Raw genomic sequence first — 55,435 nt, forward strand, 5'->3', positions numbered from 1 at the left:
CTGGTGTCCCCGTCCTTCCGGTGCCCGCTGCGCGGCCGGCACCGGGGGCGTGCGACGGCCTGACGCGGGATCGAGAGCGCCGGGCGCCGTCGTCGCCGCAATCGCGCTGCCCTCCTTCCCCCGAGAGCTTCGAAAGGCACCGGGCCATGCGCAGCACCGACGTCCGTACCACCACCGGGACCGCCGGCATCGCCGCCGTCCGCAACCTGGGCATCCTCGCCCACGTGGACGCGGGCAAGACCACCGTCACCGAGCGGATCCTCTACCTGGCCGGCGAGATCCACCGGCGTGGCGAGGTGCACGACGGCACCACCGTCACCGACTGCCACCCGCAGGAACGTGAGCGCGGCATCACCATCTCCGCGGCGGCGGTCAGCTGTGTCTGGGGCGAGCACCGGATCAACCTCATCGACACCCCCGGCCACGTCGACTTCGCCGACGAGGTCGAGCGCTCGCTGCAGGTGCTGGACGGGGCGGTCGCGGTGTTCGACGCCGTCGCGGGCGTGGAGCCGCAGAGCGAGAGCGTCTGGCGCCAGGCCGACCGGCACGGCGTGCCGAGGATCGCCTTCGTCAACAAGCTGGACCGGGCCGGCGCCGACCTGGACGCGGCCGTCGCCTCCATCCGTGAGCGGCTGCACCCGGCTCCGCTGGCCGTTCAGCTGCCGATCGGACGGGAGGGCGGCTTCACCGGTGTGGTCGACCTGCTGACGATGCGTGCCCTGACCTGGGACGACGGGCCCGACGGGGACGACCTGCGGGACGGCCCGGTGCCCGACGGGCTGCGGGCCGAGGCCGAGCGGCGGCGCGCGCTGCTGGACGAGGCGGTGGCCGGGCTCCACCCGGCAGCCCTGGAGGAGTACGTCGAGCACTCGGCGCTCTCCACCGCGACCCTGGACGCCGCGCTGCGCGACCTCACCCGCGGCGGCGAGGCCGTGGTGGTGCTGTGCGGCTCGGCCTACCGCAACCGCGGGATCGAACCGCTGCTGGACGCCGTCACCGCCTACCTGCCCTCGCCGCTGGACGTTCCGGCGGTGCGCGGCACGACGGACGCCGGGGAGGCGGAGCGGGCCGCCGACCCCGACGGGCCGCTCGCCGCACTGGTGTTCAAGGTGAACGTCACCGCCTCCGGCCGCCTCACCTGTCTGCGCCTGTACTCGGGCACCCTGCGCAAGGGGGACACCGTGCTGGACGCCGGGACCGGCCGCACCGAACGGATCGCCCGGATCATGCAGGTGGCCGCCCACCACCTCGAAACGGACGCGGCCGTGGCCGGAGACATCGTCGAGGTGGTCGGCCTCAAGGCCGCGCGCACCGGCACGACGCTCTGCGCGCCCGGCGCGCCGCTGCTCCTGGAGCCGGCCGTCGCCGCGGTGCCGGTGGTGACGGTGGCCGTCGAGGCACGGCACTCGGTCGACACCGACCGGCTGGCCGTCGCGCTCGCCCGGCTCGCCGAGGAGGACCCGTCACTGGTCGCCCGCACCGATCCGGAGACCGGCCAGCGGGTGCTGTCCGGGCTGGGTGAACTGCACCTGGAGGTGGCGGTGGAGCGGATCCGCCGAGCGCACGGGATCGAGGTGGCCGTCGGCCGTCCGCAGGTCGCCCACCGGGAGACCGTGGATCGCGGGGTCACCGGCCACGTCCACCGGCACGTCAAACAGGACGGCGGCGCCGGCCAGTTCGCCCATGTGGTCATCGACGTGGAGCCGCTGGACGGCCCGGTGGCGGGGGAGGGCGGAGGCGGATTCGCGTTCGCGTCCACCGTCACCGGCGGGCGGGTGCCGAGGGAGTACGTCCAGGCGGTCGAGGCCGGCTGCCGGGACGCGCTCGCCGACGGCCCGCTGGGCGGCCACCCGGTCACCGGCCTGCGAGTCGTCCTGACCGACGGGGCCACCCATCCCAAGGACTCTTCGGAGCCTGCCTTCCGCACCGCCGGGCGGCTGGCGCTGCGCGAGGCCCTGCGGTCCTGCCGGATGGTGCTCCTGGAACCGGTCGCCGAGGTGACGGTGACGGTGCCGCAGGAGGCGGTGGGCGGGGTCCTCGGTGACCTCGCGGCCCGCCGGGGCCGCGTCCAGGGCTCGGACCCGCGCGGCGGGACGGCGGTGGTGACGGCGGTCGTGCCACTCGCCGAGCTGTTCGGCTACGCGACCGCGCTGCGCAGCCGCACCCAGGGCCGGGGCACCTTCACCACCCGCCCGGCCGGGTACGCCCCGGCGCCGGGCGCCGCCGCCCGCTAGCGGGGCCGGGCGGCGGGGCCGCCGGCCGTCGGCCGCACCGAGAGGTGTCCGGCGGCAGGCGGCTCAGCCGTGGCGGCGCGCCAGGTCGGGGTAGTCGACGACCAGGCCGTGCCGGTCGAACAGCAGGTCGCTGCGGAAGTCCCCGGACTCGTACCGGACGGTTGCCGCCGCCGAGCCGACGGCATCGTCGTCGCCTCCGGCCGGCCCCAGGTGGGTGTACGTCTGGTGCGACGGGTGCAGCGTCAGGTCGGGCACCCGGACCCATGCCATCAGGAACCCGTGCCGCCCCGGCTCCCGGTGGAGCCGGTGGCGCAGCACCGGCATGGTGTTGGTCAGCGGGGAGAGCCCGAGGTCGCAGTCGAGCGCCCCGTCCAGCTCCGGCCGGTGGCGTCCGTCGACGGTCCACCGCCCGTCGTCGTTCAGCAGCTCCAGCTCCCGGGTGCCCTCGGCCGATGCGGCGCGGACCGCGAGCCGCCGGGTGGTCCAGGCGGGCCCGGTGTCGAGCTCGTAGTCGAGCCAGTAGGGCGCGGGGACCAGGCCGGCCACCCGTCCGCGGGCGCGCAGCGTGCCGTCACCGAGTTCGATCCAGGCGGTCTCGACGCCCCGGCTCGCCGAGACCTCCCAGGTGGGGACCAGATGAGTGATCATGCCGCCACCGTAGCCACCCGGGGCGGGCCCGGCTCCTACAGCGCGCCCGCGTCGCGGGCCGTCCACACCGACGGGTAGAGCGGGCGCCAGCCCAGCTCGCGGCGGATCGCGGCGGTGGAGACCTGGCCCTCCCACGGGTCGGCGGGCCCCACGCCCTCCGGCGTGACGACCGCGTCGGCGTCCGGCACCTCGCCGGGGGCGGTGTCCCAGGCTTCCGGGCGGGGCACCTCGTTGATCCCGTGCAGGTCCCAGGCGGTCACCGGGGCGTCGTCCGCGACGTTGTAGGCGCGCCCCTCCACGCCCGGTGTCACCGCCGCGGCCCACAGCGCCCGCGCCACGTCGGCGTGGTGGACCACGGCCAGCCGCTGGTGCGAGGGCCAGCGGCCGGCCCAGAACAGCGAGTCCGCGAGGTGCGGGTCGCCGTCGCCGTAGACGAAGACCGGCCGGACCACGACCAGCGGCAGCCGGTCGCCCAGCTCGCGGAGCCCGCGCTCCCCGGCCGCCTTGGAGGCGCCGTAGGCGCCCCAGAGCGGGGACGGGTCCAGCGGGTCGTCCTCCACGGCGGGCCGGCCGAGCCGGCGCGGGTACACCAGGTTGGTGCTGGTGTGCACGAAGCGCCGGACCCCCGCCTCGGCGGCCTCGCGCCCGAGGGCGAGGGTGGCGTCCCGGTTGACCTCGAAGGCCTCCGCGTCCGGCGCCCCCCGCCGTCCGGCGGCCACGTGCACCACCACGTCGGCTCCCTCCAGCGCCCGCGCCCGGGCGGCCTGGTCCCGCAGGTCGCCGACGACGGCCTGGAGGCCGAGGGCGGTGGCCGCCTCCGCCTGCGCCTCCTGCCGCACCAGCACCCGGACCGCGCCCCGCCCGGCCCACTGGGCCAGCCTCGGTACGAACCGCCGACCGACATTGCCGGTCGGGCCCGTCACCAGGAACGTCGTCATCGCTCATCACTCCCCGTAGAGGTGGTCGCTCATGGACGGGGAACGGCGACCGTGTGCCGGTGCGTCCGGCGCCGCCCTCCCCGTGACCACGGTGGCGGAGCGGCGGCGGCCGTGGCAGAGACCTCCTCAACCAGGGACCGTCAATCCCTGGTTGAGCGGCCCGCGCGGGACGGAGGATGGGGCGGTGATCGACCGACCCGCCCTCGCCGACTTCCTGACCCGCCGTCGCACCGGGCTCGCCCCCGCCGATGTCGGCCTGCCGCCCGGCGCGCGCCGCCGCACCCCGGGCCTGCGCCGGGAGGAGGTGGCCCAGCTCGCCGGGCTCTCGGTGGACTACTACGCGCGACTGGAGCAGCGCCGGGGCCCGCAGCCCTCGGCGCAGCTGGTCGCCGCCCTGGCCCGGGCCCTGCGGCTGACCGAGGACGAGCGCGACCACCTCTTCCACCTCGCCGGCCACCGGCCACCGCGCCGGCACACCCCGCTTACCCATGTCCGGCCCGGCCTGCTGCTGATCCTGGACCGGCTGCACGACACCCCGGCCCAGGTGGTGTCGGACATCGGTGACGTCCTCGCCCAGAACCCGATGGCCGCGGCGCTGTTCGGCGACGTCGAGCAGTGGCCGCCGGAGCAGCGCAACGTGGTGCTGCGCTGGTTCGCCGAGCCCGCCTGCCGGGCGCTCCTGCCCGCCGATCAGCACGAGGAGGCGGCCCGCGCGTACGTCGCCCATCTGCGCGCCGCCCACGCGGCCCGCCCCGGGGACGCGCGGCTGGGCCGGCTGCTGGCGAGACTGCTCGCCACCGGCGAGGAGTTCGCCGGCCACTGGGCGCGCCACGACGTGGCCGTCCGGCGCAGCGACCGCAAGACCGTCCTGCACCCGGTGGTCGGCCGGCTCGACCTCGACTGCGAGGTGCTGGCCGCCGCGGGCGAGGACCAGCTCCTCCTGGTCCACACCGCGCCGCCCGGCACCGTGAGCGCCGAGCGCCTCGAACTGCTCCGGGTGGTCGGGCGGCAGCAACTCGACGCCGGGCCGGCCGAGAGCGTGGCAGCCCGGTGAGCCGCCGCACCCGCCCGGCCGGGCCTCGCGGCGGCCGAGCCCGGGGCGGCGGACCTCGTGGCGCCGGGCTCGGCACCGTCGGGCCTCGCGGTGGCGGTCCGGTGGTACCCGGCTCGCTGGAGGACCTCGAAGGCACCCGGTGGCCCGATCCGGGAGCGGACGCCACCCGGCTGGTCGCGACCGCCCACGCGCTGCGCCGCCGCCCGGTCGCCGAACTCGGCGTCGAGGAGCTGCGGTTGCTCATCGGCCAGGACATCGGACTTCCCCACCTGCTCCCACGCGCCGTCGAACTGCTCTGCCACGACCCGCTCGCCGAAGGCGACCTCCACCCGGGCGACCTGCTCTCCGCGGTGCTCGGGCGTGCCCCGGCCGTCTGGACGGCCCGTCCCGAGCCGGCGGCCCGGCTCGCCACCGCCGTGCGCCGCATGGTGACGGCGCCGGAGCCCGGCCTCCCGGGGGAGGTGCGGCGCCGGGCCGAGGCGTTCCTGGCCGGTCGGCCCGGCGCGGAGTGACGAGCCCGCGACCCCCGGTCACGGAACCCGGTGCGTCCCCGGAAAACCCCCTCTGACCTGCGCGTCCTTCGCCGGAGCCGGCGCGCGGAGCGGCTACCGTGGCCGGGCGGCCGGGCTTGGCCGCCCGGCGCCGCACGGGCGCCGGCAGCACCACAAGGGACGGACCGGCATGCAGTTCGACGACCAGGGCGACCTCGACACCTCGCAGGTGGACGACCGGCGCCGCATCCCCGGCGGGAAGGTCGCCGTCGGCGGTGGCGCGGCCGGTCTGATCGCCGTCCTGATCGCGGTGCTCTTCGGCGTCGACCCGAGCGTCCTCGGGCTCTCCGACGGCGGCGGGTCGAACGCCGGGTCCGGCGGGACCACCACCACCGCGGGGGAGGTCCAGCAGGTCTGCCGGACCGGCGCCGACGCCAACCGCCGCCAGGACTGCCGGATCGTCGCCGTCACCAACAGCCTCCAGGAGTACTGGGGCGGCCAACTGCCCCGCTCCGGGGCCGCCTACCGGCCCGCCGAGACGGTCCTGTTCACCGGCCGGGTCTCCACCGCCTGCGGCGCGGCGAGTTCCGCCGTCGGCCCGTTCTACTGCCCCGGCGACCGGCGGGCCTACTTCGACCTCGGCTTCTTCGACGAGCTGTCCACCCGCTTCGGCGCCGCCGGCGGCCCGTTCGCCGAGGCCTACGTCGTCGCCCACGAGTACGGCCACCACATCCAGAACCTGACCGGCACCATGCAGAAGGTCGGACAGGACCGGCAGGGCCGGGACAGCGCCTCGGTGAAGCTGGAACTCCAGGCCGACTGCTACGCCGGGGTCTGGGCCCACCACGCCACCACCACCCCGCAGGCCTCCACCGGACGGCCGCTGATCAGCACCCTCACCGAACAGGACATCGCCCAGGGCCTGGACGCCGCGGCGGCCGTCGGCGACGACCGGATCCAGAAGCAGGCCACCGGCCGGATCGACCCCGACACCTGGACCCACGGCTCCTCCGACCAGCGCAAGACCTGGTTCACCACCGGCTACCGCAGCGGCGACCCGGCCCGCTGCGACACCTTCGCCGCGCAGCGCTGACCCGCGGCCGGGCCCCGGCCCGGAGCCCCGCCCCGCCCCGGAGCCCCGCCCCGGCCCCCTGTCATCCGTCAGGGACCGCTGCGCACGGACCCTTCCTACGCTGCTGGGCACCGGCCGAACACGGGCCGGACCAGCACCTGAGGGAGAACCACCATGCGCAAGATCCTGCACACCGTCGCCGCGCTCGCCCTCGCGGCCGCCGGCGCCACCACGATGGGGACCTCCGGCGCCCAGGCCGCCGACGGCTCCTGGGACGGCTGCCCGTACGGGGCGGTCTGCATCTACCCGCAGGACGCCGACACCAGCCGGCCGCCCACCGACATCTTCTACAGCTACGGCGCCCACAACCTCCGCAACCAGAACGGCTGGCACTGGGTGCTCAACAACCAGTCCGGCGGCGCGCACGCCCATCTGTGCACCGGTTACAACGGCACCGGCTGCGGCGAGGACCTCGCCGCCCAGACCGGCGTCTACGCCGACCTGACGCCGATCAACTCCATCACCCTGGACCGCCCCTGACCCTGACCCCGACGGTCGCCTGACCGCCGGGCCGGGCCGCCCGCGGCGGGGTCCTCCGGGGGGAGGACTCCGCCACGGGCCGGCCGCGTCGCGCCCGCTCATACGGCCTCCGGTGACGGGCAGGTGAGGTCGCCGGGCGGCACCGTCCCGGCGAGCAGGTAGGACTCCACGGTGGAGCGCACGCACGGGTTGGGCCCGGGGTACTGGCCGTGGTCGCCGTTCCCGGTGACCGTGACCAGGCGCGAGCCGCGCAGCGCCCGGTGCGCGGAGCGCGCGGCCTCGATAGGCGTCGCGGGGTCGTGCACCGAGTTGAGCATCAGCGTGGGCGGCAGGCCCGCTCCCGTGACCCGCACCCGGGGCGCCGTGGGCGCCGGCCAGGAGGCGCAGACCGCCGAGAAGGCGAGCAAGCGGGCCCCGGCCAGCGGCCGGCGTGCCGCGTTCTCGGCGCCCCGGTCCGCCCAGACGGACAGGTCGCGCGTCCACGGGGTGTCGGTGCAGATGACCGCGAAGTACTCGGCGAGGAACTCCGGACCGAGGTAGTCGCCGAAGACCTCCCGGGCGTTGGTCCGGGCGGCCGGCCCGGCGTTCGGCCAGTCGTCGAGCGCGACCAGCGCCCCGGCCAGCCGGGTGAAGCCGTTGTTCTCCCGGTAGACGGCCTGGATCGCGCCGTTGTCGAACTGGTTGGGCCCGATGGTGAGGGCGCCGTCCACGACCGGGTGCTCGCGCAGGGCCGACCGGCGGGCCTCCCAGCGGGCCTTCGCCTCGGCGACCGTCGTGCCGTAGCGGTAGACCGGGTCCCGGGCGGCCAGCCACGGCAGGAAGTCCTCCTCGAAGCGCCGCTGGAAGCTCATCGGCAGCCGCAGCTGGAACCGCTCCCAGGTGCCGTCGAAGCCGATGTTGCCGTCCAGCACCATCCGCTCCACCCGCTGCGGGAACAGCGTCGCGTAGTACGAGCCGATCATGGTGGCGTAGGACGGCCCGTAGTAGCTGATCCGGCGCTCGCCGAGCAGCGCGCGCAGCAGGTCGAGGTCCCGGGCGGTCTGCTCGGTCGTCAGATGGGGCAGCAGGCCGCCACTGCGCCGCTCGCAGTCGGCGGCGAAGCGCTGCGAGGCGGCGATCACCCGGGCCCGGTCGGTTGGAGTGTCGTCGCGGAAGTCCCCGGCGAAGAACGCCTGGAACTCCTCCGGCGTCTGGCAGACGGCCCGGGTGCTGCGCCCGACACCGCGCTGGTCGAAGCCCACGACGTCGTAGGCGGCGCCGAGCGCGGGCGCGTTCCTGACGAAGTCTGCCGGGCGTTCCAGCCCCTTGCCGCCGGGGCCGCCGGCGGCCGTGAGCAGGGTGCCGATCCGCCGTCCTGGGTCGCTCGCCCGGTGCCGGGAGACCGCGATGGTGAGGTCGGGCCCTCGCCCGGGGTGGTGCCAGTCCCGGGGCACGGCCATGGTCGCGCACTCAAGCCCGGCCCGCTCGGCGCAGGGATGCCAGTCGAGCCGCTGGTGGGCGTAGCGGGCGGGGACCGAGGGGGCGGCCGGTCCGGCGGGCGTCGCGACGGCGCCCGCCGCGACCGCCGGCTGGGCCAGGGTGAGGACGGCGAGCAGGCCCGCCGTGCGCCTGCCGAGGGCGGAGAGCCGGAAGCGGCGCCGGGCGCGGGTGACGGTTCGAGTGGTCATGACGTAGATCCTGGCCGCCGGACCGGTCGTGGTCGATCCAGTCCGCACCCGTCTTCTTCCTGGTGCCTGGACCACCCTTGACGGGAAGTCAGGTTCAGTCTCCCCCTCGGGGCGGCGGGGCGGCCCAGGGCGCCGGGCGGTCGGCGCGCGGTGGTCGGCGCGCAGCAGCGAACGGGCGCCGGTCAGTGCGCGACGGTGAAGCGGGCGCGGCGGTGGGCGGGGCGCTCGGCCTCGTCGAGGAGGGCCACGGCGAGGTCCTCCACCGAGATGGCCGAGACGCCGTCCGGGCCGACCAGGAGCTCGTCGCGGCCCAGCCGGTAGCGGCCGGTCCGCTCGCCCGGTTCGAGCCGGGCGGCCGGGCTGAGGTAGGTCCAGTCGACCTCGGCGTCCGCGCGGCAGAGGGCCAGCTGCTCGCCGCAGGCGTCGGCGATCGGGCGCAGCGCGGCGGGGAAGTCCGGGGCGTCCACCAGGGTGACGCCGTTGCCGTCGGGCAGGGCGAGGCTGCCGGCGCCGCCGACGACCAGCAGTCGCACGCCGGTTCCGGCCAGGCCGGCCAGCAGGCCCTTGGTCGCGGTGGCCAGTTCGTCCTCGTGGCCGGGGGCCGGGCGGGTGGCCGTGACCAGCAGGTCCTGGCCGGCGGCGAGGCGGCGGACGTCGGCGGGGTCGCGGGCGTCACCGGTGGCGGTTCCGACGGCCGGCGGCAACCGGTGCGGGCGGGCGGGGTCGCGCAGGACGGCGGTGACCCGGTGGCCGCGGGCGGCCGCCTCGGCGACGACCCGGCTGCCGACGTTGCCGCTCGCACCGAACACGGTGATGCGCATGAGGGGGTTCTCCTGGGGGCTGGATCGGACGGTGGGAGGGAGGTGTCAGACGGCCTGGCGCGCACGGGCGCCGTCGGCTGCGCCGGTGTCGGTGCGGTCGGCGGCGGCGTCCTCGGAGGGCGCGGTCGCGGGTGCCCCGGCGACGACCTTCGACGGTGTGCGCGGCCGCTGGGTCTGCGCGGCGACGAGCGAGCCGAGCACGATCAGCGCGCCGAGCGCCTGGACGGGGGAGAGGTCCTGGCCGAGGGCGAGCCAGCCGAGCGCGGTGGCGACCACGGGGCTGAGCAGGCCGAGGAAGGTGACCGAGGTGGGCGGCAGGGCACGGATGCCGCGGAACCAGAGCGCGTAGGCGACGGCCGCGCCGATCAGGCTCAGGTAGCCGTAGCCGAGCAGGTTGGCGCCGGTGAGGTGGGACGGCGGCGGGCCCTCGACCAGCAGGGTGACCGGGAGCAGCAGCAGACCGCCCGCGGTGAGCTGCCAGCCGGTGGTGGCGAGCAGCGGGGCCGGCGAGGTCCAGCGCTTGGAGAGGACGACGCCGGTGGCCATCACCACCGCGCCGCCGAGCGAGGCCAGGATGCCGAGCGCGTCCAGCTGGGCGTTGGCGCGCAGGACCAGCAGGCTGACGCCGGCCACCCCGGCGATGCCGGAGAGGAGGGTGCGCCGGGAGAGGCGGTCACCCAGGAGTGCGGCCGAGAGGCCGGCGGCGATCAGCGGCTGGACGGCGCCGACGGTGGCGGCGACCCCGCCGGGCAGGCGGTAGGCGGCGACGAAGAGGAGGGCGAAGAAGGCGCCGATGTTGAGGGCGCCGAGGACGAGTGAGCGCCACCACCAGTCGCCCTTCGGCAGGCGCCGGGTGAGGGCGATCAGGAGCAGCCCGGCGGGCAGGGCGCGGAGCACCCCGGCGAGCAGCGGACGCCCGGGCGGGAGCAGCTCGGTGGTGACGAGGTAGGTGGAGCCCCAGATGGCGGGGGCGAGGGCGGTGATCAGCACGATGGCGAGTCGATTCCTTAGCACTAAGCCAATGTATCTCAGTGCTAAGGAATCTGGACAGGGGGTCGGGGTGCGGATGCTGTGAGGTATCTCACCGCTAAGGAATCGTTTAGGCTGGAGGGCATGGCAGAACGCGAAGATCATGTGGACCGGGTGGTCCGGCAGTGGGGCGCGGAGCGTCCGGACCTCGATGTCTCCCCCATGGAGGTGATCGGCCGCCTCAAGCGGCTGAGCCGGCTGGTCGACGCCGAGCTGAAGGAGACCTTCGCCCGGCACGACCTCGACTTCGCCTCCTTCGACGTGCTCGCCACCCTCCGCCGCAGCGGCCCGCCCTACCGCCTCACCCCGACCGGCCTGATGCGGTCGGCGATGGTCACCTCCGGGGCGATCAGCCAGCGCCTCGACCGCCTGGAGGCGCGCGGCCTGGTCACCCGCACCCCCAGCGGCTCCGACGGCCGCAGCCGCGACGTCGCCCTCACCGAGGAGGGGTACGCCCTGATGGACCGCGCCCTGCCCGACCACCTCGCCACCGAGCGCCGCATCCTGGCCGACCTGGACAAGCCGCAGACCGCCGCGTTCATCGACGCCCTGCGCGTCGTGCTCGGCACCCTCGGGGACGACCCGGAGTAGCCGCGGCGACGGGGAGCCGGGCCGACGGGGGCCCGGCCGCTCAGGGGTCGACCGATCAGGAGCTGACCGCTCAGGGTCGGCCGCTCAGGGGTTGACCGCGACCGCCTTGGAGAAGGTGTAGTGGAACGTCCCGCCCGGCTCCGCGGCGCGTCGCAGTTCGGCCACACCCCGGTCGAACGCCTCCGGCGTGGTGAGGCCGGCCGCGACCGCGTCGGCCCGCACCGCCTCGACCATCGCGATGAAGGTGCGCCGGGTGAAGTTCTCGACCAGCGCGGGCCGGGCGCTGTCCGCGGACATCGTGCGCAGGCTCACCGCGACGTCCCGGAAACCGGCGTCCGCGAGCAGCGGGTGCAGCCGCCGCCCGATGAGGCCGTCGCCGCCGGCGTCCGCCTGGAGCCGGGCGAGGTGGTCGACGACCCGCTGCGCCGCCTCGCCGCGCGGGTGGAAGCACGCCGTGCCGTGGTCGCCCTCGATCACGGTCAGCGTGCCGCCGGGGCGCAGCACCCGGCGCAGCGCGGCCAGTGCCGCCGCCGGGTCGGCGAGGTGCTCCAGCACGAAGCAGACGAAGACGTGGTCGAAGGAGTCGTCGGCGAACGGCAGTCGGTGCAGATCGCCGTGGTGCCACCGGACGTTCGCGCCGGGCGCGTGCGCGGCCACCCGGGCCCGCGCCTTCGCGAGCGAGTCCGCCGAGATGTCGGCCGCCGTCAGCAGCGCGCCGGGGCTGGAGTCCAGCAGGTGCACCGTCTGGGCGCCGACGCCGCATCCGGCCTCCAGGACCCGGCTGCCGGGCGGGTAGGCGGTGCCGGAGTGGAGCAGGCCGGCCAGGGTGTCGGCCTGGTCGCCGAGGCGCCGGGCCTCGGCGGGGGAGTAGCCGTGGACGTAGCCGGGGCCGGTGCCGACGGCCGGTTCGGGACGGACTGCGGGGGGCTGCGGGGCGCTTGTGGTCATGCGCCCACCCTCCCGGCACAATGGACCGGTGCACAGGTCCAATGGCAGCCCGGAGGACAGGTCCAAAACCGCCGGAGCCGACTTCCTCCAGCTCGACCCCCGCGAGGCCCCCGCCGGCGGCCTCGCCGACTGGCTGGCCCGCCGGCTCCGGCAGGCCATCGCCGACGGCCGGCTGCCGGTCGGCAGCCGCCTGCCCGCGACCCGGCTGCTCGCCGCCGACCTGAGGGTCTCCCGCGGGGTGGTCACCGACGCCTACCGCCGTCTCACCGAGGAGGGCCGGATCGCGGGCCGGGGCAGGGGCGGCACCGTCGTGGTCGACCCGTTCGCCCAGAGCCCGGCACCCCCGGCGCCCCCGACACCCCGGGCATCCCAGGCACCTCCGGCGTCCACGGCGGCCACGGCCCGCCTCGCGTCGCCGCCGGCGCACCCGCCGAACGGGCGGCGCCCCGGCTCGCCGTTCGACCAGGCGCCCGTCCCGGCCAGCTTCGAGATCCTGCGCACCGCCCCCGCCCGGATCGACCTCTCGCCCGGCGTCCCCGACCTCGCCGCCTTCCCCCGCGCCGCCTGGCTGCGCGCCGAACGCGCCGTCCTCCACGACCTCGCCGCCCAGGACTTCGGCTACGGCGACCCGCGCGGAACCCCCGCCCTGCGCCGCGCCGTCGCCGACTGGCTCGGCCGCAACCGCGGCATCCGCGCCGACCCCGAGGACGTCCTGATCGTGGCCGGGGCCGCCCAGGCGCTCGCGCTGGCCGGCGAGGTGCTCCGCGCGGCCGGCCTCGACGCCGTCGCCGTGGAGGACCCGGGCTCCCTCGGCACCCGCCAGCACCTCGGCCACCGGATCACCGAGACCCCGGCCGTGCCCGTCGACGCCGAGGGCATCCGGGTCGACGCGCTGCGCGCCACCGGTGCCCGCGCCGTGCTGCTCACCCCCGCCCACCAGTTCCCGACCGGCGCCGTGCTCGGCGGTGCCCGGCGGCGCGAACTGCTCCAGTGGGCGGCGGACGGCGGGCTCGTCATCGAGGACGACTACGACGCCGAACACCGCTACGACCGCCCGCCGGTGCCCGCGCTGCGCGGCGTCCTCCCCGAACAGGTCCTCTACCTGGGCAGCGTCTCCAAGCTCCTCGCCCCCGCCCTGCGCACCGGCTGGATGCTCGCCCCCGCCCGCTACCGCGACCTCCTGGTCGACGCCAAACGGCTCAGCGACCTCGGCAACGCCGCGCTGCCGCAACTCGTCCTCGCCCGGCTGATGGACTCCGGCGCGCTGGAACGCCACCTGCGGCTGCTGCGCCCGCGCCACCGGCGCCGCCGCGACGCCATGACCGCCGCCGTCGGCGCCCGTCTGCCCGGTGCCGTGGTCCACGGCGCGGCGGCCGGACTGCACCTGATGGTCACCTTCCCCGGTGGCCTGACCTGCACGGACACCGAGTTCGCCGCGGCCGCCCTGGCCCACGGGGTCAAGGTGCAGCCGCTGTCCTGGCACGCCCGGCTGCCGCACCCGCCCGGGCTGGTGCTCGGCTACGCGGCCGGCGTGCCCGGCGAGATCGAGGAGGGCGTCGCCGTCCTCGGACGGCTGCTCCGGGAGGCGGGACGACCGCTCCCGGGGTGAGGCTGCTGGTGACATGCCGCGCCCGCCCGCCGTCCTGGGGCCGGGCGCCCGGACCCGACCGACCAAGGGAGGCCCGGATGCCGATACCCCGCCTAACGATCCGCGTCGCGCTCCTCGTCCTGCTGCTCTCCGCCCTGGCCCCGTCCGGCCCGTCCGCGCCGATGACCCCGCTCGCCCTGTCCGGCGCGGCCGGCGCCGAGGGCACTGAGGGCGCCGAGGGAACCGAGGGCGCGGAACCCGCGGCGACGGTCCCGACACACCCCACCGCCACGGAGAGGACGACCCCCGTGTCCAGCACCGATTCGCGACAGCTCGCGGGCCGCCGCGTCATCTACTCCTACCCCGGCCCCACCCCGCCGCCCGAACTGCTCGACACCGTCCGCGCGGGCCGCGCCGCCGGCGTCATCTTCTTCAAGGAGAACGCCCCCACGGTGGCCCAACTGAGGTCGGCCGTTGACCAGTTGAACCGGGCCGCGGCCGAGGCGCCGACCGGCGCGCCGCTCCTGCTGATGACCGACCAGGAGGGCGGCAAGGTCCGCCGGCTGCCCGGTGCGCCGGAACTCTCGGCCAAGCAGACCGGACTGGCCGCCGACCCCGCAGGGGCGGTCGCCGAAGCCGGCGCCGGAGCGGCCCGGACCCTGAGCGACGCGGGGCTCAACCTCAACCTCGCGCCCGTGCTCGACGTCTTCGACACGCCCGACAACTTCATCGACCACTTCGAGCGCTCGTACAGCGGGCGGCCCGAGGTGGTGGCCGAGTTGGGCTCCGCCTTCCTGGTCGCCCAGCAGAAGCTCGGCGTGGCCGCCACGGCCAAGCACTTCCCGGGCCTCGGCTCCGCCGCCCGGGAGGCGAACACCGACGCGAGCGCCGTCGTCCTCCCCGTCCCGCTCGACGAACTCCGGGCCCGCGGCGAGGAGCCGTACCGTGCCGCGATCGCCGCCGGGGTCCGGCTGGTGATGGCCTCCTGGGCGGTCTACCCGGCCCTCGACGCCTACCGGCCGGCGGGTCTCTCCCGCGCCGTCGTCCAGGGCGAGTTGCGCGACCGCCTCGGCTTCCGCGGGGTCACCGTCACCGACGCCCTCGAAGCCGGCGCGCTCGCCGACTTCGGCGACGCCGGCGACCGCGCCGTCGCCGCCGCCGAGGCCGGTATGGACCTCGTGCTCTGCTCGGGCCGTGACGTCGCCCAGGGCGACGCAGCCGTCGAGGCCCTCGCCACCGCCCTCGACAGCGGCCGCCTCGACACCGCCGGCTTCACCGAGGCCGTCCACCGCGTCGACGCCCTCCGCACCTCGCCGACGACCCCCTGACGCCCGGCCGCCGGGGTGGCGCAGGTTGGCGAGGGTGGCGCGGGGGTGGCGCGAAAGGGAGTGAGGGTGGCGCGAAGAGGGTGCACGGACGATCAACACGCGCCGATCCGTAGCGGAAACGAGCGGACACGGAGGGTCATCCGGATGGCAGGCTTTCTGCCGTGACTGCGCACCCTCTCGTACACGAGATCGCCGACGCCTACCTGGCCCTGGTCGACGCCGCCTCGCCCGGGCTGGTCGAGGGCCTGTACGTGGTCGGTTCGACGGCCCTGGACGACTTCCACCCGGCGCGGAGCGACATCGACTTCGTGGCCGTGACCGCCGACCCGGTGACGGCGGAGCAGCTCATCGGGCTGGAGCGCGTGCACGCCCGGCTCGCGGTCCGCCATCCGCGCCCCGTGTTCGACGGGCCCTACCTCACCTGGCACGAACTGGCGGGCTCGCCGGCCCAGGCGTCGCCGGGGCCGCACGTGTTCGGGGGGACGGTCCGGCACCGCGTGCGGTCCGGCCGCACCCCGGTGCTCTGGCACACCCTGGCCCGGCACGGGGTGACGCTCTGCGGGCCGCGCGCCCAGGAACTGATGATCGACACGGACCCGGAGGAACTGGCCGGCTGGACGGCAGGCAACCTGGAGGAGTACTGGCGCCCGTGGTGGCGGCGCTCCTCCCGGCTGGCGTCGCGGCCGGGGCTGGCCTGTCTGAACGCGTGGGGACCGGCCTGGGGGGTGCTCGGGGTGAGTCGCCTGCACTACACGCTCGCCACCGGGCGGATCGCCTCCAAGCGCGGGGCCGGCGAGTACGCCCGGGCGGTGTTCGACGAGCGGTGGCACCGGATCGTCGACGAGTGCCTGCGGATCCGTGACGGCGGGCGGCGGCGCTCGTACTACCCGAACCCGTTCGTCCGGCGGGCGGACGCGCTCGCGTTCATGGACATGGCGATCACGAGCGCCGAGCTGCTGGCTCCGGGCCGGCTCTCCCTCGGGGAGTAGCGGGGGAGCGCAGCGCGGGCCGTCGAGATCACATCCGGATCTCTTTCGCGCACATGCGACATGTCACATGTGGCGCGTTGATGAACCCGGCGAACGGCGACGGCGTCTCGCTGTGCGGCCAGGCCGGCCCGGTCCGGCGCAGGCGGCTGACCGTGACAACTTGAAGAAATCTTCATCTGCAAGGATGATGCTTCCCGCCGAAAGGCCGATCCAGGGCCCATCCAGCGACGCGCAGGGAGTGACGGACGATGCCGGTCCCGCTGTACCAGGCGAAGGCGGAGTTCTTCCGCACGCTCGGGCACCCGGTGCGCATCCGCGTCCTGGAGCTGCTCCAGGACGGGCCGCGACCGGTGCGCGAACTGCTCGGCGCCATCGAGATCGAGCCCTCGAACCTCTCCCAGCAGCTCGCGGTGCTGCGCCGCACCCAGCTGGTCACGGCGACCCGCGAGGGCAACACCGTCGTCTACGCGCTGAGCACGCCCGACGTCGCCGAGCTGCTGCGGGCCGCGCGGCGGATCCTGACCGAACTGATCACCGACCAGGGCGCGCTGCTCACCGAGCTGCGGGCACCGGAGGCGGGTACCGCGCCCGCGGGCGAGCGATGACCGGCCCGTCGACCGACCGGCCCGTCGACCGACCGGCCCGTCGACCGAAGGAGTGCCCGGGCATGAGTGAGAACACCGGCGAGCGCGGCCGGGAGGCCGAGGCCACGCGGGAGGAGAAGGCGCGGCGCAAGGCCATGCTGATCCGGGCGGGCATCTACATCTTCGCCACCCACCTGTTCGCGGGGTTCGTGCTGCTGCTGTTCGCCCTCGGCGACCGGAAGTGACCCGAAGCGACCGGAAAGGGCCGGGAACAGGCGCGGAACGAGCGGAACGGCGGGCGCGACCGCCACGGCCGGCCCCGGCCGGGGAGCGGCCGGGACCGGTCCGGTGCGGCCCGACGGCCGCCCGCCGGGGTCAGAGCGGGACGTCCTCCCCGGTGTAGCGCAGGCTGGTGCTGGTCCAGGCGTAGACGCCCTCCACCAGCTCCCGGGTGCCGTCGAGGTACCAGCGGCCCGCGGGGTGCCGGAGCAGCAGGCTGCGGCGCAGCACCTCGCTCTCCGCCGTCAGCCGGTCGATCCGGGCCCCGACCGCGCGGGCGGCCCGGCTGCGGGTGCAGCCGCGGATCCGTTGCAGGGTGAGCACGGTGTTGAAGGCCGCGACGTTCTGGCGTTCCTCGCGGTCCGCCGAGTAGAGGTCGTTGATCAGTGTCGCCGCGTCGGCGGTGTTCGCGCGCAGGCGGTGCAGGGCGGGGTCGGCGTGCAGGCCGGCCGGTGCCTCGCCGCCGTGGACGTGCTCCAGTATGTCCATGAACGGGTAGAGGCAGCTGGCATGGCGCCGCAGCCGCACCGTCTCGGCCAGGTCGGGCTGGGTGCGGGCGGCCCGGTGGGCGGTCTCGGCGAGGAAGGTCCTCAGACAGGAGCGCCATTCGGCGGCGGCGCGGCGGCGCCAGCCCGGCGGCATGGGGGCGGTCTGCCGCTGCCACAGTTCCCGCCAGGCGTCGAGCAGTTGGGGTTGCGAGGTGCCCGCGGGGACGGGCCGCCCGGCCAGGACGGCGAGCAGGGGCTCGACGATGGCGCGCGCCTCGGCGGGGTCGCGGCCGGGCGGGCCGTCGAAGCGGTCGTCGAGGATGGTGAACCAGCCGAGGATGTCGACCAGCAGGTCCAGCTCGGTGCCGTGGGCGCGGGGATACGAGTGGCCGATCAGCTCGGGCAGCGCGTAGGTGTGGTACCGGGCGAGGTCCTCCGGGGCGAGCAGTCCGTGGCCGAGCGCCCAGTCGCTGTGCCGGGCGGTGGCCGCGCGCAGCTCGCCTGCGGTGCGCGGTTCGCCCTGCGGGCGCAGCGCGTCGGGTGCGCGCAGGGCGGCCGGGGGAGCGGCGGGGGGAGCGGTCGGGGCGGACAGCGCCTCGATGCGGACCGGCGGCGCGGGCCGGGGGACGGTGCCGAGCGGCCGCAGCGCGGTGACCGGCCGGAGCGTGGTGACCGGACCGAGGTCGGTGACCGGGACGATCGTGCTGAGCGGCCCCGGACAGGTGGCCGGCCGGATGGTGCGGATCGGGTCGGCGGTGCTGTCGCGGGTGGTGGTTCCGGCCCGGGGGGCGACGGTGCGTGCCGCGGTCACCAGGGCGCTCGGATGCGGGCCTTCCACGGTGGTGGAGGTCGCGGAGCGGCGGTTGGCGAGCGACGACTGGGCGGGGAGCAGGACGGAACCGGTGGGACCGGGGGAACCCGAGGAGTCGGTGGGACCGCCGGGACCGGTCGGACCACCGGGACCGCCGGGGCCGGTGCGACCGGCCGGAGCCGCGGCGCCCGCCGGGCACGGCTCGCCCGGCCGTGGCCCGCGCGGTCCGCGCTGGCCGTGCGGCGCGAACGGCGGGTGCTGGCCGTACGGGCCGGAGTCGGCCTGCCGCGGCCGGACGATCGGGAGGCACTGGGCGGGTGAGTCCTCGTGACCGCCCGTCGGCGTGCGGCGCGGGCCGGGGGCGTGCGGGGCGCGGCCCCCGCGCGGAGTGAGCCGCACGCGCAGCCCCTGGGCCTGGACGGTCGTCCACACCACCTCGCGGGCCCGGACGCCGGGGATGGCCGTCGGGCGCCAGCGGCGCAGGATGGCGGCGGCCGCCACGGTCAGCTCGGCCCAGGCGAAGGCCTCGCCGATGCACTTGTGCTTGCCGGCGCCGAACGGCAGGAACGCCTGCCGGGCGGCGCCGCCGACGCCCGCCGGGCCCTGCGTCCGGCCGGCGCCGTACCAGCGGCCGGGGTCGAAGCGCAGCGGCTCCGGGTAGAGCGCGGGGTCGCGGTGCACGGCGGTGAGGCTGTAGAGCAGCTCGGTGCCGGCCGGGACGAGGTAGGGGCCCAGCTCGACCGGCACGCGCGCGGTGCGCATCAGGAACGCGTTCGGCGCGTGCAGCCGGACGACCTCCTGGGTGACCGCGCGGGTGTAGGTGAGACGGGCGAGCGCCTCCGGGGTGGGGACGGTGCCGGCCGGCAGGTGCTCGTCCAGTTCGGCCAGGACCCGCGCCTCGACCCGGGGGTGCCGCACCAGTTCGTCGATCAGCCAGGTGAGCGTGGTGGAGACGGTCTCGGTGCCGGCGCCGAACATGGTGATGGCCTCGGACCGGACGTCGGCCTCGGTGAGCGGCCGTCCGGTGGCGGGGTCGACGGCGGCGCGCAGCACCGCGGGCAGGGTGGCGCCGCGCCGGCCGTCGGCGCCGGTCAGCGGGCACCCGCCGTCCGGCGCGGTGCCGTTGACCGCCTGGTCGACGACCTCGTTCAGCACCCGGACCGCCGCGTCGAAGCGCCGGTTGACCGGCAGCGGCAGCCGGGCGAGGGACCGGTGCGGGTACAGCGACTGGACGATCTGGCCCTTCACCATGTCGGGCAGGGCCCGGTGGAAGGCGAGCGTGGCGTCCTCGCTGAGCCGGGCGTCGAACAGGGCGCGGGTGACGATCTCCAGCGCGAGGTGGTTCATCTCCTTGGCCACGTCGAGGACCTGGCCGGGGCGCCAGCGCCGGGCCCGTTCCTCGGTGACCTGGTGCATCACGGCGAGGTACTCGGCCATCCGGTCCGGGCCGAACGAGGGCTGGATGATCCGGCGGCGGTCGCGGTGGGCGCGGCCCTCGGACATCAGCAGGCCGTCCCCGAAGGCGGTCTTGAGGGTGTCCTGGACGGCGCCGCGCGGGCAGTCGTGGGCGAGCGCCACCAGCAGGGTGTGGACCAGCCCCGCGTCGGTGACCACGCAGACCGTGCGCGGTCCGAGCCGGATCCGGACCACCGCGCCGTGTTGCGAGAGCGAGCCGAGGAAGCCGAGCGGGTCGCGCAGCAGGGCGGGGGCGTGGCCCAGGCCGGGCACGGCGCCGGGGGCGAGCGGGGGGACGGCCGGGCTGCTCTCCGCCGGGGCGGTTCTGGGCGGGGCGGACGGTCTGTGGGTCTCGTTCGTCAGGATCATGACATCACCTCTCACCAGATGGACCGGGGGGACGGACCGGTGGGACGGCCCGGCGTGACCGGCCGGAGTCGGACCGGTCGACCGACCCGGCGCCGCGGTACCACCGGAGCCGCCGCCGCGACAGCCGGGATCCGGAGGCCTGTTGAAGCAGACCCCCGCGCGCGCCACGGACAGAGGGCGCACGCCATAGGAAACGCGCCGGTCGCGCGAGCGTTGCGCCGTGCCCGGATGGATCACTCCATTGGTGGAGTGTCCTCAAGGTGTGCGCGGCGTGTCCCGATGAGGGCGCTCCGGCGGAGGCGGTCCGCGGACCCGGTCGCGACGCCCCGCGGGTGTGCCGGTGGAGCGGCCCGCCGGGGCCGTCCTGCCTGGCAGGCAGGGCCTTTCGGCCCTCGGCGGGACGGTGCGCGGGGGTCCAGCATGGTGCAGAACCGAGGAGGACCCCCTGATGACCCGTCTGCGCAACCGGCCCGCGCTCGACCTCCGCGTGGAGATCCGGGGCGAACTGCCCCGCGAGGACGCCGAGTACGCCCGGACGCGGTCGCTGGCGCTGATCACGGACCTCGGGCCGGACGCGCACGCGGCCCGGCTGCGGCTCACCCGCCCGCGCGACCGGTCGGTCACCAGGCCCGCCGTCGCACAGGCGTCGGTGGAGCTCGACGGCGCCGGCCGGGTGCGGGTGGAGCTGGCCGCGGTGGCGGTGCGCGAGGCGGTCGACCTGGCGCTCGGCACGCTCGCGGGGCGCGCGGTGCGACTGCGCGAGCTGGGCGACATAGGGCTCGCCTCGGCGTTCGAGAGCTCCTACCGGCCGCAGTTCGCGGCACGCCCACTGGCCGAACGGCGGATCGTGCGGCGCAAGTCCGTACGTTTGGCCCGCCGCACGCCCGAGCAGGCGGTCCGCGAGATGCTGGCGCTGGACTACCGCTTCCACCTCTTCTCGGACGTGCTGACCGGCCAGGACAGCCTGGTCCACCGCAGGCCCGGCAACGGCGGGTTCCGGCTGGTCCGGGCGCACTCCACGGCCCGGTTCGGCGGCCCGGGACTGCCGCTGGTCGAGAGCCCGCACCCGGCGCCCCGGCTGGAGCCGGCCGAGGCGGCCCGCCAACTCTGGCTCACCTGCTGGCCGTTCGTCTTCCACACCGATCCCGGCGACGGCCGCGGCCGGGTGCTCTACCGCCGTTACGACGGCCACTATGGCTTGATCGCGCCGATAGCGGGGGCCCGCTGACGGGCAGGTAATGATCGGCACGGGCTGACCGGTACACGACCGACAACGGACGAGCACACCTCCACGCTCTGGACGGGAACTGGGACCATGGACTGCGAAGAAGTCATGCTGACCGTCAGGATCACGGCTGCCGAGCGGGCCCTGCTGCGCGAACTCGCGCGCGGCCACGGCACCGACGTGTCGGACGTGGTCGTGGACGGTCTGCTGGACGTCATCCCCGGCCTGCACGTCCTGCCCGCGCGGCCGGCCGGCGCCGCGCTCGCCGCCATCCCCGGGGACGCGGGGGTGGTGCAGTTGCTGCGCGTACTGGCCCGCCCCGCCCCGTGCGCGATGACGCTCTGGCTGCCGGCGCCGGTCGCCGATCTGCTCCCGCTGGTCGGTGGGCGGATCGCCGAGGTCAGCGGGCTGCGGGTCGGCCCGGCGAGCGCGGCCCTGGCCGCCGCGCTGCGGTTTTGGCTGACCGGGGATCCGAAGCGGCTCGCCGCGGGGCTCGCCGGACTGCACCGGCACGGCGCTTCCCGGCTCGCCGTCCAGCGGCTCGACGTCGCCGCCTGAGCGCGCCCCCGGCGGCCGGGTCCCGGGGGTCCCGGTCCCGGACGGTCGGCTCGCGCCGGACCCGGGGGGCACGGGGGGCGCGGGCGTGATCGAGGGCGCGCGGGGAGGTGTGCCGAGGGCGGCCGGTCGCTCGTGACGCCTCGTCGGTCCGCCGTCCGGTGCGGGCCGGACGGGCAACCGCCCGGTGGTCGACGGACCGTCGGGCCGGGTGGGGCCGGAGCGGTTCCTGGGGGTCAAGTGGCATGTCCTGGACGGGAAATTAGCTGGTCAGAGCTCTGGTCACGACCTGCGCGCAGGTCTAGCATTCCGGTCACGGCGACCGGTGTCCGGACCCCCGGACTACCGGTGCGGTGGCCGCCACCACCCCCTGCCGGGGAGCGTACACCCCCCGAGTACGCTCCCCGGCGCCGCTTTGTGCGCGGTGCCCGCCCACCCGCGCCCGTTCCCGGCGCTGCCGCGGATTGTCCGCCCCGCGCTCGGTAGCCGCATCGCCCGCCGCGCGCCCCCGCGACCGTCGTCGCGCGCCCCCGTCGCGGCTCGCACGCCCGGCGGCGCGCCCCGGGCCGGGCCGCGGCGGATCCGCCGCCGGGGGAACCGTCGCGTGCGAACCGGTCGTCCCCCACCCGACGGGCGCCACCGGGTGCCCGCCGAGGAAAGGAGCGTCCGGTCATGCGCAAGGTACTGATCACGGGCGGTGCGGGATTCATCGGAAGCACCGTGGCGTCGGCCCTGCTGGACGCGGGCATCACCCCGGTCGTCCTCGACGACCTCTCCAAGGGGCGGGCCGAGTTCGTCGAGGGCCGGGTGTTCTACCGGGGTGACATCGCGGACCCGGAGCTGGTCGACCGGATCTTCGCCGAGCACCCCGACATCGACGCGGCCCTGCACTGCGCCGCGCGGATCGTGGTGCCCGAGTCGGTCTCCCGGCCGCTGTTCTACTACCGGGAGAACGTCGGCAAGACCGTCGACCTGCTGGAGTCGCTCCAGCGCAACGGCTGCACCCGGGTGGTCTTCAGCAGCTCCGCCTCGATCTACCGGCCCACCCCGACCGGCCGCGTCGACGAGTCCTGCCCGGTCGAGGCGAACAGCCCGTACGCGCGCACCAAGCAGATGATGGAACAGGTGCTCCAGGACTGGACGCGCGGCGACGGAGCCGACGGGACGCGGGTCATCGCGCTGCGGTACTTCAATCCGATCGGCGCCGACCCGCAGCTGCGCACCGGGCTGCAGGACCTCCAGCCGAGCCACGCGCTGGGCAAGTTGATCGAGGCGCACACCAACGGCACGCCGTTCACCATCACCGGGGTCGACTGGGAGACCAGGGACGGCTCGGGCATCCGCGACTACATCCACGTGCAGGACGTCGCCGAGGCCCATGTCGCCGCGCTGGTCCGGTTCGACGAGGTGGTCGGGCCGGCGGCGGAGGAGCGCTACCGGGTCGTCAACATCGGGACCGGCGACGGCACCACCGTCCGCGAGCTGGTCGCCGCCTTCGAGCAGGCGGTCGGCGCGACGCTGGACGTCCGGGAGGCCGAGCCGCGGCCCGGGGACGTCCTCGGCTGCTTCAGCGATGTGACCGCCGCGCGCGAACTGCTCGGCTGGACGCCGCGGCGGACCATCGCCGAGGGCGTCGCGGACGCGCTGGCCTGGCGGTCGCGGTGGGCGGCCCGTACGGCGGCCACCGTCTGACCCGCCCCTGCGGGGAGCGTCGCCGGTGTCCCGCCCTGCCCCGCCCCGCCCCGCCCTGCCTCGCCCCGGCCGGACGCGGGCCGGGGCGCCGGCGGGCGCCGGGGCTACTTGGACTGGTCGAGGCCGTTGATGAAGTCCTTGGCCTTGTCGGCGGCGGTGTCGATCTGGCCGCTGTACTTGCCGTCCGTCTTGTCGTCTATGACGTCGGCGACCTTGTCCAGGCCCTGGCTGATGGCGCCGCTGTGCTCGCGGGCGAGGTCGGTGGCCTTGTCGGCGAGGTTCTTGAGGTTGTCGAACATGATGGTCCTTCTGTTCGTCCGGCGCGGTTCGAGCCCATCCTAGTCGCCGCTGACCTGGGGTTTCCCGGAAGCGGGGCGTCGGCGGGATGACTTTGCGGGGGTGGGTTTGTATGCTCCTGGCTTGCTCTACAGCATTGTAGAAGTTTGCTGACGGGTCCGTGGAAGGGGTGTGGGGCATGGCCGGGCGACGAGCGAGGACCTCGGAGCGGGAGGTGGAGCCGCGCCCCGCCGAGGTGTCCGTACCGGGCCCGCGGGCCGCCGCCGAGCACGGCGGCCGGGCGGCGGCCCGCCGGGCCGGAGCCCGGCGCTCCGGTGGTGCGCTGCCGGCGCTGCTCGCCGCGGTCGGGCTGCCGCCGGCCGGCGCGGTGGCCGGGGAACTGGCCGGGCACGGCGGCGGCCCGCTGTTCGCGGCCGGCGCGGTGCTGGGCACCGGTGGAGCCGCGCTGCTCTGCGGCCGCGCCGGCCGCTGGTGGGTCGTCATCGCCGCGCCGCCCGTCGTGCTGGCCGCCCGGGCGGGCACCGCCTACCTCGCCGAGCGCGACGGCCTCCAGGGCAAGGCGCTCGCCTCGGCGGCGGTGCGCTGGGTGGTCGGCGCGTTCCCGGTGATGGCGGCGGCGGTGGTGGCCGCGCTGCTGGCAGTCGTCGTGCGGGTGGTCCTCGACCGGCGCGCGGCGCGGCGCGCGGCCCCGGCCCACCGCACCGACCACCGCGCCGACCGGCGCCGGACCGCCGGCGCCCCGACACCCGCCCGGAGGAGTCACCGTGGCTGAGCCCCGCACCAGGCCGCTGACCATCGCCGGCCGCGTCCTCGCCGGCACCGTCTCGGTGGCCGTCCTCGGCGCGAGCGGCTTCACCTGGTACGAGTACCGGCGGCTCGACGGCGGCATGGTGAAGTCGGCCGCGCTCACCGAGGCCCGGAGGAACGCCCCTCCGCACCTCGACAAGTCCGTCAACCTGCTGCTCATCGGCCTCGACAGCCGCAAGGACATGGACGGCAACGACCTCCCCAAGGAGTTCGTGGAGGAGGAGTTGCACGCCGGCTCCAGCGAGATCGGCGGCTACAACACCAACGCGCTGATCGTCCTGCACATACCGGCCGACGGCGGCAAGGTGACGGCGCTGTCCGTCCCGCGCGACGACTACGTGCAGACCGTCGGCGCGGACGGGAGGATGCACAAGATCAAGGAGGCGTACGGGATCGCCAAGGAGGCCGCGGAGCAGAAGCTGGGCGGCAAGGGGCTGTCCAAGGCCGAACTGGAGCGGCAGAGCCGCGAGGCCGGGCGGGCCGCGACGGTCCAGACGGTGCAGGCCCTCCTCGACATCCCCATCGACCACTTCGCGGAGGTGAACCTGATCGGCTTCTACGACATCGCCAAGGCCGTCGAACCGATCCAGGTCTGCCTCAACAACCCGGTGGACGACCCGATCGTGGCCAGGACGGCGAACCACGAGGGCGGCGGCACCGGGCTCAGGCTCCCGGCGGGCGTCAGCTCGCTCGACGCCCGGCAGGCGCTGTCGTTCGTCCGCCAGCGCCACCACCTGAAGAACGGCGACCTGGACCGGACCCACCGGCAGCAGGCCTTCATCTCCTCCGTCGTGTACAAGCTCAAGCAGGAAGGCGTGGTCAACGACCTGGGCCGGCTCCAGCGGCTGTTCGACGTGGTGAAGAAGGACGTGGTCATCGACGACCGGTGGAACGTGCTGGACTTCGCCCAGCAGGCGCCCAACCTGACCGGCGGAAACGTCGAGTTCAACACGCTGCCGATCACCGGGTTCAAGACGATCGGGGGCCAGGAGGTCAACACCGTCGACCCGGACCAGATCAAGCGCATCGTCAAGCAGTTGTTCGGGCACGAGGCCCCGCCGCCCCAGGGGTCGGCCACGGCTGACGCTCCGGCTCCGGCTCCGGCGACAGCGACAGCGACAGCGACGGCTTCGTCACCGGTGGAGACGCCCGCCGCCACGCCGAGCAGGGCCCGGGCCGTCGTGGACGTCCACGGCGCGAGCGCGGAGGCGGCGGCCGCGGAGTCCAAGGCGCTCGCCGAACTCGGCTTCCCGGCAGGCAAGGCGACGGGGACGGAGACCGGCGCGCGGGCGAAGGTCGCCTACGGCGCGGGCGCGAAGGCCGACGCCGAGCGGCTCGCCGCCCGCTACGGCGTCACGGCCACGGCCTCGTCGGCGGTGCCGTCGGGCCACGTGGTCGTCACCCTCGCGCCCTCCCCGTCCGTTCCCACCACATCCGCCCCGACCGCCGAACCGACTCCCGGGCTCCCCATGCAGGGCCCGGCGGTCATGGCCGGCGGCATCCCCTGCGTGGACTGAGGACGCGGCCCAAGCGGGCGCCAGGACGCAAGCGGAACCGTTTCTTCAGGACGGGCGTCTTTGCGGGGAAGCGTGATGGTGCGGGAGTGGCGGACGGGGGAGCGGGTGGAGCAGGCGGCTTGGTGGCGGTGGACGCGGCGGGTGCTGACGGGGGTCTGCGGTGCAGTCCTGGCCGGGGCGGCCGGGCTGGCGGTGGTCCGACTCGCCGGGTGGGACGACGGGACGTCGCTCGCCCTCGTCGTGGTCGGGGTGCCGTACGCGGCGCTCGCCAGCGTGCTCGCGCTCGGTGTGCTGCTGGCGCTGCGCTCGTGGTGGCCGGCGGCGCTGGCCGGTGCCCTGGTGGCGGTGCAACTCGTCTGGCTCGTCCCGCGGTTGGTGCCGGAGGGCGGCGGCACGCCGGCGGCCGACGCGCCGCGGCTGCGGGTCGCGACCAGCAACGCCTACCTCGGCCAGGCCGATGCGGCCGCGCTCGTCCGGCTGGTGCGCGAGCAGCGGGTCGACGTGCTTGCGATGGAGGAGTTCGGCCCGGGGGCCGCGGAGCGGCTGGACCGGGCGGGGATCGCCGAGGTGCTTCCCCACCGGGAGCAGCGGCCGGGCCGGGACACCGCGATCTTCTCCCGGCTGCCGCTGACCCCGCTGGACGGCTCGGCCTCCGAGGCGGCCCGGGAGCAGATCGCGGCCGAGGTGGCGGTCGGCGGACGCACCGTCCGGCTGACGGCCGTGCACACCTACTACCCGATGGGCGACGCGGGCCGCTGGGCGGAGGACTTCGACGAGTTGCGGGCGGCGGTGGCCGGCGCCACCCGCAACGCCGTCCTGCTGGGCGACTTCAACGCGACGCTCGACCATTCGCCGATGCGGGCACTGCTCGGCACCGGCCTCACCGACACCCACGAGGAACTCGGGCGCGGCGTCGCGCCGACCTGGCCGGAGTCCAACACCTACTTCCCCGGACTGTGGCCGGTGATCCAGATCGACCACGTGCTGCACGGCGAGGCGCTGCGCGCGGTGTCGGTGACCGAGCACACGGTGCGCGGCTCCGACCACCGCGCGGTGGTCGCGGAGCTGGCGGTCACGGGCTGACGGCACGCCCGGCCGCGCCTGGTTCGGCCGCGCCCCGGTCCGTTGCCGCACTCGGGTCCGTTGCCGCACCCCGCTCGGTGGCCGCACCCCGCTCGGTGGCCCGCCAGTAGGCGAGCGCGAGCAGGCTGACGCCGCCGCCCAGCCAGCAGACCGCCGTCCAGCCGCCGTGCTCGTACACCACGGTGGAGACGATGGCGCCCAGCGCGCTGCCGATCGAGTAGAACAGCATGTACCCGGCGGTCAACCGGCTGCGCGCCTCGGGCCGGACCTGGTACAGCAGGTGCTGGTTGACGACGTGCACCGACTGCAGGCCGTAGTCGATCACCACCATGGCGAGCACCAGCCACCACACCGAGTGCGGCAGCAGCCCGGCGAGCGGCCAGGAGACGAGCATCGCGGTGAGCCCGATCGCCAGGGTGCGCCGCGCCCGCCCCCGGTCGGCCTGCCGGCCGGCGTGCCCGGCACCCAGCGCGCCGGCGGCCCCGGCCAGGCCGAAGAGCCCGATCTCGGTGTGGCTGAGGTCGAACGGTGGCGCGGCGAGCGGCAGCACCATCGGGGTGAGCAGGATGGTGACGGCGGTGAAGACGAGCAGCGCGAGCCCGGCCCGGATCCGCAGCACGGGCTCCTCGGCGAACAGGGTGAACACCGAGCCGACCAGCCGCGGGTAGCGGATCCGCTCCGGCCTGCGGCGCGGCTCGGCCGGGACGGCGGCGGCGAGGACGACGGCCGTGACCCCGGTGGCGACGGCGGAGACGACGAAGACGGCGCGCCAGCCGGCGAGGTCGCCGATGGTCCCGGCGACGGTGCGGGCGAGCAGGATGCCGATCACGATGCCGCTGGTGACGGTGCCGACGACCCGCCCCTGGTCGGCGGGGTCGGCGAGCGAGGCCGCGTGGGCCACCATCACCTGGGCCACCACGGCGAGCACCCCGACCGCCGCCGTGGCGAGCAGCATCAGCGCCGCCGAGGGGGCGACGGCCACGGCGGTGAGTGCCGCGACGGAGAGGCCGAGCTGGGCGGTGATCAGCATCCGGCGGTCGAGGTGGTCGCCGAGCGGGACGAGCAGCACCAGGCCCACGGCGTAGCCGACCTGGGTGAGGGTGCCGACCAGGCCGACGGTGGCGCGGCCGATGCCGAGGTCGTCGGCGATGAGGTCGAGCAGGGGTTGGGCGTAGTAGACGTTGGCGACGGCCAGGCCGCTCGCGACCGAGAACAGCCGGACGACGGCGGGGGAGAGCCGGCGGGCGGTCGCGGTGGCGGCGGCGTCGCCGGTGCGGGCGGGCGGGACCACGGGGGTGGGCACGGCGGAGGGGCTCCTTCGGGCAGTGCGGCGGCCGGGAGTGTGGTTTCAAAGTGCTACCGGTTTCAAAGTGCTACCGCGCTACCCTCGCACGGCGAGGTTTCGTAAAGCAACCACAGGGCGGCCGGGGACCGGGCCGGTAGGGTTGCAAGGTGAAACCCGCTCCCGCCGGAGCGCGGGACCGCAGGCGAGAGGAGAGGCGCGCGTGCCGAAACGCACCTCGCACGAGGGATCGGCCTGCCCGGTCGCCCGGCCGCTGGACGTGCTCGGCGACGGCTGGACGCTGCTGATCGTCCGTGACGCCTTCGACGGACTGCGCCGCTTCGGGCAGTTCCAGAAGAACCTGGGCCTGGCGAAGAACATCCTCTCCGCCCGCCTCGCCAACCTGGTCGCCAACGGCGTCTTCGAACTGGCCCCGGCCGCCGACGGCAGCCCCTACCAGGAGTACGTGCTCACCGAGAAGGGGCGTGCGCTGTTCCCCGTCGTCACCGCGCTGCGCCAGTGGGGCGAGCGGTACTGCTTCACGGACGACGAGCCGCGGGCCCGCCTGGTCGACCGGGTCGCAGGTCTGCCGGTCGCCCGGGTGGAGGTCCGGTCGGCCGACGGCCGGGTGCTCGGGCCGGACGATGCCGAGGTGCTGCTGCCCTGACCGCGCGCCACACCCCGCCCACCGCGGAGGTGGACGGGGCGCGCGGGGTGGGGCGGCGTCAGCAGTTCCGGATGGCCCAGACGGGCGTCCAGTCCTGGGTGTGGTTCAGGCCGCCGTCGGGGGTGAAGGACTTCAGCACGGCGCCGTTCGCGCCGTAGAAGTACGACCGCACCCCGCCGCTCTGGTTGTCGGCGTAGAACCCCTGGCCGAACCAGCCGCTGAGGCTGTACCGGGCGCAGGCGTAGAGGTAGAAGATCTTGTAGTCGCCGGTCGTGGGGTCCCAGACCAGGGTGCAGAGGTTGCCCGGGTCGCAGCGGTAGTCGCTGTTGGCCGGGACGTGGTCGAAGGGGGCCGCCGGGGAGACGGTGGGCGAACCGGCGGCCTGTGTCTGCGCCTGGGCCTGGATCTGGAGCTGGGCCTGGAGCGGCGGCGCCGGCGGTGCGACCAGGACCTGCCCGGCGGCGGCGGGCGCGGTGGCGGCCTGGGCCGGTGCGGCACCGGCGCCGGCGAACGCCGTCAGCACGGCGGTGAGGGCGCCGGCCACACCGAGGGCCGTGCGCTTGGGGCGGGAGCGGGGCATGGGTCCTCCAACTGTTCGGATCGGCTCAGCCGGTGCTGCCGGTGGCCGTCGCGGGCTCGTCGACGGAGGTGTTCGTCGCGGTCGTGCCGGTGGCCGTACCGGCGGGGGTGGTCGTCGTCGTGGTGGTGGTACTGGTGGTCGTGGCGGTGGCCGTCTTCGCGGTCGTCGCCGTGGCGGCCGGGGTGCTCGTCACGGTCACCGTCGGCTTCGCCGTGGTGGTCGGCGGCGGGGTGGTCTGGGCGGGCGTGGTCTGGGCCGGGGTGGTCTGGGCGGGGGTGGTCTGGCCACTGGGGGTGCCCGGCGTGGTCGCACCCGTCGTGGTCGCGCCCGGGGTGGTGGCCGTCGGTGAAGCGGTGGTCGGACTCGCCGAGCCGGAGGTCGTCGCGCCCGAGGTGGTGGCGCCCGAAGTGGTGGCGCCCGAGGTGGTCGCCCCCGAGGTGGTCGCGCCCGAGGTGGTGGCGGAGGTCGAGGCGGAGGTCGGACCGGACGCCGTCGGCGAGACCGTCTTCCACACGGTGGCGACGGGGACGCCGGGCGCCAGCGGGCCGGTCGGCGCCGGGGTCGGCCGGTCGACGACCTGGACCTGCCCGGTCGCCCGGGCGTACCAGCCGCCGGTCGTGACGTCCACCAGCACGATCTCGGTCACCGGCTTCGGCGCGGCGACCACGACGATCAGCGCGCTCGGCTGGAAGCCCGCCCACGCCTTGCCGGTGTACTTGGCTTCGCTGACCAGCGTCGGCGGCTTCAGCGGATTGCCGCAGCCGCACCGCACCCTCGGCACGCCCTGCGCGTCCACCAGCACCGCGGTGCCGGCCTGGAGCACGGACTGGTAGGCGACGGCCGCGCCGCCCTGGTAGCCGTGGTTGGTGACCCGGGTGTCCACCCGCAGGTACGCCGAGGTCAGCGAGCGCAGGTAGCCCGGGACGGCGGACTGCTCGATGCCCTGCGCCGAGGCCCAGGCCCGGCCGGTGTCACCGGTCGAGGTGATCGAGACCAGGTGCTCGATGTCGCAGCTCGGCTTGTTCATCGTTCCGCCGTACACGCCCGCCGAGGTTCCCTCGACACTGTGCAGGGCGGCCGTCGCGGTCGCACCGGCCGTTCGGGTGGCGGTCGGTCCGGCGGGGGTCGAGGCCGGGGCCGGTGCCTGGACCGCCTGGGTCTCCACCGACGGGGTGAACGGCGCCGGGCCCGGGTCCTGCGGAGCCTGCAGCGCGACCTCGTTGGCCGTGGGGATGGTGTTCTCCTGCTGACCACCGCCGCCACCGGCGTTGTTGACGATCAGCACCGTCCCCACCACCGCCAGCGCGGCCACGCCGGCCGCCACCGCGGCCTTCGGGCGCGAGCGCCACCACGGCGTCGGCCGCCCGGAGGGCCCGCCCGATCCCGAGGAGCCGCCGGGACCGCCGCCACCCGACGGCGGCCCGGGCGGCGGCCCGGGCGGCCCCGAACGGCCGCCGCCCGACGGCGGGCCGGAGAGCGGCCCGGACGGCGGCCCGGAGGGCGGGCCGAGCGGCGAACCGGAGGAAGGCGGTTGGGAACTCATCGAGGGCTCCGATCGGGGGCTCCGGCGCGCGGACGGCGGTACGGGCCGGCGGTTCGGCGGTACGCGCAAGGCGGGTACACGCAGGGCGGTTCGCGGACGGCGGCCCGGAGACGGCGATTCGCATGGCCGGTCCGACCGGTCGGCGCAGGAGGCTCCTGCCACTGGCATCCATTTCTGCCCCCGGTCCCCGTCGGCCGCAACAGCAGCACCCGCCCCCGGTACCCGCCGAGCGGCCGACTGGCCGACGGCGCGGCGCCCTGCCCGGGCGGGCCGGCCCGTCCTGGGCGACCCTGGTGCCAGGCGCGGGGGACCACCGACCACCGACCCCGACAGGGAGGCCCGCATGCAGCAGCAGGCCCGTCCGAGCCGGCCGGCCGGCACCCCGGCGGCCGGACCGCCCGGCGCGCTGCGCGGCTGGCTGGACGCGGTGGCGGTGGTCCTGGCCGGCCTCGCCGTGATGGCGGCCGTGGCCGCGCTCGGCCTCTGGGCGGCCGGCGCCGACACGCTGCCCGGCGGCGGCTTCCCGTCCGTGCTCGCCGCCACCCTCGCGCTCGCCGTCGGCGGCTCGGTCGGCCTCGACGGCGGCGCCGGCTTCTTCGCCTCGGTCGACGCCGGGATCACCGCGATGCCGCTCTCCGTCGGCCTGGCCGGCGCGCTCACCGTGGCCGAGGTCTTCCTGCGCCAACTGCGCTACCGCGCGGTGGCCGGCGGCCGCGAACTGCTCGGCCGCGCCGCCCGGACGGCGGTGGTCTGGCTCGCCGCGCTCGCCCTGATCTGCGCCGCCGCCCGGCACACCGTCACGGTGCCGCTCGGCGACGGCCTCGCCGAGCAACTCGGCGGCGTCCTCGGGCTCACCCCCGAGGTGGGCTTCCACGCGGAGCCCGCGAGCACCCTCGGACTCGGGCTGCTCTGGCTGCTGGTCGTGCTCGCCGCGACCTTCGCCGTCTCCCGCCGGGCGCCGCTGCCGCGCTCCCTGGTGCCGTTCCAGCAGGCCGTCCGCCCGGCGGCGTTCGCGATGCTGCTGGTGCTGCTCGGCTGCGTGCTGCTGGGGGTGGTGGCGGCGATCGGCACGGCCGCCGTGAACGGCGACGCCCGGCAGGTCGCGGCCGTCGTGCTGCTCGCCCTGCCCAACCTGGTCTGGCTGGCCTTCGGCGTCGGCCTCGGCGGCGAGTGGCACGGCCACCTGGTCGGCGCGATCGGACTGCCGGTGCCCAAGTCGCTGGCCGCCGTGCTGCGCGCCGGCGAGGGGGAGGACGGCACGGTGAGCCTCGGCACGCTCGCCGAACAGGACGGCCGGGCGTGGTGGCTGCTCCCGCTCGCCGCCGTCCTGATGCTCGCCGCCGGAGTGCTGGCCGCCCACCGCTCACCGCGCGAGGTCCGCCCCTGGCAGCACGCCGTCCGGCTGGCGGCGGCCGCCGCCGTCACCATGCTGCTGGTCGGCGTCTGGACCAGGGTCTCCGCCGACTACGGCCTCTCGGTGCTGGGCGTCGGCCTCGGCGAGGGCGGCCTGGGCGACCTGCTGAGCTCCGTCCTCGGCCCGGCCCTGGAGCCGGCCGGCCCCGCTGCCGCCCTCACCGGAGGCACCCTCACCCTGGACCCGCACCTCTGGACCCTCGTCCCGCTCGCCGCCGCCTGGGGCCTCCTCGCCGGAGCCCTCGGCGCCCTCGCCGCCACCCGCCTCCCCCGCCGCGGCGAGACCGACTGAGGGCCTGCCGGACGCCGCCCGGCCTGCCGTGCGGTGGTGTGCCTGGTGCGGCGGGCCGGGGGTGCCTCTCTGGGATTCGTCGAGGAGATCGGGCTGCGACGGGGGGCGTGGGCGGGCAGCATGGCGGGATGCCGGATCTGCTGTGGGACGACGTCAGGAACTTCTTCGACCCCGACCTGATGGGCGCTCTGCCGGATGTGTCCGTGGAGGGCACCTCGGTGGAGGACTGGCAGGCGGTGTTCGATCTGGTCCGGTCGAGCGGTTGGGCGTGGACGTACTCGCAGGGTCGCGTCATCAGGTCGCTCCCGCCTGCGGTCGAGGTGCTGACGCGTCCCGCCGACGCGGAGACGGTCGATCTCCGGGTCCGGCCGGCCCCGGGCGTGCTGGCGGTCTTCCGGCCGATGTCTGCCGAGGAGATCGACTTCGATGTCGACCTTCGCGAGTTGCAGGGCCAGGAAGGAGTGGACGGACTGTGCCGGTTCCTGGCCGCGGTCGGTCGTAGGCTGGGCAAGCCGGTGGTCATGACGGCCGAAGGCGACCACGGGCACCCGGTGCTCGGGTTTGACCCGGCGGCCGATCGTGTGGTGCTGATGGCGGACCCGCGGTTCGGCTGACCCGCTGCGGCTGACCGGAGGCCGGGAGCCCGGTTGCGGGGCGACGAGGAAGGTAACCGGGGGCGCCGGACGCCGTCCGGCTTGCCCCGAGGGCCTCGGCGGCCCGGGGGCCCGACCTCGGCGGATCACGCCGCGTAGAGGCAGGCGGGCAGCGCCGCACGCGACGGGCCCACCCCGAATCGGGCCCCTGACCGCCCGGCATCGAGGCAGGCCGGGGCAGCGCCCGGACCCCGCACACCGCCCCGCCCTACGCACCCGCAGCGGGTCACGCAGACGAGTGGCGCCGAGCGCGCCGACCGACGCAGAAGAAGCCGAACCGGGCTTCCGCCCGGGTGAGGGGGTGGGTGACCGTCTTGGGCCCGCCGTCGGGCCGTGCCTCGGGTGAGCGGAGTGGGAAGTCGGATCGGCCGACTTCCCACTCCACGGCCAACGAGGCGCGGGCCGGCTACAGGGCGTCGGCCAGGAGGACGGCGGCTGGGGGGAGGGCCTGGCCGAGGGCGCCGGGCCAGAGGTGGGGGTTGGAGGCGAGGAGGGTGGCGCCGGCGGCGATCATGAAGGCGCTGAGGTAGAGGATCAGGGTGCGGCCGACGACGGGTTCGCCCACGTGCAGGGCGACCAGGCCGGCCACCAGGCCGAGGGCGAGGTAGAGGTTGTAGAAGCCGACGTTGACCCGCCAGAGGCGGACCTGTGGGGCGTCGGCGGTGGAGGCGGTGAGCAGTCGGCGCACCCGGGGGTGGCCGTAGAGGAAGCTCTCCAACGGCCACACCACGAGGTGGACGGCGGCGGCGATCAGCGCGAAGACCTGGCTGACGGCGTTCATCCGGTGCTCCTGCGCGCGGGCGGGCGGACGGCGGGGAGGGCCCAGGCGGGCGGTTCGGGGACGTCCGGGGGCGGGACGGCGGCGACGGGGACCACCGCGGTGGGCGGGCCGCCGGTGGCCCACGGGCCGGCGGCCGGGGGAGCGGCGTCGGGGGCGGCGGAGGCGGCGGCGCGCAGTTCGGCGACGAACTGGAGGCAGCTCGCGAACCGTTCGTCGGGCGCCTTGGCGAGGGCGCGGGCGACCACCGCGTCCACGGCGGAGGGCAGGTCGGGCCGGTGCTCGCGCAGGGCGGGCGGCGGCTCGTTGAGGTGGGCCCAGAGCAGGGCGAGGTCGCTCTCGCGGTGGAACGGGGGCGCGCCGGCGAGCATCTCGAAGACCACGCAGCCGAGGCCGTACTGGTCGCAGCGCCCGTCCAGCGGGCGGCCGGAGATCTGTTCGGGCGCGGCGTAGTCGAGGGTGCCGACGATCTGGCCGACGCCGGTCAGGCCGCTGAGCGACAGGGACTTCTTGGTGAGGCCGAAGTCGGCGAGGTAGAGGTGCTCGGGGTGCTCGCTGTCGGTGCCGGCGGCGACCAGGACGTTGCCGGGCTTGACGTCCCGGTGGACCAGTTCGTGGTCGTGCGCGGCGTCCAGCGCGGAGGCGATCTGCAGGGCGAGCCCGGCGGCCCGGCCGATCGGGAGGGCGCCGCTGCGGGTGATCAGGGTGCGCAGGTCGCCGCCCTCGACGTAGCGCATCGCGATGAACAGGATGCCGTCGGCCTCGCCCGCCTCGAACACCGGGATGATGTGCGGGTGGTCGATCGCGGCGGCGGCCTGCGACTCGTGGATGAAGCGCCGGCGGAACACCTCGTTGCGGGACAGCTCGGGGGCGAGCAGCTTGACGGCGACGGTGCGGCCCAGCCGCAGGTCCTTGGCCCGGTACACGACGGCCATGCCGCCGCGGCCGATCTCGGCCCCGAGGCGGTAGCCGGCGACCCGGCGCCCGACCAGTCCGGCCGGCAGGCTGGGCGGTTCGACGGCGTCGGCGGGCTCGTCGCTCCCGGGCCCGTCGGTCGCGGGCTCGTCGCTCCCGGGGCCCTCGGTCCCGGGCCAGTCGCCCAGAGGCGCACGGGGCCCGCCGGCCTCGGTGGGCCGGTGCGGGGGCTCCTCGCCGGTGGCGTCGGGGGGCGGGATCACGGCTCCGCCACCCGGGTGGGCTCGTCGGTGCCCGGGGCCCGGCCGACCGGCGGGCTCGGGCGGTTGCCGACGGCGTAGGTGTGCAGTTGCAGGCCGTCGCAGTAGCACCAGCGGTCGTGCAGCGGGTCGAACACCCAGAGCCGCTCGCCGTCGACGACCAGTCCGACCCGCAGGCCGTGCGCCCGGTCCCGGAAGGTCTCCAGGTCGGCGCCCCCGGCCGCGAGGTCCTCCAGCAGCGAGCGGTAGCGGGCCAGCGTGCCCTCCGCCTCGGCGAGCGCGGGGCGCGGATCGGCGGTGCGGGACGGTGGTCCGGCGGCGGTCGGCGGGGTGCCGGGCAGGGAGAGCAGCAGCCGGCCGTCCACCCAGGTCGTCCAGCCGTTGGAGCAGAGCACCTGCGCCCAGTCGCCGGCCCGGCCGATCAGCTGGAGCGGCAGCAGCGCGTCCAGCGCGGAGGCGGGCTGCGCCGGGTCCGGGGCGGCCCAGCTGGCCAGGCCGTCCGGCGGGGCGACATGGGTGGGGCGGAACGCGGGCTCCTCCATCGGCCGGGTCACTTCTCACTTCCGCATGATCGACGGCTCCTGCCGGCGCAGCAGGGCCAGCACGGCGACGGCCAGCACCACCGCGAGCGCGACCAGCACGGCCAGCGCGAGCAGCCACCCGGCCCGCTCCTGCCGGAACATCGGGTCGGCGGTGATGTCGTTCGGCAGCACGGTGTGCAGGTCGACGGTGCGGGCCATCGCGGACAGGCCCCAGCGGGAGGGCACCAGCCAGGCGAACTGCTCCAGGCCGGGTACCCCGTGCAGCTTCAGCATGGCGCCGCTGAACACGATCTGCACCACGGAGAGCAGCACCAGCAACGGCATGGTCGCCTCCTCCTTGCGGACCAGCGCGGAGACCAGCAGGCCGAGCATCATGGCGGAGAAGGAGAGCAGCGCCACCGCGATGATCAGCTCGGCCAGCGGTGGCAGCAGGACGCCGCTATGCACGGTGACGCCGGTGGGCAGCGCGGGGTCGAGGTCGACGCCGGCCAGGCCGACCACGGTCAGCACGGCGGCCTGGGCGACCGTGATGGTGCCGAGCACCACCACCTTGGAGACCAGATAGGCCGAGCGGGACAGCCCGACCACGCGTTCTCGCTGGTAGATCGGCCGTTCCTTGACGATCTCGCGCACCGCGTTGGCGGAGCCGGTGAGCAGGCCGCCGATGCAGAGCGTGAGCAGGATGTTGAGCGCGTTCTGGGAGGAGATGCGGCTGCCCGCCATCGCCCGGCACATCACGCCGATCAGGAACGGCAGGGCGATCATCACGGTCAGGAACAGCCGGTCGGCGGCGAGCACCGCCGTGTAGCGGCGGATCAGCGTGCCGAGCTGGGAGAACCAGCCCTGCGGCTGCTCCGGCCCGATCGCGTCACCCGGCGCGGCGGGAGCCGGCACGGGCCGGGCGGGCGGCAGCGCCTCGGCGGCGACGTACCGCTCGTACTGCGGGGACTCCCGGAACCGGCGCTGCCAGGCCTCGTGGTCCTCGTTCTCGAAGGCCTCGAAGGCCTGCGGCCACTCGGTGAAGCCGAAGAACGGCAGCGCCTCGGCGGGCGGCCCGTAGTAGGCGGTGCGGCCGCCGGGGGCGAGCACCAGCAGCCGGTCGCAGACGTCCAGGCTCAGCACGCTGTGGGTGACCACGACGACGGTGCGCCCGTCGTCGGCCAGTCCGCGCAGCATCTGCATCACCGAGCGCTCCATGCCCGGGTCCAGGCCCGAGGTCGGCTCGTCGAGGAAGAGCAGCGAGGGCTTGGTGAGCAGTTCCAGGGCGACGCTGACGCGCTTGCGCTGGCCACCGGAGAGGCTGGAGATGACCAGGTCGGCGCGGCTGTCCAGGCCGAGTTCACGGATCACCTCGGAGACCCGGGCCTCGCGCTCCTCCTTGGCGGTGTCGCCGGGGAAGCGTAATTCGGCGGCGTACGACAGGGCGCGGCGGACGGTCAGCTGGGTGTGCAGGATGTCGTCCTGCGGGACGAGGCCGATCCGGCGGCGCAGCTCGGCGTAGTCGCGGTAGAGGTCGCGCCCGTCGTAGAGCACGGTGCCCTCGTCGGCGGGGCGCAGCCCGGTGAGCGCGTTGAGCAGGGTGGACTTGCCGGCGCCGCTGGGGCCGGCGACGGCGAGCAGGGCCTTCTCGGCGAGCGGGAAGGAGACGTCGTCGAGCAGCACCCGCCGGTCGGGGCCGACCCGCACCACCAGGCCCTGCACATTGAGCGAGATCTCGCCGGTGTCGGTGTACTCGACCAGTTCGTCGCCGGAGAGGCAGAGCGCGGAGTGGCCGATGCCGACGATGTCGGCGGGGCCGACCGGCGCCCGCTGGACGGGGCTGCCGTTGAGGTAGGTGCCGTTGTGGCTGCCGAGGTCGGCGATCTCGTGGCCGCCGTCGGGCAGGGTGCGCAGTTCGGCGTGGTGGCGGGAGACCACCAGGTCGTCGAGGACGAGGTCGTTGTCGGGCGCGCGGCCGATCCGCACCGTCCGGCCGGGCAGCCGCAGGACGGCGCTGGGGCGGCGGAAGGTGCCGGAGACGCGTGGGGCGACCAGCGAGGGGCGCTCGTCGGCGGAGGGGGCGGGCAGGCCGGCGAAGGTGGCGGACGGGCCGTCGGCGGCGTTGCCGAACCGCAGCCGGGTGCCGGGGCCGATGTCCTCGGAGCTGATCCGGCGGCCGTCGGCGAAGGTGCCGTTGGTGCTGCCGACGTCGTCCAGGTGCCAGCGGCCCCCGGTGGTGCGCAGTACGGCGTGGTGCCAGGAGACCCGGGGGTCGTCGAGGACGATCTCGCTGGTCGGGTCTCGGCCGACGTGGTACGCCCGGCACGGGTCGATCAGCTGCGAGTCCGTGTCGGTGACGAGTACCAGGGGCGGCGCGGCGGGCGCGCCCGGGCGCTCTCCCATGGTTCGGAGTCTAGTCCGGCGGCGGCCCGGGGGCGTCCGGGGGCATCAGGGGCGTCCGGAGGCCGTCACATACCGTCCGTCCGGTCCGATAACACAGAATTGGACTGGACCACTGGATCGCCGCCGGGGACTGCCCTATCGTTCGGAGTGATCTGCACGGTCGTCCGGGGCGCTCCGCACGACCCCCTCCCACGCCCCGGGGTGAATCGATGAGTGTCTGGCCGCAGTTGCGCGACACCCGGACCGTCAGAGCCGGTTCCGCCCCCGGCACGGTGCTCCGCTGCGGCCTCGCCGACACCATGTTCGCCGACCTCTCCGTCTCGGTCGTCCTCTTCTTCGAGCGCGCCCTGGACGAGGACCGCCTCGCCGCCGGACTGGCCCGGGCGCTGGAGCGCGTCCCGGTCTTCGCCGGCCGACTGCGCACCGTGGACGGCGTGTTGGAGGCGGTCTGCGACGACTCCGGTGTTCCGATGGTGAGTTACCGCGTCGACGGCACGCTCGCCGAGTCCATGGGCCGGGTCACCGCGCCCGGCGCGCAGCACGTCGACCCGCTGGACGCCCCGGCCGCCCGCACCGGCGGCGGACCGCTGTTCGCCGTGCGGGTGACCCGCACGGGCGACGGCGGCACCGTGCTCGGCTGCTCCTGGCACCACGCGATCGGCGACCTGCACAGCTTCGCGCTGCTGCTGCGCGCCTGGTCGGCGGCGGTCGAGGGCGAGGAGCTGCCGGAGGTCGAACTCGTCGAGGACCAGGACGCGTTGCTCGACCGGGTGCTGCCCGCCGAGGACTGCGGCCGGCCCGGCTTCCGGGTGCCCGGGCCGGACGAGCGCGCCGTTCTGGACCGCGAGGTGGCGGCCGGACCGCGCGCCAACCGCACCGTCCAGCTGTACTTCGGCGACGCCGAGATAGCCCGGATGTGCGAGGAGTTCGGTGCGGCGGCCGGGCGTCGGATCTCCTCCGGCGACGCGGTCTGCGCCCATGTCGCGCACACCCTGCGGGAGGTGGACGGCGACCGGGAGACCCGCTGGCTCACCGTCCCGGTCAACGTCCGACGCCCGCTCGGCCTGTCGGCCGCCCTGGTCGGCAACCTGCTCGGCGACATCCACCTGCCGTACGCGCCGCAGGACGGCCCGGCCGCCCTCGCCGGGGCGCTGCGCACCGCCGTCCTGGGGTACACCGAGGAGCACCTCAACCTGCGCGCCAATCTGCGCTTCCTGGCCGAGCTCGGCCGCCCCGGGCTGGGCGACTGCGTGCCGCTCGGCTTCGACCCGCAGCAGCGCCGGATCAGCTTCTCCAACTGGAGCCGCTTCGGCCTCTACGACGCGACCTTCCAGGGGCAGCGGCCGGTGTTCTTCAGCCCGGCCGCCAACTACCCGATCCCGTGGGTCTGCTGGACCGTCGAGGGCTTCGGCGGCACCGGACTGCTCACCACGGCGGTGCTGCCGGCCCGGCTGGCCGCACGGCTGCGCGGGACGGAGGGGCGGGCCGCACTGCACCGCTACCGGGACCCGTCGGACGAGCTGCCGAAGCTGCTGGAGGCCGTGCCCCGGGTGCTCTGAGCGCGCCCCGGGAACGCCACCGGGGGCGGCCGCAACGACCGCCCCCGGTTCATGTGCTGACGATGGATCACTTCATGACGGCGCGCAGCGCGTGCCGCAGCTGCTCCCGGTCCGGCTGGAGGGCCCGGTCGAGCGCGGGGGCGAACGGCAGCACCGTGCCGTCCGGCCGGGTGATCCGGCGCGGCGGGGCGATGAGCCGGAACTCCTCGGCGGCGGTGGCCAGGACCTCCGCGCCGATCCCGCAGCTGCGGTTGGAGTCGTCGATCACCACCAGCCGCCCGGTGCGCTCCAGCGAGGCGCCCAGCGCGTCCCAGTCGAACGGGTACAGCGTGCGCGGGTCGAACACCTCGACCGAGATCTCCCCGGCGAGCTCCTCGGCCACCGCCAGCGCGTCGTGCACCAGGTGCCCGACGGCGACCAGGGTGACGTCCGTGCCGGGGCGGTGCACCCGGGCGCTGCCGAGCGGGATCGGCGCCAGCTCCCAGGTGACGGTCTCGCGCACCGGCAGCGCGGCGGCCGGGGCGAAGACCACCACCGGGTCCGGGTCCTGGATCGCCGAGCGGAGCAGCCCGTAGGCGTCCGTCGGCGTGGCCGGGACGACGGTCTTCATCCCGGCGTGCGCGAACAGGCTGTACGGGTGGTCGGAGTGCTGGCCCGCCCAGCCGTCCCGGGAGCCGGAGCCGGGCACCAGGCAGGTGAGCGGGACGCCCGCCTGGCCGCCGCTCATCAGCGAGAACTTGTGCGCCTGGTTGACGAGTTGCTCGAAGACCAGGAACAGCAGCGAGGGGATCTGGAACTCCAGCACCGGCCGCCGGCCGGCCAGGGCCGCGCCGAGCGCCATCGCGGTGAACGCCTGCTCGGAGAGCGGGGTGTCGACGATCCGCTCCGGCCCGAACCGGTCCAGCAGGCCGAGCGTGGGCCCGGCCATCCCGGCGCCGATGTCCTCGCCGAACACGCAGACCGCCGGGTCGCCGTCCAACTCGTCGGTCAGCGCCCGGTTGAGCGCCTTGGTGTAGGACAGCCTCATGTCACCGCCCCCGCCCTGGGCCGCAGTCCGGAGGCGTACAGGTGGTCGGCGGCGCCGCCCGGGTCCGGGTGCGGCGAGGCCAGCGCGAACTCCTCGGCGGCCGCGAGTTCGGCGGCCACCTCGGCGTCCAGGGCGGCGGCGCGCTCGGCGCCGATCGCGGCGGCGGCCCGGGGGAGCGGGTCGCGCTCGCGCCAGGCGGCCACCTCCTCGGGGGTGCGGTAGTGCAGTTTCATCCGCCGTTCCATGGTGTGGTGGCCCTCGAAGCGGTAGGTGCGGCACTCCAGGAAGCCGGGCCCGTCGCCGGACCTGGCCCGGGCGACGGCCTGCTCGGCGGCGGCCCGGACCGCCTCGGTGTTCATCCCGTCGACCTCGGCGGCCGGGATGCCGAAGGCCGCCGCCCGCCCGGTCGCGCTGCCCGCGACCGCGGTGCCGGCGGGCAGGGTGGTGGCGTAGCCGTTGTTCTCGCAGACGAAGAGCACCGGCAGCCGCCACATCGCGGCGAGGTTGAGCGACTCCAGCAGCACGCCCTGGTTGAGCGCGCCGTCGCCGAAGAAGGCGACCGCGACCGCGTCCGAGCCGGCCTGCCGGTCGGCCCAGGCGGCGCCGACCGCGATCGGCGCGCCGGCGCCGACGATGCCGTTGGCGCCGAGGATGCCCAGCCGCAGGTCGGCGGCGTGCATCGAGCCGCCGCGGCCGCGGTTGGAGCCGCCGACCCGCCCGGCCAGCTCGGCCAGCAGCCGGGCCGGTTCGAGGCCCCGGGCCAGGACGTGGCCGTGCCCGCGGTGGGTGGAGGCGAGCCGGTCGCCGGCCCGCAGCGCGGCGCAGACGCCGACCGCGACGGCCTCCTGTCCGATGTACGGGTGGATGCCGCCGGTGATCACCCCGGACTTCACCAGGTCGAGCCCCCGCTCCTCGAAGGAGCGGATCAGCCGCAGCATCCGGTAGCGCCGCTCGGGCGTGTCGAGTGCGGCGACGGCGGGTGCCGTGGTCGTCACAGGGTGCCCCGCCACACGGTCGGGCAGAAGTCCGGGTCGGCGTAGTCGGGGCGGTCGTCGGCGGTGCGGCGCACGAGCACGTCGTGGTTGTAGACGACCGTCCCGCCGTCCGGCCGGGCGGCGCGCCGGTAGGTGTTGGCGCCGTCCTGGAGGTGCAGCGAGACCGCCCGGCGCGGGTGGGAGGCCAGGTTGGGGCCGCTGCCGTGGTAGGTGAGGCAGTGGTGGAAGCTGACGTGGCCGCGCGGGATGATCATCGGGATCTTGCGGACCTCGGTCCCGTTGTACGCCGCGTTGGCGTCCAGGATCGAGTCCAGCTCGGAGTTGTCGCGGTCGGCGAAGTGCCGGGTGGAGTCCTCCTCGGAGGGCAGCTCCTTCCAGCGGTTGCTGCCGTCCACCATGGTGATGGTGCCGTTCTCCTCGGCGCAGTCGTGGAACGGCAGGAAGGCGGTGAGCATCCGCTCCGAGGTCGAGGTCTGCCAGTAGTGCTTGTCGAAGTGCCACGGCACCTGGTTGCTGGGCTCGCCCGGCACCGGGGGCTTGTAGATGAGGGTGGCCTGGAAGATCCGGATCTCCTCGGCCTCGGCGAGCAGCGCGGCGACGGCGCCCAGCAGCGGCTTGCGCAGGATCGCGCCGATCGCGTCGCTCTCGTAGTGCACGTAGTCGTTGTGGCGCTGGACCGGGCCGTGCGAGGGCTCCCAGGAGGCCAGCCGCGGTGGGCGGACCGGCAGGGTGCGGTCGCGCTCGCCGGCGTAGTACCGCTCGGTGGCGGCCTGGAGGGTGTCCAGCTCCTCGTCGCTGAACAGCTTGCGGGACAGGTACCAGCCGTGCTCCAGGTAGCCGGCCACCTCCTCGGGGGTGGGCAGCAGGGCGCGCTCGGCCTCGGTGAGCTGGAAGCCGGGTGTGGCGGGTGCGGTGGTCATGGGGGACGGGCCTCCTGTGGTGGTGAGGGCTCGGGGGGTGGGCACGCCCTAGACGGAGGCGGCGGCGCGCTGCCGTTCGACGGCCTCGTAGAGGGCCTTGATGTTGGCCGTGCCGAAGGTGCCGGCTCCCTGGCGCTCGATCAGCTCCACGAAGTACGTCCGGCGGGGGTGCGTGGAGCGGGCGAAGATCTGGAACAGCTGTCCGCCGTGGTCCTGGTCGACCAGCACGTCCAGTTCGCGCAGCGTCTCCACCGGGATGGCGGTGCCGCCGAGCCGCTCGGCGAGCGCGTCGTAGTAGGTGCCGGGGGTGGTCAGGAACCCCACGCCGCGCGCGCGGGCGGTGCGGACGGCGGTGGCGATGTCACCGGTGCGGAACGCCAGGTGCTGGACGCCGGCGCCGCCGTGGTCGGCGAGGAAGGTGTCGATCTGGCCGGGCCGGCGCGTGGTGTCGGGCTCGATCAGGGTGAAGGTGACCTCGCCGGAGGCGCTCTGCACCACGCTGGAGTCCATCGCCTGCTCGCCGACCTCGATGTACTCGCCGAAGATGCGGTGCATGCCGAGCGCGGCCTCGCAGAACTTCACCGCGTCCGCCAGCTCGCCGGCCGGCAGGCAGATGGCGGCGTGGTCGAGGGCGTCCAGCAGCCGCGGGGCGTCGCCGTCGGCGGGCTCGGGCGCGGGCGCCTCGGGGACGAACCGCAGGGCGGTGTCGCCGAAGCCCGCCACCAGCCCGCCGGCCCGGTCGAGCACCCGGGCGCCGTGCCGCTCGGCGCGGTCCAGGGCGGCCTGCGGGTCGGGGCAGGAGAGCGCGAGGGCCGCGACGCCCTCGCCGTGCCGGGCGGCGTAGCGGGCCACCGGGTGTGCCGGGTCGGTGGCGGAGCGCAGCAGGAAGCGGATGCCGCCCTGGCGGACCAGCAGGGTGCGCGCGCCCGCGGACTCGGCGGCGGCGAGCTGGTCCGGATCGGGTGTCGCGGCGGTGAAGCCGTAGTCGGCGCAGAGCCCGGCCGCGGCGGTGTCGGCGTCGGCGCAGTGGTACTCGACGTGGGCGATGGACTGGATGGACAACGGGATCTCCCCGGGGGATGGCGAGTTGACGAGTGGCCTGGCACTGAAGTCCGGGCCGCCGTGCCGGTGGGCGTCAGCGGGCGGACGGGGTGGAGGCGGGCTCGAAGATCAGGCTGAGGTTGTGCCCGCCGAAGGCGAAGGCGTTGCTCAGGGCGGCGGTGAGCGGGACGGTGCGGGCCGCGCCGCGGACGTGGTCCAGGTCGCAGGCCGGGTCCGGCTCGTCGAGGTTGACGGTCGGTGGAAGCGTCCCCCGGGCCACCGCGAGTGCGGTGACCGCCGCCTCCAACGCGCCCGCGGCGCCCAGCAGATGGCCGGTGGCGCCCTTGGTGGAGCTGACCGCCGGGCGGTGCCCGCCGAAGACGGCGTTCAGCGCGGCGCTCTCGGCGACGTCGCCGAGCTTGGTGCCGGTGCCGTGGGCGTTGACGTAGCCGATGTCGGAGGGCGCCAGGCCCGCGTTGGCGAGTGCGGCGCGCATCGCGTCGGCGGCGCCCGCGCCGTCGGGCCGCGGCATGGTCGGGTGGTGGGCGTCGGTGGAGGCGCCCCAGCCGGTGAGGTCGGCGTAGCCGGCCGCGCCGCGGGCGGCGGCGTGCTCGGTGCTCTCCAGTACCAGGACGGCGCTGCCCTCGCCCAGCACGAAGCCGTTGCGCCGGCTGTCGAAGGGCCGGCTGGCGTCGGCCGGGTCTTCCCAACCCGAGGACAGCGCACGGGCGTTGGTGAACGCGGCGGCGATCGTCGGGTGCAGCGAGGACTCGGTGCCGCCGCACACCACGACGTCCGCGTCGCCGGAGCGGATCAGCCGCAGCCCCTCGGCGACGGCCTGGGCGCCGGCCGCGCAGGCCGTCACGATGGCCGTGCTGAAGCCGCGGATGCCGTGCTTGATGGCGATCCGGGCGGTGGCCATGTTGGAGAGCATGCCGGGCAGCAGGTAGGGGCTGACGCCGGGCCGGCCGCGCTCCACGCGCCGCAGGGACTGCTGCTCGAAGGTCTCCAGGCCGCCGCCGCCGGTGGCCAGCACCACGGCGGTGCGGTGCGGGTCGGCGTCCTGGCCGACGACCAGGCCCGCGTCGGCGAGCGCGTCGTCGGCGGCGGCCAGGGCGAGCAGGACGAAGCGGTCCACGCAGCGGGTCTCGGTGGGCGGCAGCACCTCGCGGCCGTCCACCGCCGGGGCGACGCCGGCGGCGGTCAGCCAGCCGTGGGCGGCGTGGCCCTCGGGCAGGGCGCGGATGCCGCTGCGGCCGGCGGTCAGCGCGTCGAAGACCTCGGCGGGCTTGCGGCCGAGCGGGGTGACCATGCCGATGCCGGTGACCACGGCGCCGGGCCGGCGGGCGGCGCTCATGCGCCGGCCCCGGCGGCGACCGAGTCCAGGTAGCGCTGGCGCAGCAGGACCTTGCGGACCTTGCCGGTGGGGCCGAGCGGGATGTCCTCCCCGGCCACCACGACGACCTGGCGGACGGTGGCCGCGGCGGCCTCGTCCAGGGCGGCGGTGACGGCCTTGGTGCGGTCGGCGGCCGGGTCGGCCCCGGCGGCCAGGACCAGCAGCACATCGGTGACCACCCGCTCGCCGTCGCGCACCGCGACGACCGTGCAGTCCAGCACGTCGGGGCAGGCGGCCAGGACCCGCTCCTCCGACATGGCGGTGAACAGCCGCTTGCCGTCGCCGAGTTCCACCGAGTCGACGGCCCGGTCGACGTGGTAGTAGTAGCCCTCCTCGTCCCGGTACATCAGGTCGCCGGTGAGGAAGCGCCCGCGCAGCCGGGTGCGGTAGGTGGTGGTCGAGTCGTTCCAGTAGCCGAGCGCCAGCGTCGGTGAGTCGGTGGCGAGTTCGCCGACCTCGCCGGGGCCGAGCGGTTCGCCGTCCGGGCCGACCAGCTCGCAGTCGACGAAGGCGTGCGGGCGCCCGACGCAGCGGCCGTAGCGCTCGGTGTCCGGGCCGTGGGTGATGAAGAAGTGCGAGTGGCCCATCTCGGTGGAGCCGAGGCCGTCCACGAACAGCGAGCCCGGCACCCGGATCCGGCCCTCGCGGGTCACCGACTCGCGGCTGCCGGCGGCGACCAGGCGGCGGATGTGCACCTCGTGGGCGCAGTCGCCGGTGTTCCACCAGAGCGCGACCGAGTCCAACTCCCGGGCGGCCAGGTCGTGGTGGGCGAGATCGGCCCAGGTGGCGGCGAAGCCGATCACGCCGCTGGGGCGCCACTGCTCGATCGCGTCCAGTACGCCGGCGCCGGACTGGCTGGAGAGCACGGCGAGTTGGGAGTGCGAGGAGAGGGCGAGGTTGACCGCGATCAGGGTGGCGGCGTGCGGGGCGGGCAGCGCGCTGAGCATCCGGTCCTGGCCCTGCGGGCGGGGCAGCCGGGCGCGGTGGCGGATCGCCGCGTACAGGCTCGCGTGCGAGTGGACCACGGCCTTGGGCATGCCGGTGGTGCCGGAGGAGTGGGTGATCGCCACCGGGTCGCCGGCCCAGTGCCGGTAGGGCTCGGGAGCGGCCTCGGGGTCGCCGGTGCCGAGCGTGGAGATCTCGGGCAGCGCGGGGGCGCCGGGCTCGTGGCCGGCCAGCGCGGCCAGGTGCGGCGCGTCGGCGAGGATGCCGACCGGGCCGAGCTTGGCGATGTAGCGGGCGGCCCGCTCGCCGTCCAGGTTGGGGTTGAGCAGCGCGGGGACGGCACCGAGGCGGGCCAGGGCGAGGAAGGCGAGCACATGCTCGGCGGCGTCGCTCGCGTACACCACCACCGGGTCGCGCCGGCCGATGCCGAGGGCGTGCAGGGCGGCGGCCCGGGCGCGCACCGCGCGGTCCAGCTCGGCGAGGGTGAAGGGCTGCCAGGCGGCGTGGCCGTCCACCGGGGTGTCGAAGGTCAGCAGCGGCTCGTCGAGGCCGAGGCCGAGTGCGAGGCGGCTGGTGAGGACGTTTCCGGCGCCGACGGCCGGATCGTCGGCCAGCCGGGTGCGGATACTGCGGATGCTCACGGGGTGGATCCCTCCCGGGGTGCGGGCGTGCGGGGCGTGCTGCGGCGGGACGCGGCGGGTGGGGGACCGTTCGCGCCGGTGGTGCGCAGGGGTGGGGCGGGGGCGGCTGTGCGGTGGAGCCGGGTCGGTCGGGTGGGCGGGGGTCGAAAGGCGTTCAGGCGGGTTCGGGCCGGGTTCAGACGGTGGTGACCAGCAGGGCGACGGCCCGGTCGGTGGCGGCCGGGTCGCCGGGGCCGTCGCCGCCGTCGGCCTGCTCGGCGGCGATGACCAGGACGTGGTCGGCGTCGCCGTCGGCGAGCAGCAGCTCCGCCAGGTCGAGCGCGTCCTGCGGGACCCGCCCGGGTGGCGGGGCCTGCGCCGGACTGATCGCCACCACCGGGCCGGTCAGGCCCCAGCGGGCGGCGATGTGGCCGAGGACGGCGTTCGGGTTGGACTGGAAGAACAGCAGCGGGGGCATCCGCCGGGTGGTGTCGGCGGCGGCCTCGTCGATGGCGCGGGCGGTGGCGCGGTCGCCGCTCGCGCTGGCCAGCAGCAGCGCGGTCCTGCGGCCGCGGTCGCCGGCCGCGCCGCGGTGGGCCCGCAGGCAGCGTTCGGCGGTCTCGGCCACCAGGGGGTTGAAGGTGGAGGCGGCGAAGCCGGGCAGCGGCGGGAGCGGCTCGGGGCCGCGGGCGTCGGGATCGGGCCAGGCGGCCTGGGCGAGGATGCGCAGCGCGGTCATCGGGCGGCCACCAGGAGTGCGGTGTTGGCACCGCCGAAGGCGGAGTTGAGGGTGAGCGCGTAGCGCGGCCGGGCGGCGCGCGGGCCGTCCAGCACCAGGTCCAGGCCGATGTCCGGGTCCGGGCCCAGCCAGCCGGCGTTGACCGGCAGCAGTCCCTCGGCCAGCGCCCCGATGGTGACGACGAGTTCGAGCAGCGCCGAGGCCTCCAGGGCGTGGCCGTGCACGGCCTTGCTGGAGCTGACCGGCAGCCGCGCGGTGTGCGCGCCGAAGACCCGGTGCAGTGCCTTGGCCTCGGCGAGGTCGGACATCGGCGAGCCGGTGCCGTTGGCGTTGACGTAGCCGACCTCGTCCGGCTCGATCCCGGCCCGCTCCAGCGCGGCCAGGACGGCGCGCGCCACGCCCTCGCCCTCGGGTTCGGGGCGGCAGACGTGGTGGGCGTCACCGGACCGGCCCCAGCCGGCCAGCCGGGCCAGTACGGGCGCGCCGCGCCGCCGGGCCTCCGGTTCGGCCTCCACCAGGACGGCGGCGGCGGCGTCGCCGAGCAGGGTGCCGGTGCGCCCGGCGCTGAACGGGCGCAGCTCCCCGTCGCGGGCCAGCGCCCGGCCGGCGTCGAAGGCGGCGTGGACGCCCGGCTCGACCAGGTGCCCGGCGGCGACCAGCACCCGGGGGTGGCGGCCGGCGGCGACCAGCGCGGCGGCGTCGGCGACGGCGGTGGCCGCCGCGACGCAGGCGCCGGTGTAGGTGCGGGTGACCCCGGGCGCGCCCCAGCCGGCCGCCACCCCGGCGGCGACCGCGGCGACGGTGGCCCGGGTGCGCAGATCGCTGTGCAGGGCGAGCAGCACGGGCGGGCCGGCGTCGGGGGCCGCCGGGTCCAGGCCGGCCCGGCGGCAGGCCTGGCCGACGGCGGCGAGCACGGCGTCGGCGAGCGGCGGCGGCTCGGGCAGCAGCGCGGCGCGGACGGTGCGGCGCGCCGAGACGTCGAACCGGGTGACCGCGGCGAACGCGGCCTTGCCGTGGACGACGGCCTCGGTGAGCGCGGCCGGTCCGTCGCCGGCCGCGCTGAGCACGCCGACGCCGGTCACCACGGGCCGGACGGCGGGCGGGGCATGGCGGTTCATGGCCGCGCGGCCCCCGCGGTGGCTTCGGCGGTGGAGCCGGCGGCCGCGAGCACGGCGGCCTGGAACACCGCGACGGCGTCGTCGACGGTCCGGACGGCCTCGAAGGCGTCGTCGTCGAGGTCCGGCTCGATGCCGTAGCGCTGCTCGAACTCGGCTATCAGCCAAGTGAGTTCGAGCGAGCCGAGTTCCTCGGGGACGTCCTCGGGGGCGCGCTGGCCGAACGCCGCGAGCATGGCCAGGACCTCGGCCCGGTCGGGGCGGACGAGGTCGGTCACGCCGGGCTGCCCGAGGCGGCGGTGGCGGTGGCGGCGGCGATCCGCGCGGCGACGTCGGCGGTGAACTCGTCGAGCGTCATCAGCGCGGTGGTCTCCATCTCGTCGAGGTCGAACTTGACCCCGTACTCGTCCTCGACCTGGACCGAGAGGTCGGCGAGGGCGAGCGACTCCAGGTCGAGGCCGGCCGGGCCGAGGTCGGTGTCGCCGGTGACCTCGGAGACGTCGTACTGCATCTCGGCCAGCGCGGAGAGGACGAACGCGCGGATGCGGTCCTGCATGGTGGGCTCCTTGTGCTGCCCGGGCGCGTGCGGCGCCCGGGGTGGTCGGGGAAGGGAACACGGCCCCGTCGGGGCGGTCCGGCGGTGCTCGGGCAGCGGTCGGCCGAGGGTGCCGGGGGGTGAAGGGTGTACGGCCGGGCGCGCCGGGTCGCGGCGCGGGGGTCAGCCGGCGGCGGCGCGCAGGGCGGCCGGGTCGCGCAGCAGCTTCCCGGTGGCGGTGCGGGGCAGTTGCGGGAGGAAGGCCAGCCGGCGCGGCCGCTTGTAGGCGGCGAGCTGCCGGGCGAGGCCGTCCTGGACGAGTGCCTGGTCGGCGCCCTCCTCGGCCGAGAGGTAGGCCTCGATGGCGCCGTCGTCGAAGACCACGACGGCCTCCCGGACCTGGGGGAGCGCGGCGAGGGTCTGCTCGACCTCGGTGAGGTCGACCTTGAGCCCGCCGATCGAGACCTGCGAGTCCCGCCGGCCGAGGACGGTGACCAGGCCGGTGTCCGGGTCGAGGACGGCGGCGTCGCGGGTGTGCAGCCAGCCGTCCGCCCAGCGGGTCGGGTCGTCGAGCCCGGGGTAGGGCGAGGCGGGGGTGCCCAGGTGGAGCTCGCCGCCGACGAGCCGCAGTTCCATGCCGTGCACGGGCCGCTTGGCCGGGTGCAGGGTGCCGTCGAGGTCGGTGGCGATCACCCCGGTCTCGGTCATCCCGTACATGGTGCCGAGCGGGACGCCGTAGCGCGCGGTGAACGCGGCGGACAGGCCCGGGCGGACGAGCTCGCCGGCCACCACCATCCGCCGCAGCTGGGGCAGTTCCGGTGGGTCGGCGGCGCCGGCCAGCAGTTCGGCGTGGAACGGCACGCCGATCACGGTGGTCGGGCGGCCGTCGGCGGCGACCGCGCCGAGGATGCCCGCCGCCGTCATCCGGTCCGGGACGGTGAGCGGGGCGCGCGCGTGCAGGCTGTTGAGCAGCCCGCCGACCAGGCCGAGCACGTGCACCACCGAGGAGAGCAGGACCACCCGCTCGCCCTCGCCGGGGAACGCCGTCAGCCTGCGGTAGCAGTCGAGTTCGCGGATCAGGTCGCCCGCGGTGCGGGCGATCACCTTGGCCGGGCCGGTCGAGCCCGAGCTGAGCTGGACCAGCGCGTGGCCGGTCCCGGCGGGCCGGCCGGCGGGCAGCCGGACCGGGACCGGGTCGACCAGCGAGTAGCCGCGCAGCGCCGCGGCCGCGGGCCGCGAGGCCGAGCCGACCAGCACCTGCGGGGCCAGCCGCTCGACCGCCAGCTCGACCTCGTGGTCGGTCAGCCGGTGGTCCAGGAGGGAGACCTGGGCCCGCAGTTGCCAGGCGGCCAGGAGCACCGCGACGAAGCCCAGTGAGGGCGGCAGCCGGAGCGCGGCGGTACCGCCCGGGCCGAGGCCGGCCGCGGCCAGCCGCTCGGCCTGCTCGGCGACCAGCGCGCGCAGGGCGTCGCGGTCGACGGGCGTGCCGAAGCGCAGGCACTCCTCACTCCCGGGACCGGCCAGCAGCACCCGGTCGACCCAGTCGGCGGGAGCGTCGGCGTGCGGGGGTGAGGCGGGCGGCGGTGAAGAAGGGGAAAAGCCGGTCAACGCCACTCCACACGTAAGGAGGTTTGTCATGGACACTTGGACGATGTTCACGTGTCGTCAACAAGCAATACGTCCAATTCCGTTGCCAGACCATTGCACAGACGATTGGTCAAATCAAGGTCTATACCAATGTGGTGCAGACCTCCTACGCTGCCGATCCGTGGACCGGTCCGAACGCGGCCGGTCCGGGAACGAGGACGCCCGTGGCACCACTCACGCTGGCCGGGACAGAACGCGCCGCACGCGAGCAACTCGCGCCGGAAATCTGGGACTTCATCGAAGGCGGAAGCGGCGCTGAACGCACCCTGGCGGCCAACCGGGAATTGTTCGGACGCTATGCGTTCCGCCCTCGCACGCTCGTCGACGTCTCCGGCTGCACGCCCGCCGTCGAGTTGCTCGGCAGCACGCTGCAACTTCCGGTCGGAATTGCCCCGATGGCCTACCACCGGCTGGTCCATCCGGACGGCGAAACCGCGACCGCGCGGGCAGCCGGAAAGGCCGGCGCGCTGCTGGTGGCCGGAATCTTCGCCAGCCGCACCCTGGAGGACATCGCCGCCGCCGCGAGCGGCCCGCTCTGGCTCCAGCTCTACTGGCTGCGCCGCCGCGACGCCCTCGCCGCCCTGGTGGAGCGCGCCGATGCGGCCGGCTTCACCGCTCTGCTGCTCACCGTCGACGCCCCCCGGATCGGCCGCCGGCTGCGCGATCTGCGCAACGGCTTCGCCGTCCCCCCGGAGATCCGCGCGGTCAACCTCGACCCCGCCCTGATGACCGCCACCCACCGCGCCGACCACGGCAGTTCGGGCATCGCCGAGCACGCCCGCGAACAGTTCGACCCCACCCTGACCTGGGCCGACCTCGCCTGGCTGCGCGAACGCAGCCGGCTGCCGCTGGTCCTCAAGGGCATCCTGACCGCCGAGGACGCCCGGCGCGCCGCCGACCACGGCGTGGACGCGGTCGTCGTCTCCAACCACGGCGGCCGCCAACTCGACGGCGCGCTGCCCGCCCTGGCCGCCCTCCCCGAGGTCGTCGACGCCCTGCCGCCGCACATCCCGGCGCTGCTCGACGGCGGCGTGCGCGGCGGCGCGGACATCGCCGTCGCCCTCGCCCTCGGGGCCCGCGCCGTCCTGGTCGGCCGCCCCGCCTTCTGGGGCCTGGCCACCGGCGGCGAAGCCGGCGTCGGCCGGGTCCTCGACCTGCTGCGCGACGAACTGGAGCACACCATGGCCCTGTTGGGCCGCCCCACCGTCGCCGACCTGGACCGCACCGCCCTCGCGCCGTGGCCCGGCTGACCCCTTCGCGCGCGCACCACCCCCGACGGAACGACCGAAAGACCGACACCATGAACAGACAGGACGCCTTCCCCGGCTGGGACTGGGACGACCCGGACGGCCTCGCCGGACAGCTCGACCGGTTCAGCGCCGACGTCGCCACCTGCCGGAAGCTGGAACCCGCCGCCGGCGGACTGCCCCACGACCACGCCGACTTCACCGACCTCGGCATCACCGGCCTGGAGTTCGCCGCCTTCCGCACCGAGCACCCGGCCGGTCTCGGCACCGACCTCACCGCCCTGCGCGGCCCGGACACCACCACCGAACCCGGCACCCTCTACCGGGTCGACGGCGACCGCTGGTTCACCCAGCTCGACATCGCCGAACCGCTGCCGTTCGCCGACGCCAGCGTCGACTGGGTCTACGCCGAGCACCTCATCGAGCACGTCACCATGCCCGTCGCGGTCGGCTGGCTGCGCGAGGCCCGCCGGGTGCTGCGCCCCGGCGGCGTCCTGCGCATCACCACCCCCGACCTGGCCCGCTACCTGGTCGGCTACGCCACCGGCGACGGCTTCCTGGCCAAGCACCGCCGGCGCCTGACCACCATGGGCTTCGGCCCGCCGATGCCGCAGCGCCCCGCCTTCCTGGTCAACCAGATCTTCCGCTACTACGGTCACCAGTGGATCTACGACCTGGACGAGCTGCGCCACGTCCTGACCCTGGCCGGCTTCGAGGACGCGCGGATCCGCCACTGCGCCTACCGCGAGGGGGCCCGCGCCGACGTCGCCGACCTGGACACCGCCTTCCGCACCGACGAGACCATCTACGTCGAGGCCGACCGCTGACGCGGCCCCGTCCCGAGGAAACCCCGATGCCCCTGCACCCCCAGGCCCAGGCGCTGCGCGACCACCGCGCGAGCGCCGCCACGGCCCCGCTCTACACCCTCACCGTGGCCGAGGCCCGCGCCGCCGACCTCGCCGACATCCGCGCCGCCGCGGGCACCCCCGAGCCGGTCGCCGCCGTCGAGGAGCACCGCCTCCCCGGCCCCGGCGGCGAACTCGCGCTGCGCCTCTACCGGCCCGAGGCGCCCGCCGACGGCCGCCCGCTGCCCGTCCTGCTCTACCTGTTCGGCGGCGGCTGGACCCTCGGCTCGCCCGACACCAGCGACGCGATCTGCCGCGCCCTGACCAACGCGGTCGGCTGCGCCACCGCCTCCGTCGGCTACCGGCTCGCCCCCGAGCACCCGTTCCCCGCCGCCGTCCAGGACTGCGCGGCCGCCGCCCGCTGGCTCGCCGCGCACGCGGACGGGCTCGGCCTGGACGCCGCACGCCTCGCCGTCGCGGGCGACAGCGCGGGCGGCAACCTCGCCGCCGTGCTCGCCCTGCTCGCCCGCGACGAGGGCGGCCCGGCACTGCGCCACCAGTTGCTCGTCTACCCCAACACCGACGCCCGCGCCGACACCCCCTCGCTGCGCGAGCACGACGACCCGGCGCTGTTCAACCGCCGCTCGGTCGTCTGGTACTGGGGCCACTACCTGGCCGACCCGGCCGACGGCGACCACCCGCACGCCTCCCCGCTGCGGGCCCCGAGCCTCGCCGGACTGCCGCCCGCCACCGTCATCACCGCCGAGTACGACCCGCTGCGCGACGAGGGCGAGCAGTACGCCGAGGCGCTGCGCGCGGCGGGCGTGCCGGTGGAGCTGCGCCGCTGGGCGGGCATGCCGCACGGGTTCTTCGCCATGACCGGCACCCTGGACGGCGCCGCCGAGGCCCAGGCGTACGCGGCCGAGCGGCTGCGCGAGGCCCTCGCGTGAGCGCCCCCGCCGCCCCGCTGCGGCCCGCGGCCCCCGCACCTGGCGACGCGCCCGTCACGCTGCCGCTCGCCGGGCTGCACGCCTCCCTCGCGGACCCGCTGCTGGACGCGATGACCTTCCTCAACGAGGTCACCACCCGCTACCCGCAGGCGGTCTCCTTCGCCCCCGGCCGCCCCTACGAGGGCTTCTTCGAGCCCGAGGACGTCGCCGTCTACCTGGACGCCTACCTCGACCACCTGGCCGCGAGCGGCCTGGACCGCGACGCGGTCCGCACCACCCTGTTCCAGTACGGGCCCACCAAGGGCGTCGTCAACGACCTGGTCGCCCGCACCCTGGCGAACGACGAGAACCTCGCCGTCGCGCCCGAGGCGCTGGTCCTGACCGTCGGCGCCCAGGAGGGCATGCTGCTGGCGCTGCGCGCCCTGTGCGCCGGCCCGGAGGACGTGCTGCTGGTCAGCTCGCCCTGCTACGTCGGCGTCACCGGCGCCGCCCGGATCCTCGACCTGGCCACCGTGCCCGTCCCCGAGGGCCCGGACGGCGGACCGGATCCGGCGGCCGTGCGCGCCGCCGCCCGCGAGGTCCGCGCGACCGGCCGGCGCCCGCGCGCCCTGTACGTCGTCCCGGACTTCGCCAACCCCTCCGGCACCTCGATGCCCGTCCCGGCCCGCACCCGGCTGCTGGCGACGGCCGCCGAGGAGGACCTGCTGGTCATCGAGGACAACCCGTACGGGTTCTTCTCCCGGGACGGCGTCGAGCGGCCCACCCTCAAGGCGCTGGACCGCCACCGACGGGTCGTCTACCTGGGCTCCTTCGCCAAGACCTGCTTCCCCGGCGCCCGGCTCGGCTTCGTGGTCGCCGACCAGGAGGTGACCGGCCCGGGCGGGCGGCGCAGCCTGCTGGCCGACGAGCTGGCGAAGCTGAAGAGCATGACGACGGTCAACACCCCGGCCCTCAGCCAGGCCGTGATCGGCGGCATGCTGCTCACCCACGACTGCCGGCTGCGGGCCGCCAACGCCCCCGCCACGGCCCACTACGCGGCCGGCATGGGCGTCCTGCTGGCCGAGCTGGAGCGGCGCTTCCCGGCCGCCGGGCGGGAGCGCCTGGGCCTGTCCTGGAACGTGCCGGAGGGCGGCTTCTTCGCGGTGCTCCAGGTGGCCTTCGCGGCCGACGACGCGGCGATGGAGCGCTGCGCGCGCGACTTCGGCGTGCTCTGGACGCCGATGGCGCCGTTCTACCCGGCGGGCGGCGGGGAGCGCCGGCTGCGGCTCTCCATCAGCTCCCTGACGCCGGAGCGGATCGCGGCCGGCGTCGCCCGGCTCGCGGACTTCGTGCACGCCGAGACGGCCAGGGCGGCGGCGGGGTAGGCCCCGGACCCCGGAACACCGCGAAGGCGGCGCCTCCCGTGAACGGGGGCGCCGCCTTCGCGGTCGTACGGTCAGCGGGTGCC

General features: G+C 75.7%; 52 protein-coding genes (1 of these 52 only partly in view). 25 read left to right on the forward strand and 27 right to left on the reverse strand.

All coding sequences use genetic code 11. The annotated features are described in order from the left end of the window. Positions 1–146: 146 nt before the first annotated feature. Entirely contained in the window at positions 147–2,234 is a 2,088-nt protein-coding gene (fusA, locus tag ACFZBX_RS08985; protein WP_391532382.1) for an elongation factor G, read from the forward strand. 63 nt (positions 2,235–2,297) lie between these two features. On the opposite strand, the gene ACFZBX_RS08990 is transcribed toward fusA, so the two are convergent. Both ACFZBX_RS08990 and ACFZBX_RS08995 read right to left on the reverse strand, forming a co-directional pair. Further along, a complete protein-coding gene (locus tag ACFZBX_RS08990) occupies positions 2,298–2,882 on the reverse strand; it encodes a putative glycolipid-binding domain-containing protein (protein ID WP_391532384.1) in 585 nt (194 codons plus the stop codon). 35 nt (positions 2,883–2,917) lie between these two features. Then, positions 2,918–3,820 carry an NAD-dependent epimerase/dehydratase family protein gene (locus tag ACFZBX_RS08995; RefSeq protein WP_391532386.1) on the reverse strand — a complete coding sequence of 301 codons (903 nt, stop codon included), beginning with the start codon at positions 3,818–3,820 and terminating at the stop codon, positions 2,918–2,920. Between the two features lie 187 nt (positions 3,821–4,007). Between ACFZBX_RS08995 and ACFZBX_RS09000 the strand changes: the two genes are divergently transcribed. The 4 genes from ACFZBX_RS09000 (at position 4,008) to ACFZBX_RS09015 (ending at position 6,977) form a co-directional block, all read left to right on the forward strand. After that, positions 4,008–4,874 carry a helix-turn-helix transcriptional regulator gene (locus ACFZBX_RS09000; protein ID WP_391532612.1) on the forward strand — a complete coding sequence of 289 codons (867 nt, stop codon included), beginning with the start codon at positions 4,008–4,010 and terminating at the stop codon, positions 4,872–4,874. A gap of 101 nt (positions 4,875–4,975) precedes the next feature. Then, positions 4,976–5,386, forward strand: coding sequence for a contact-dependent growth inhibition system immunity protein (locus ACFZBX_RS09005; RefSeq protein ID WP_391532388.1), 411 nt, complete (start codon positions 4,976–4,978; stop codon positions 5,384–5,386). Positions 5,387–5,555: 169 nt separating this feature from the next. Then, a complete protein-coding gene (locus tag ACFZBX_RS09010) occupies positions 5,556–6,458 on the forward strand; it encodes a neutral zinc metallopeptidase (protein ID WP_391532390.1) in 903 nt (300 codons plus the stop codon). A gap of 153 nt (positions 6,459–6,611) precedes the next feature. Continuing rightward, a complete protein-coding gene (locus ACFZBX_RS09015; protein WP_391532392.1) occupies positions 6,612–6,977 on the forward strand; it encodes a hypothetical protein in 366 nt (121 codons plus the stop codon). A gap of 98 nt (positions 6,978–7,075) precedes the next feature. Here the strand turns inward: ACFZBX_RS09015 and ACFZBX_RS09020 are convergent, their stop codons facing one another. The 3 genes from ACFZBX_RS09020 to ACFZBX_RS09030 all read right to left on the reverse strand — a co-directional run bounded on the left by ACFZBX_RS09020 (position 7,076) and on the right by ACFZBX_RS09030 (position 10,479). Further along, entirely contained in the window at positions 7,076–8,644 is a 1,569-nt protein-coding gene (locus ACFZBX_RS09020) for an alpha/beta hydrolase (protein ID WP_391532394.1), read from the reverse strand. A 182-nt stretch (positions 8,645–8,826) separates the two neighbouring features. Further along, positions 8,827–9,465: an NAD(P)-dependent oxidoreductase gene (locus ACFZBX_RS09025; protein WP_391532396.1), complete on the reverse strand. Its 639-nt coding sequence runs from the start codon at positions 9,463–9,465 to the stop codon at positions 8,827–8,829. Positions 9,466–9,510: 45 nt separating this feature from the next. Further along, entirely contained in the window at positions 9,511–10,479 is a 969-nt protein-coding gene (locus ACFZBX_RS09030; RefSeq protein ID WP_391532398.1) for an EamA family transporter, read from the reverse strand. A gap of 99 nt (positions 10,480–10,578) precedes the next feature. On the opposite strand from ACFZBX_RS09030, the gene ACFZBX_RS09035 reads away from it, so the two are divergent. Then, positions 10,579–11,085 carry a MarR family winged helix-turn-helix transcriptional regulator gene (locus tag ACFZBX_RS09035; protein ID WP_380751445.1) on the forward strand — a complete coding sequence of 169 codons (507 nt, stop codon included), beginning with the start codon at positions 10,579–10,581 and terminating at the stop codon, positions 11,083–11,085. A gap of 84 nt (positions 11,086–11,169) precedes the next feature. On the opposite strand, the gene ACFZBX_RS09040 is transcribed toward ACFZBX_RS09035, so the two are convergent. After that, entirely contained in the window at positions 11,170–12,033 is an 864-nt protein-coding gene (locus tag ACFZBX_RS09040; RefSeq protein ID WP_391532401.1) for a methyltransferase domain-containing protein, read from the reverse strand. A gap of 28 nt (positions 12,034–12,061) precedes the next feature. Here ACFZBX_RS09040 and ACFZBX_RS09045 point away from each other — a divergent pair, with 28 nt between their 5' ends. The 5 genes from ACFZBX_RS09045 (at position 12,062) to ACFZBX_RS09065 (ending at position 16,767) form a co-directional block, all read left to right on the forward strand. Continuing rightward, entirely contained in the window at positions 12,062–13,642 is a 1,581-nt protein-coding gene (locus tag ACFZBX_RS09045) for a PLP-dependent aminotransferase family protein (protein WP_391532403.1), read from the forward strand. Positions 13,643–13,719: 77 nt separating this feature from the next. Beyond that, positions 13,720–14,949 carry a glycoside hydrolase family 3 N-terminal domain-containing protein gene (locus ACFZBX_RS09050; RefSeq protein ID WP_391532405.1) on the forward strand — a complete coding sequence of 410 codons (1,230 nt, stop codon included), beginning with the start codon at positions 13,720–13,722 and terminating at the stop codon, positions 14,947–14,949. A 161-nt stretch (positions 14,950–15,110) separates the two neighbouring features. Further along, complete coding sequence (locus tag ACFZBX_RS09055; protein ID WP_391532407.1) at positions 15,111–15,938, forward strand: nucleotidyltransferase domain-containing protein; 828 nt, start codon at positions 15,111–15,113, stop codon at positions 15,936–15,938. Between the two features lie 248 nt (positions 15,939–16,186). Then, on the forward strand, positions 16,187–16,543 hold the full coding sequence (locus tag ACFZBX_RS09060) for an ArsR/SmtB family transcription factor (protein ID WP_391532408.1): 357 nt from the start codon (positions 16,187–16,189) through the stop codon (positions 16,541–16,543). A gap of 62 nt (positions 16,544–16,605) precedes the next feature. Further along, a complete protein-coding gene (locus ACFZBX_RS09065) occupies positions 16,606–16,767 on the forward strand; it encodes a DUF6126 family protein (protein ID WP_344338603.1) in 162 nt (53 codons plus the stop codon). Between the two features lie 130 nt (positions 16,768–16,897). Here ACFZBX_RS09065 and ACFZBX_RS09070 read toward each other — a convergent pair whose 3' ends face one another. Further along, positions 16,898–19,924 carry a cytochrome P450 gene (locus tag ACFZBX_RS09070; protein ID WP_391532409.1) on the reverse strand — a complete coding sequence of 1,009 codons (3,027 nt, stop codon included), beginning with the start codon at positions 19,922–19,924 and terminating at the stop codon, positions 16,898–16,900. 448 nt (positions 19,925–20,372) lie between these two features. Between ACFZBX_RS09070 and ACFZBX_RS09075 the strand changes: the two genes are divergently transcribed. The 3 genes from ACFZBX_RS09075 to galE all read left to right on the forward strand — a co-directional run bounded on the left by ACFZBX_RS09075 (position 20,373) and on the right by galE (position 23,396). Then, complete coding sequence (locus tag ACFZBX_RS09075; protein WP_391532411.1) at positions 20,373–21,152, forward strand: sigma 54 modulation/S30EA ribosomal C-terminal domain-containing protein; 780 nt, start codon at positions 20,373–20,375, stop codon at positions 21,150–21,152. Between the two features lie 87 nt (positions 21,153–21,239). Then, positions 21,240–21,707 carry a hypothetical protein gene (locus tag ACFZBX_RS09080; RefSeq protein WP_391532412.1) on the forward strand — a complete coding sequence of 156 codons (468 nt, stop codon included), beginning with the start codon at positions 21,240–21,242 and terminating at the stop codon, positions 21,705–21,707. 669 nt (positions 21,708–22,376) lie between these two features. Further along, entirely contained in the window at positions 22,377–23,396 is a 1,020-nt protein-coding gene (gene galE, locus ACFZBX_RS09085) for a UDP-glucose 4-epimerase GalE (protein WP_391532414.1), read from the forward strand. A gap of 104 nt (positions 23,397–23,500) precedes the next feature. On the opposite strand, the gene ACFZBX_RS09090 is transcribed toward galE, so the two are convergent. Continuing rightward, positions 23,501–23,695, reverse strand: a complete 195-nt coding sequence (locus ACFZBX_RS09090) for an antitoxin (protein ID WP_391532415.1) — start codon at positions 23,693–23,695, stop codon at positions 23,501–23,503. Positions 23,696–23,871: 176 nt separating this feature from the next. On the opposite strand from ACFZBX_RS09090, the gene ACFZBX_RS09095 reads away from it, so the two are divergent. The 3 genes from ACFZBX_RS09095 to ACFZBX_RS09105 are packed head-to-tail and all read left to right on the forward strand — an operon-like array spanning position 23,872 to position 27,100. Further along, the gene (locus ACFZBX_RS09095; RefSeq protein WP_391532416.1) at positions 23,872–24,465 is read left to right on the forward strand and encodes a DUF6542 domain-containing protein; all 594 of its coding nucleotides are present in this window, start codon (positions 23,872–23,874) and stop codon (positions 24,463–24,465) included. Then, entirely contained in the window at positions 24,458–26,017 is a 1,560-nt protein-coding gene (locus tag ACFZBX_RS09100; RefSeq protein ID WP_391532417.1) for an LCP family protein, read from the forward strand. Before ACFZBX_RS09095 ends, ACFZBX_RS09100 begins: the two co-directional genes overlap by 8 nt. A 60-nt stretch (positions 26,018–26,077) precedes the next feature. Continuing rightward, on the forward strand, positions 26,078–27,100 hold the full coding sequence (locus ACFZBX_RS09105; protein WP_391532418.1) for an endonuclease/exonuclease/phosphatase family protein: 1,023 nt from the start codon (positions 26,078–26,080) through the stop codon (positions 27,098–27,100). Here the strand turns inward: ACFZBX_RS09105 and ACFZBX_RS09110 are convergent. After that, positions 27,090–28,403: an MFS transporter gene (locus tag ACFZBX_RS09110; RefSeq protein WP_391532420.1), complete on the reverse strand. Its 1,314-nt coding sequence runs from the start codon at positions 28,401–28,403 to the stop codon at positions 27,090–27,092. The genes ACFZBX_RS09105 and ACFZBX_RS09110 overlap by 11 nt on opposite strands. Positions 28,404–28,605: 202 nt before the next feature. On the opposite strand from ACFZBX_RS09110, the gene ACFZBX_RS09115 reads away from it, so the two are divergent. Next, positions 28,606–29,049 (forward strand): winged helix-turn-helix transcriptional regulator, encoded by a 444-nt coding sequence (locus ACFZBX_RS09115; RefSeq protein WP_391532422.1) that lies wholly within the window; start codon positions 28,606–28,608, stop codon positions 29,047–29,049. Between the two features lie 58 nt (positions 29,050–29,107). On the opposite strand, the gene ACFZBX_RS09120 is transcribed toward ACFZBX_RS09115, so the two are convergent. Next, complete coding sequence (locus ACFZBX_RS09120; RefSeq protein WP_391532423.1) at positions 29,108–29,629, reverse strand: hypothetical protein; 522 nt, start codon at positions 29,627–29,629, stop codon at positions 29,108–29,110. A gap of 25 nt (positions 29,630–29,654) precedes the next feature. After that, a complete protein-coding gene (locus tag ACFZBX_RS09125) occupies positions 29,655–31,172 on the reverse strand; it encodes a DUF6777 domain-containing protein (protein ID WP_391532424.1) in 1,518 nt (505 codons plus the stop codon). Between the two features lie 343 nt (positions 31,173–31,515). Here ACFZBX_RS09125 and ACFZBX_RS09130 point away from each other — a divergent pair, with 343 nt between their 5' ends. Together ACFZBX_RS09130 and ACFZBX_RS09135 are read left to right on the forward strand one after the other, a co-directional pair. Further along, the gene (locus ACFZBX_RS09130; protein WP_391532425.1) at positions 31,516–32,877 is read left to right on the forward strand and encodes a streptophobe family protein; all 1,362 of its coding nucleotides are present in this window, start codon (positions 31,516–31,518) and stop codon (positions 32,875–32,877) included. Between the two features lie 128 nt (positions 32,878–33,005). Next, positions 33,006–33,491, forward strand: a complete 486-nt coding sequence (locus tag ACFZBX_RS09135; RefSeq protein WP_391532426.1) for a hypothetical protein — start codon at positions 33,006–33,008, stop codon at positions 33,489–33,491. A gap of 445 nt (positions 33,492–33,936) precedes the next feature. Here the strand turns inward: ACFZBX_RS09135 and ACFZBX_RS09140 are convergent, their stop codons facing one another. The 4 genes from ACFZBX_RS09140 to ACFZBX_RS09155 form a co-directional block, all read right to left on the reverse strand. Continuing rightward, positions 33,937–34,311: a DUF1304 domain-containing protein gene (locus tag ACFZBX_RS09140; RefSeq protein ID WP_391532427.1), complete on the reverse strand. Its 375-nt coding sequence runs from the start codon at positions 34,309–34,311 to the stop codon at positions 33,937–33,939. Beyond that, on the reverse strand, positions 34,308–35,312 hold the full coding sequence (locus ACFZBX_RS09145; RefSeq protein ID WP_391532614.1) for a serine/threonine-protein kinase: 1,005 nt from the start codon (positions 35,310–35,312) through the stop codon (positions 34,308–34,310). The genes ACFZBX_RS09140 and ACFZBX_RS09145 overlap by 4 nt, the downstream gene beginning before the upstream one ends. 170 nt (positions 35,313–35,482) lie before the next feature. After that, the gene (locus tag ACFZBX_RS09150) at positions 35,483–36,025 is read right to left on the reverse strand and encodes a hypothetical protein (protein WP_391532428.1); all 543 of its coding nucleotides are present in this window, start codon (positions 36,023–36,025) and stop codon (positions 35,483–35,485) included. 15 nt (positions 36,026–36,040) lie between these two features. Then, a complete protein-coding gene (locus tag ACFZBX_RS09155; protein ID WP_391532430.1) occupies positions 36,041–38,407 on the reverse strand; it encodes an FHA domain-containing protein in 2,367 nt (788 codons plus the stop codon). Positions 38,408–38,616: 209 nt separating this feature from the next. Between ACFZBX_RS09155 and ACFZBX_RS09160 the strand changes: the two genes are divergently transcribed. Further along, positions 38,617–39,966 carry an acyltransferase gene (locus tag ACFZBX_RS09160; protein WP_391532431.1) on the forward strand — a complete coding sequence of 450 codons (1,350 nt, stop codon included), beginning with the start codon at positions 38,617–38,619 and terminating at the stop codon, positions 39,964–39,966. 67 nt (positions 39,967–40,033) lie between these two features. Here ACFZBX_RS09160 and ACFZBX_RS09165 read toward each other — a convergent pair whose 3' ends face one another. From ACFZBX_RS09165 to ACFZBX_RS09215, 11 genes are all read right to left on the reverse strand, one after another. Continuing rightward, the gene (locus ACFZBX_RS09165; protein WP_391532432.1) at positions 40,034–40,993 is read right to left on the reverse strand and encodes an alpha-ketoacid dehydrogenase subunit beta; all 960 of its coding nucleotides are present in this window, start codon (positions 40,991–40,993) and stop codon (positions 40,034–40,036) included. Continuing rightward, positions 40,990–41,988, reverse strand: a complete 999-nt coding sequence (locus ACFZBX_RS09170) for a thiamine pyrophosphate-dependent dehydrogenase E1 component subunit alpha (protein WP_391532433.1) — start codon at positions 41,986–41,988, stop codon at positions 40,990–40,992. Before ACFZBX_RS09170 ends, ACFZBX_RS09165 begins: the two co-directional genes overlap by 4 nt. Continuing rightward, positions 41,985–42,908, reverse strand: a complete 924-nt coding sequence (locus ACFZBX_RS09175) for a phytanoyl-CoA dioxygenase family protein (protein ID WP_391532435.1) — start codon at positions 42,906–42,908, stop codon at positions 41,985–41,987. The genes ACFZBX_RS09170 and ACFZBX_RS09175 overlap by 4 nt, the downstream gene beginning before the upstream one ends. Before the next feature lie 48 nt (positions 42,909–42,956). Beyond that, complete coding sequence (gene hppD / locus ACFZBX_RS09180) at positions 42,957–43,970, reverse strand: 4-hydroxyphenylpyruvate dioxygenase (RefSeq protein ID WP_391532436.1); 1,014 nt, start codon at positions 43,968–43,970, stop codon at positions 42,957–42,959. Positions 43,971–44,043: 73 nt separating this feature from the next. Then, positions 44,044–45,306: a beta-ketoacyl-[acyl-carrier-protein] synthase family protein gene (locus ACFZBX_RS09185; protein WP_391532437.1), complete on the reverse strand. Its 1,263-nt coding sequence runs from the start codon at positions 45,304–45,306 to the stop codon at positions 44,044–44,046. Further along, positions 45,303–46,931: a class I adenylate-forming enzyme family protein gene (locus ACFZBX_RS09190; protein WP_391532439.1), complete on the reverse strand. Its 1,629-nt coding sequence runs from the start codon at positions 46,929–46,931 to the stop codon at positions 45,303–45,305. Before ACFZBX_RS09190 ends, ACFZBX_RS09185 begins: the two co-directional genes overlap by 4 nt. Positions 46,932–47,106: 175 nt before the next feature. Next, complete coding sequence (locus ACFZBX_RS09195) at positions 47,107–47,649, reverse strand: beta-ketoacyl synthase N-terminal-like domain-containing protein (protein WP_391532440.1); 543 nt, start codon at positions 47,647–47,649, stop codon at positions 47,107–47,109. Next, positions 47,646–48,767: a beta-ketoacyl synthase N-terminal-like domain-containing protein gene (locus tag ACFZBX_RS09200; protein WP_391532441.1), complete on the reverse strand. Its 1,122-nt coding sequence runs from the start codon at positions 48,765–48,767 to the stop codon at positions 47,646–47,648. Before ACFZBX_RS09200 ends, ACFZBX_RS09195 begins: the two co-directional genes overlap by 4 nt. Beyond that, the gene (locus tag ACFZBX_RS09205) at positions 48,764–49,042 is read right to left on the reverse strand and encodes an acyl carrier protein (RefSeq protein WP_391532442.1); all 279 of its coding nucleotides are present in this window, start codon (positions 49,040–49,042) and stop codon (positions 48,764–48,766) included. Before ACFZBX_RS09205 ends, ACFZBX_RS09200 begins: the two co-directional genes overlap by 4 nt. Continuing rightward, positions 49,039–49,320, reverse strand: a complete 282-nt coding sequence (locus tag ACFZBX_RS09210) for a phosphopantetheine-binding protein (protein ID WP_391532444.1) — start codon at positions 49,318–49,320, stop codon at positions 49,039–49,041. Before ACFZBX_RS09210 ends, ACFZBX_RS09205 begins: the two co-directional genes overlap by 4 nt. 162 nt (positions 49,321–49,482) lie before the next feature. Next, positions 49,483–50,913: a class I adenylate-forming enzyme family protein gene (locus ACFZBX_RS09215; protein WP_391532616.1), complete on the reverse strand. Its 1,431-nt coding sequence runs from the start codon at positions 50,911–50,913 to the stop codon at positions 49,483–49,485. Between the two features lie 197 nt (positions 50,914–51,110). On the opposite strand from ACFZBX_RS09215, the gene ACFZBX_RS09220 reads away from it, so the two are divergent. From ACFZBX_RS09220 to ACFZBX_RS09235, 4 genes are read left to right on the forward strand one after another with little or no spacing between them, the layout of a single operon-like run. Continuing rightward, positions 51,111–52,196, forward strand: a complete 1,086-nt coding sequence (locus tag ACFZBX_RS09220; protein ID WP_391532445.1) for an alpha-hydroxy acid oxidase — start codon at positions 51,111–51,113, stop codon at positions 52,194–52,196. 50 nt (positions 52,197–52,246) lie between these two features. After that, positions 52,247–53,020, forward strand: a complete 774-nt coding sequence (locus tag ACFZBX_RS09225) for a class I SAM-dependent methyltransferase (protein WP_391532447.1) — start codon at positions 52,247–52,249, stop codon at positions 53,018–53,020. A gap of 26 nt (positions 53,021–53,046) precedes the next feature. Next, positions 53,047–53,988: an alpha/beta hydrolase gene (locus tag ACFZBX_RS09230; RefSeq protein ID WP_391532449.1), complete on the forward strand. Its 942-nt coding sequence runs from the start codon at positions 53,047–53,049 to the stop codon at positions 53,986–53,988. Continuing rightward, on the forward strand, positions 53,985–55,352 hold the full coding sequence (locus tag ACFZBX_RS09235; protein WP_391532451.1) for a PLP-dependent aminotransferase family protein: 1,368 nt from the start codon (positions 53,985–53,987) through the stop codon (positions 55,350–55,352). The genes ACFZBX_RS09230 and ACFZBX_RS09235 overlap by 4 nt, the downstream gene beginning before the upstream one ends. 71 nt (positions 55,353–55,423) lie before the next feature. Here ACFZBX_RS09235 and ACFZBX_RS09240 read toward each other — a convergent pair whose 3' ends face one another. Continuing rightward, on the reverse strand, positions 55,424–55,435 hold the 3' end of the coding sequence (locus ACFZBX_RS09240; protein ID WP_391532453.1) for a hypothetical protein. The gene runs 372 nt beyond the window's last position; only the last 12 of its 384 coding nucleotides appear in the window; its start codon lies off the right edge, out of view; it ends in the stop codon at positions 55,424–55,426.

Source organism: Kitasatospora sp. NPDC008115, from assembly GCF_042957205.1.
GTDB lineage: Bacteria > Actinomycetota > Actinomycetes > Streptomycetales > Streptomycetaceae > Kitasatospora.

Bases quoted from the DNA above. Each gene is read 5' to 3' on its own strand.
- ACFZBX_RS09080 (WP_391532412.1), top strand. From the start codon at position 21,240: ATGGACTGCGAAGAAGTCATGCTGACCGTCAGGATCACGGCTGCCGAG.
- ACFZBX_RS09210 (WP_391532444.1), bottom strand. From the start codon at position 49,320: ATGCAGGACCGCATCCGCGCGTTCGTCCTCTCCGCGCTGGCCGAGATG.
- ACFZBX_RS09020 (WP_391532394.1), bottom strand. From the start codon at position 8,644: ATGACCACTCGAACCGTCACCCGCGCCCGGCGCCGCTTCCGGCTCTCC.
- ACFZBX_RS09015 (WP_391532392.1), top strand. From the start codon at position 6,612: ATGCGCAAGATCCTGCACACCGTCGCCGCGCTCGCCCTCGCGGCCGCC.
- ACFZBX_RS09140 (WP_391532427.1), bottom strand. From the start codon at position 34,311: ATGAACGCCGTCAGCCAGGTCTTCGCGCTGATCGCCGCCGCCGTCCAC.
- ACFZBX_RS09160 (WP_391532431.1), top strand. From the start codon at position 38,617: ATGAGTGTCTGGCCGCAGTTGCGCGACACCCGGACCGTCAGAGCCGGT.
- fusA (WP_391532382.1), top strand. From the start codon at position 147: ATGCGCAGCACCGACGTCCGTACCACCACCGGGACCGCCGGCATCGCC.
- galE (WP_391532414.1), top strand. From the start codon at position 22,377: ATGCGCAAGGTACTGATCACGGGCGGTGCGGGATTCATCGGAAGCACC.
- ACFZBX_RS09155 (WP_391532430.1), bottom strand. From the start codon at position 38,407: ATGGGAGAGCGCCCGGGCGCGCCCGCCGCGCCGCCCCTGGTACTCGTC.
- ACFZBX_RS09225 (WP_391532447.1), top strand. From the start codon at position 52,247: ATGAACAGACAGGACGCCTTCCCCGGCTGGGACTGGGACGACCCGGAC.
- ACFZBX_RS09175 (WP_391532435.1), bottom strand. From the start codon at position 42,908: ATGACCACCGCACCCGCCACACCCGGCTTCCAGCTCACCGAGGCCGAG.
- ACFZBX_RS09070 (WP_391532409.1), bottom strand. From the start codon at position 19,924: ATGATCCTGACGAACGAGACCCACAGACCGTCCGCCCCGCCCAGAACC.
- ACFZBX_RS09125 (WP_391532424.1), bottom strand. From the start codon at position 31,172: ATGAGTTCCCAACCGCCTTCCTCCGGTTCGCCGCTCGGCCCGCCCTCC.
- ACFZBX_RS09095 (WP_391532416.1), top strand. From the start codon at position 23,872: ATGGCCGGGCGACGAGCGAGGACCTCGGAGCGGGAGGTGGAGCCGCGC.
- ACFZBX_RS09035 (WP_380751445.1), top strand. From the start codon at position 10,579: ATGGCAGAACGCGAAGATCATGTGGACCGGGTGGTCCGGCAGTGGGGC.
- ACFZBX_RS09025 (WP_391532396.1), bottom strand. From the start codon at position 9,465: ATGCGCATCACCGTGTTCGGTGCGAGCGGCAACGTCGGCAGCCGGGTC.
- ACFZBX_RS09165 (WP_391532432.1), bottom strand. From the start codon at position 40,993: ATGAGGCTGTCCTACACCAAGGCGCTCAACCGGGCGCTGACCGACGAG.
- ACFZBX_RS09065 (WP_344338603.1), top strand. From the start codon at position 16,606: ATGAGTGAGAACACCGGCGAGCGCGGCCGGGAGGCCGAGGCCACGCGG.
- ACFZBX_RS09185 (WP_391532437.1), bottom strand. From the start codon at position 45,306: ATGAGCGCCGCCCGCCGGCCCGGCGCCGTGGTCACCGGCATCGGCATG.
- ACFZBX_RS09090 (WP_391532415.1), bottom strand. From the start codon at position 23,695: ATGTTCGACAACCTCAAGAACCTCGCCGACAAGGCCACCGACCTCGCC.
- ACFZBX_RS09130 (WP_391532425.1), top strand. From the start codon at position 31,516: ATGCAGCAGCAGGCCCGTCCGAGCCGGCCGGCCGGCACCCCGGCGGCC.
- ACFZBX_RS09050 (WP_391532405.1), top strand. From the start codon at position 13,720: ATGCCGATACCCCGCCTAACGATCCGCGTCGCGCTCCTCGTCCTGCTG.
- ACFZBX_RS08995 (WP_391532386.1), bottom strand. From the start codon at position 3,820: ATGACGACGTTCCTGGTGACGGGCCCGACCGGCAATGTCGGTCGGCGG.
- ACFZBX_RS09200 (WP_391532441.1), bottom strand. From the start codon at position 48,767: ATGAACCGCCATGCCCCGCCCGCCGTCCGGCCCGTGGTGACCGGCGTC.
- ACFZBX_RS08990 (WP_391532384.1), bottom strand. From the start codon at position 2,882: ATGATCACTCATCTGGTCCCCACCTGGGAGGTCTCGGCGAGCCGGGGC.
- ACFZBX_RS09135 (WP_391532426.1), top strand. From the start codon at position 33,006: ATGCCGGATCTGCTGTGGGACGACGTCAGGAACTTCTTCGACCCCGAC.
- ACFZBX_RS09120 (WP_391532423.1), bottom strand. From the start codon at position 29,629: ATGCCCCGCTCCCGCCCCAAGCGCACGGCCCTCGGTGTGGCCGGCGCC.
- ACFZBX_RS09230 (WP_391532449.1), top strand. From the start codon at position 53,047: ATGCCCCTGCACCCCCAGGCCCAGGCGCTGCGCGACCACCGCGCGAGC.
- ACFZBX_RS09040 (WP_391532401.1), bottom strand. From the start codon at position 12,033: ATGACCACAAGCGCCCCGCAGCCCCCCGCAGTCCGTCCCGAACCGGCC.
- ACFZBX_RS09150 (WP_391532428.1), bottom strand. From the start codon at position 36,025: ATGGAGGAGCCCGCGTTCCGCCCCACCCATGTCGCCCCGCCGGACGGC.
- ACFZBX_RS09060 (WP_391532408.1), top strand. From the start codon at position 16,187: ATGCCGGTCCCGCTGTACCAGGCGAAGGCGGAGTTCTTCCGCACGCTC.
- ACFZBX_RS09010 (WP_391532390.1), top strand. From the start codon at position 5,556: ATGCAGTTCGACGACCAGGGCGACCTCGACACCTCGCAGGTGGACGAC.
- ACFZBX_RS09075 (WP_391532411.1), top strand. From the start codon at position 20,373: ATGACCCGTCTGCGCAACCGGCCCGCGCTCGACCTCCGCGTGGAGATC.
- ACFZBX_RS09195 (WP_391532440.1), bottom strand. From the start codon at position 47,649: ATGACCGCGCTGCGCATCCTCGCCCAGGCCGCCTGGCCCGATCCCGAC.